We start from the raw sequence: 57,671 nt of genomic DNA, 5'->3' as shown, positions 1-57,671 counted from the left end.
ATCAGATAGAACAGCTGCTCTTCCGATACCTTCGACACCGTCGCTTCGTGCTCAAGCATAATGTTATCGTTCATGATCTCATTGTAAGGGATTGTATCTGAAGTGGATTCGTTATCCATAATCAAAGTATCACACTTAATGTTGGATTTCGCACCTTCCGCATTACGACCAAAGGAAGCCAACCCACGATAGGTTACTTTACCTCCATGCTTACTGATCGATTTCGAAATGATGGTGGACGTTGTATCTGGAGCCAGATGGATCATTTTGGCACCAGCATCCTGATGTTGGCCTTTACCCGCAACAGCGATGGAAAGTACGCTCCCCTTCGCCCCACGTCCTTTAAGAATAACAGCTGGATATTTCATCGTCAGTTTGGAACCAATGTTTCCATCGACCCATTCCATCGTTGCATTCTCTTCAGCTACCGCACGTTTGGTTACGAGATTATAGATATTTGGTGCCCAGTTCTGAATCGTCGTATAACGTACACGTGCGTTCTTCTTGCAGACGATTTCTACAACAGCACTGTGTAGGGAGTTCGTACTGTAGATTGGAGCCGTACATCCTTCTACATAGTGCACAAAGCTGTCTTCATCGGCAATAATGAGCGTACGTTCAAACTGTCCCATGTTCTCCGAATTGATTCGGAAGTAGGCTTGTAATGGAACTTCACATTTTACGCCCTTCGGCACATAAATGAAGCTACCCCCAGACCATACCGCACTATTCAATGCTGCAAACTTATTATCTGCTGGAGGGATTACAGTTGCAAAGTACTCACGCAAAAGCTCTGGGTACTCACGTAACGCCGTATCCGTATCTGTAAAGATAACACCTTGATCTTCCAGTTCTTTTTGCATGCTATGATAAACTACCTCGGATTCATACTGTGCCGACACACCCGCTAGAAACTTCTGTTCCGCTTCTGGAATTCCAAGCTTATCAAATGTTTCTTTGATTTCAGTAGGAACCTCTTCCCACGTCTTCCCTTGTTTCTCCGATGGTCTTACGTAGTATTGGATATCCTCGAAATCAAGTCCTTCGAGCTCTCCGCCCCATGTAGGAAGAGGCATCTTCTCGAATTGTGCTAGTGACTTCAGACGGAAGTCCAGCATCCACTCAGGTTCATTCTTAATCTTGGAGATTTCCATGACAACTTCACGGGTTAATCCTTTGCCCGTTTGGAAAATTGATTTATGTTCATCTCTAAAGCCATATTGGTACTCTTCCATATCAGGCGCTTTCTTAGCCATAGCTGATACCCCCTTATTGTTTGGACTCTTCGTTAATACCCTTCTTCAGCGCGTTCCACGCAAGCGTGGCACACTTGATTCGGGCAGGAAATTTATTAACTCCAGATAAAGCTTCTATATCTTCATAATCATCAAATTCCGCCGGTTCACCTTTCATCAGACAGGAGAATCGGTCAGCCAAATCCATTGCTTCAGCAAAAGTACGACCTTTAACTGCCTCTGTCATCATGGACGCAGAAGACATACTGATGGAACAACCATCACCCGTAAAACGGGCATCTTTCACAATATCGTCCTCAATAACAAGATGAAGGGAAATACGATCCCCACAGGTAGGGTTATTCAACTCCACCGTCAAAGTCTCGTTATCAAATTTACCACGATTTCGTGGAGTTTTATAATGATCCATAATTACGCGGCGGTACAAATCGTCAAGTTGCATTATCCAAAATACTCCTTTGTTTGGATTAAAGCCTTCGCCAGTGCATCGATGTCTTGCTCTGTATTGTATAAATACAAGCTGGCTCTCACCGTAGAGTTAACTTGAAGCCAACGCATCAAAGGTTGGCAGCAATGATGCCCCGCCCGAACGGCAATGCCAGATGCATCCAGTACAGTCGCTACATCATGCGGATGAACGTCCATCAAATTGAATGTGATCAACCCAACCTCGCGATCGCGGGGTCCATACAGTGTAATCCCTTCAATTTCAGACAAGCGATCCATCGCATACATGGCCAGCTTCGTTTCATGCCGATGAATTTCATCCATGCCGATAGCTTCTAAGAAATCAATCGCAGCCCCTAGTCCAACGGCTCCAGCAATGATCGGAGTACCTCCTTCAAACTTATAAGGAAGCTCCTTCCACGTGGATTCATAAAGACCAACGTCATTGATCATTTCTCCGCCGAATTCTACCGGTTCCATGGACTCTAATAAATGCTTCTTACCATATAATACTCCAATACCTGTCGGTGCACACATTTTATGACCAGAAAAAGTATAGAAATCACAATCCAAATCTTGCATATTCACTTTCATATGCGGTGTACTTTGTGCACCGTCTACTACGATGACCGCTCCGTGCCGGTGTGCGATTTCGGCAATTTGTTTCACCGGATTCACTACACCGAGCACATTCGATACATAAGCGATTGCTACAATTTTGGTTCGACTTGTAATTGTCTTCTCAACATCCTCAGGTGCGACATTTCCATCAGACTGAAGAGGGATATATTTCAGTACGGCCTTAGTTCTCAGTGCAAGTTGTTGCCAAGGAATCAGATTACTATGATGTTCCATCTGTGTTATGACGATTTCATCGCCTTCTTGTAGAACCGCAGGACCATATGATGAAGCCACGATGTTCAGAGCTGTCGTCGTTCCTCTTGTGAAAATGATCTCCTCCGTGTGGGATGCCCCGATAAACCGAGCCACCTTCTCACGTGCACCTTCATAATCATCCGTTGCCCGGCTACCGAGCGTATGAACACCACGATGCACATTAGCGTTATCCCACTCGTAATAATGCTTCAGAGCATCTAATACGACTTTGGGCTTTTGAGAACTCGCCGCACTGTCTAGATAGACAAGAGGATGACCGTTAATCTCCTGATGTAGAATAGGAAATTGCTCTTTGATCAGTTCGGCATTCATTGACCCAACTTCCTTTCGATCAATTCCTGCAGTTGATGTTGCAATTGCTCAAGTGGAATATCTGACACAACTGGAGCCAAAAATCCGTAAATAACCAAACGTTCTGCTACTTCACGAGAAATTCCCCGAGACATCAAATAATAGATCTGCTCTGGATTGACTTGACCTACTGATGCAGCGTGACCTGCTGTTACATCATCTTCATCAATCAGAAGAATCGGATTTGCATCCCCACGGGCTTTAGGACTAAGCATTAATACTTTTTCCGTCTGTTCTCCGTTTGCCTTGGTAGCGCCCTTTTCAATCTTTGTGATCCCATTAATAATGGCCGTTGATTTTTCGCGCATAACAGCACGGGTAATCATCTGGCTATCTGAACTCTTGCCGAAATGAACGGCTTTTGTTGTAAGATTTAATTTCTGTGATCCAGAACCTACAGCGATGACTTTAGCATCAGATAGAGATCCATTACCTTTAAGCACAGACAAAGTCTCACTCATGGAATCGCCATTGTTCATTTCTCCGATGATCCATTCAATGCTACCATCGTTCTCTACCACCGAACGGCGATAAATTAAGTCCGTCGTGTTTTCGTTCAATTCATGAATCGTAGCAAATTGTACTTTAGCCCCAGACTTCACGAACACTTCAGCAGCACCATTATGCACGATCTTATCGCTAAACTCTCCAGATATATAGTTATCAACGTATGTCACACGGCTATTGGATTCTGCCACAATGAGTACGTGAGGTGAGAATACAGTTGTTGTATCGTCCAGCAGGAAAATACTTTGCAGAGGTGTTTCAATTACTACATTCTTTGGAACGTAGAGGAACACGCCTCCATTCCAAAGTGCTGCATGTAGCGCTGTAAGTCGGTTTTCATCCGATTTTACTGCTGTGTGCAAGTAAGACTTCACTAGATCCGCATGATCCCGAACCGCAGTTTCCAGATCAGTGAAAATCACACCTTTAGCAGCTAATTCAGGGGATATACGAGAAAATACAACATCACCATTTCGTTGTACAATCAGGTTACTTTGATCTCCAAGTTCAACAAGCGATGCAACACTCTCTGGAAGTTGCTGCGATATTTCTTGTCGATTTTGACGTAAGGCACCGAAATCTTGAATATTCCAGCGTTCAATTTTCATTTTTTCCAGTTTCGGCAGATCCAGTTCAGCAGCAAGCCCAAGTGCATTCACACGGCTCTCAGTCAACCAAGCTGGCTCTCCATTGCTTAGTGAAGCTTTCTTAAGCTGGTCTGATTCCACCGGAAGAAGTATTTGTGTAGTCATCTCTATTCCTCCTTCCAATTAGGCTTCTTGACCGACAGTCTCGTCCTCAATACCAAGTTCCTCTTTGATCCAATCGTAACCGTCTTGTTCTAGACGTTCTGCCAATTCTGGACCACCAGATTTAACGATACGTCCTTGCATCATAACGTGTACGAAATCCGGCTTAACATAGTTAAGCAAGCGTTGATAGTGGGTAATAATTAGGAAGCCACGCTCTTCGCTACGCATAGCATTCACACCATTTGCTACGATCCGTAGGGCATCGATATCAAGACCCGAATCGATCTCGTCCAACACAACGATCTTTGGATCTAGCAACATCATTTGTAGAATTTCATTACGTTTCTTCTCTCCACCAGAGAAGCCCTCATTTAAATAACGGTGTGCAAACTCAGGATTCATTTCGAGTTCCTTCATTTTGCCTTCCATTTGACGAATGAATTTGATTAGTGATACTTCATTACCTTCGCCACGACGCGAGTTGATTGCACTGCGAAGAAAGTCGGAGTTGGTTACTCCTGCAATTTCACTTGGATACTGCATCGCCAAAAATAGACCTGCGCGAGCGCGTTCATCGACTGCCATTTCCAGAACATCTTCCCCGTCCAGGGTTACGTTACCTTCAGTCACTTCATATTTAGGATGGCCCATCAGTGCGGAAGCAAGTGTACTTTTACCTGTTCCGTTTGGACCCATAATCGCGTGAATTTCGCCGCCCTTTATTTCAATATCGATCCCCTTGAGAATTTGTTTCCCCTCAATTGTCGCTTTAAGACCTTCAATCACGAAATGTGTAGCCATATTTATAGCTCCTTCCAATTGTCGTCAATTATTTGATATTACGTGTATTATTACAGGGACACCTCCCTGAAGTTAAACTGATTATACCATAATCATTCTCAGTTGAGAATTATTATTACTGATTATCATTGATTCTCATTCCATTCTATCGCACTTGTATAGCTTAATCAATGCCTCTTAGCTTAACTACGGCTTCTGTACTATATAATTCCTCATAGTAAATTCCTCCACCTTAGAATTTGTCGAAAACAAACGGACTTAGCCTTATTTCTCGGCTAAGTCCGCAATAATTAAACAGATTTTAGATTAGCTTTCATCCCAAAAAGGAACGAAGCATCCACATGTGTTTCTCAAGGTCACCTTGTAAACCTGTAAGTAGATCCCCAGTTACTTGGTCGTTGTCCTTCTCAGCGAGTTCGATACCTACCTGGAAGGATTCACAAAGTGTAGCGAAATCTTCAATCAGAGTTTGAACCATCCTCTGACTCTCTTCCTTACCCGATGCTTCCTGGATCGTAGCTAGCTTCAAATATTCTTTCATTGTTGCCGCCGGACTGCCTTGAAGCGTAATTAGACGCTCAGCAATCGCATCCATCATTAATGTAACCTCGTTGTATAGTTCTTCAAATTTAACATGTAGAGTGTAAAAATTCTCACCCTTAACATACCAATGATAATGATGAAGTTTCACATACAATACATTCAAGTTGGCCACCTGTTCGCCTAATACCTTATCCAGATTTGATGCAACCACTTTATTTGAAGTACTCGAATCTGTTTTTGCCATGATGAAATCCCTCATTTCTGATTATTATGTCAAATTGACTAACGTTCTTATATTTCTATTTACCCAAGACTTGGATTAATAAATCAGGTATAAGGATTTAAAATCACTACCTTTTCCGATATACTAACTCTATATTTTAACACCATTTGGTTTGCAACGACTTTTGTAACATCATATATTCGTGGAGGTGTCTAAATCGTGTCGCAATATTATCCTTTATCCCTTGAGAATGCCATCGTCTATGCACGTTCCATTCCTGATTTCTTTACTGCTGACGCCAATCTTAGTTGTGAAGAAATCGGTGATGGTAACTTAAATCTAGTCTTCAAAATTGAAGACCCAATCTCCGCAAAGAGTCTTATTGTTAAGCAGGCCTTGCCCTACGCCAAAGTTGTAGGTGAATCATGGCCACTAAGCCTAGATCGTGCGCGCATCGAACGTGAGGCACTGGTAATCCAGCACACCTTATGCCCCGACCTCGTACCTATCGTTTACGGTGGCAACCAAGAACTAGCGATAACAGTTATGGAGGATCTCTCCGATCACACCATCATGAGAAAAGGTCTGATTGACGGTAACACTTATCCACGATTTCCCGAACATATCGGTAGATTTATCGCCCACACCCTTTTCTACACCTCTGATCTTGGCATGAATCAGCAGCGTAAGAAGGAGCAAGCGGCCCGTTTCGTAAATCCTGATTTGTGCAAAATCACCGAGGATCTCATTTTCGAAGACCCTTATCGCGATGTGCCTAATAATGTTTTTTCTGAAGATATTATTCTAGAGGTCAAACAACTATGGGAGGATACTGAACTTCACTTGGAGGTTGCACTTCTACGCGAGAAATTTCTTACGCACGGAGAAGCACTTCTTCACGGAGATTTACACACGGGGAGTATCTTTGTTACAGCGCAGTCAACCAAGGTAATTGACCCCGAGTTTGCTTTTTATGGTCCTATGGGTTTCGATCTTGGGGCAATCATAGCCAATTTACTATTGAATTTCACTGCTCAACCAGGTTGGAGTGACAATACTGAGCTTCTAGAGGAACGTAGACAATGGCTCCTTACATCCATTAAAAATGTTTGGGATCAATTCGAGAACCATTTCCGCAGGTTGTGGAACGATTATGGGATCGACCCCATCTCCAAAACACCCGGTTATCAAAATTTATATATTCAAAAAGTACTACGGGATGCTGTTGGGTTCGCTGGATGTAAAATGATTCGCCGGATCGTAGGTCTCTCGCACGTAGCCGACATTGAGACGATCCAAGATGATGAACTCCGTCACCAGGCAAAGGTCACGGCATTACAAATAGGCAAAGCGCTCCTGAAATACGGACGATCCACTTCATCCATCGATGAAATCATCGATTTAACAAAGCAAATTGTCCAAACAGAAGGAGTTAGTCTTTAAAGCTCCGTATAATACCAATTTATTCTTTTTTTTAAAATGAACTTTTGACCTATTTAATTATATTGATGCATAGAACTTTTGAACTAAATTTATAAGTCGGATATATTTTGATGAAAAATGATTGATCACAAAGGACTTTGGGACTATGATTGTACATCCAGCGGTGCTATTATTAGAAGGAGAATTCGTATTGAATAGTAAATCACCTATTCTAATAATTGTAGATTGAACTAAAGTTTATCCTGATTTATTTTTTTCTTTAGTTCCTACTTTCTACATCAGCAAATTGATTTTTTTGGGGGAAATATGGATAATCATAATCAAAACAACCATGAGGAATTGGGGTATTTGTTCAATATTGAAATTTTGGTAAAGGACAAATCCAATGCACTGGCACTGCAAGCGCTGCTACAGTTGCTAAACAACGCTGAGAATATAATTGATTACCGTATTAACTCAGGAATCGAATTAGGTTCAATCATAGAATCCCTTTTGGTCGCGAAGAAGCAAACCTTCATCTCAAACTCTTACAAACGACTAACAGCTACTGCTCAAGACAAGAAGAAAGTATCACAAGCTCCCCCTTCTCCACCAGCAAAAGAAAAAAACAAACCCACTAAACCCCTAAGCGACAACTTCGCTAGTATGGCTAACAACGGGGATTTTGGAGCTTGGATTCAAAAACATATTTCTGAGAATCGACTCATCCGTCTATCAGTTATACGTAATGGCGTGCGTACAAGTATCCCTTGCCGAATTTTGAACTTTATACCAGAAACGTATGCTATGAATGTGTACCATGTAGACGAGAAGCAAGTGTATACGTTTAACCTAAGCGAAATTATTGATTTTATTGAGACTTAACTATATTTTGTGACAGTGTAAAAAAGAGGCTGCACCCAAGTAGATATATCAATACTTGTGGGGCAACCTCTTTGTTTGAAATTTCATGTTCATCCATAAACTTTTACTTCGATTGGTTAGTCCATGCGGCCGATGCTAAGAGTAACCAGCCGACAATAAAGGATATGCCCCCGAGTGGAGTAATTGGACCTAGCCATTTCCATCCAGTAATAGCCATCAAATATAAACTTCCAGAGAACAGAACAATACCTATGACGAATAATCGATTCGCCCAAAGCCATTTACGAGACTCCCCCAGCTTCCCGGCTAACAGTGCAGTAATGAGAATCCCTAAAGCATGAATCATATGATAGTGAACTCCGGTCTCATAAGTTCCAGTCGCTTTCTCACCGATTATGGGCTCCAAAATGTGAGCACCAAAAGCGCCGAGAGCCACCGCAAGAGACATCAAAACGGCACCAATCCTTACATATTTACGCTGCATTATTTCGCCTCCTCGCCATCACTTTGCCAGAATGAGGCATAAAATGCAAACGAAAACTTGAATTTCAGCTTAGATTATGGAAAATTAAGTAGTAGTGAAACGAATGACTATGTTCCCAAAGGAGATTAAAGAATGGATCATATTAACCTAACTGAATCAAACGCTCCATATAACACAATCCAGCCAAACAATACGGTGGCAGTCCGCAAACATTCTGGTCCAGGCATCGCGTCTTTTATCATCAGTTTGCTAGCTATTATAGGTTATATCGCAGCGATTGGAATTATTGCCACGGGCGTAAATGACATTGTACTCCTATCAGGTGAAATGTCCGGAGAGGAACTAGTTCAGCAATCCGGCGTCATTGTTGGCTTCCTAATATTTGTCGTGGCTGGGGTATTGAATATGGTTTCGTTAATTTTGGGAATTGTCGGGCTCGTAATCAAAAACCGAAAAAAAGTATTTGTAATCCTCGGATTAGTACTCTCTTGCATTTCAATATTACTTATGATTATCTTATTCGTTATAGGTAGCATGATTAGCTAGTAGATCCATTCTCGGAAGTTCTACAAGAAGTATTTCCTACACAGGTATTTCGATAGTAATGTATTGATGATGTTAAACCCTCTCTCTTTTAGCTATAATAGATTTATATGAAATGAACTTAAGGAGATACTTATGTCAAAAGTCAAAGTTTTTGCGGATAGCACTTCAGATCTACCTGCAGCTTGGATTAGCCAATATCACATTGGGATCATTCCACTTTATGTTGTGTTTGATGAAGAGAGCTACAAGGATGGGACAGAAATTACACCAGCTGATCTTTATCAGCAGGTAGAGAAATCAGACAAGTTACCTAAGACAACAGCACCCTCGCCTAAAGACTTTATGGACGCTTTCGGCCCCCATATTGAACGCGGGGAGGATATCTTATATATCAGCCTATCTTCAGAGCTTTCATCCACTTATCAGAATGCTCGCATTGCCGCCGCTGAATTTCCGGAGGATCGTATACGTATTGTCGACTCCCTCAACTTATGTAGTGGAATCGGCCTTTTAGTTATGAAGGCAGTTCGAGCAGCGGAAAGTGGCAGCAGTCTGAATGAAATCGTGTCTCTAGTAGAGACCTATCGGCCACTGGTTGAAACGGAGTTTGTTATCGATACGCTGGAGTATTTATATAAGGGGGGCCGCTGCTCAGGCATGCAAAATTTCATCGGCAGTTTGCTGCAAATTCGGCCCGTACTGAAGGTTGTAGATGGAGGAATCATTCCAGCTTATAGAGTTCGTGGTAGAAAAGAAAAAGCTGTCCAACAAATGTTGGACAACACGTTAGCGAACCGAGACTTGATGGACAATGATTTGATTATCGTTGCCCATTCATTCGCGGAAGAGGAAGCCCTTCGATTGGCTGCGATCCTAAGAGAACAAACCGGAGCACGTGAAGTAGCAGTAACTGAAGCCGGTTGTGTTATCTCGAGTCATTGCGGCAAACATACGATTGGGATCATGTATACAAAAAAACCATCTGTCTCAGAAATTCTTTAATCATGTTCCTCCGCAATTAAGCGGCGATATCTTTCACCAAATTCTTGATCCATTTTTTAGAGTGAATCCGGGCTAATCCAAATCCGAAGCGAACTACTTCTTCTAACGAGAGAACCAAATAGACGAGATAGATCGGTTGCTTCCAGACAAAAGATAGCAATAGCCCGGAGGGAACTCCTATCAACCACGTAGCCGTGGATTCCATGGCAAATACGAATTTGCTGTCTCCCCCACTGTTTAGTATCCCCCCAGCCATGATCATGTTCGCTACCTTCACCCATAGGAACGCAGCAAATACCCAAACGAGGTATATCCCCAATTGATGAGCATCTTCAGAGACATTAAATGCTGACACATATAAAGGAGCTGCTAATGCAATGATTACACCTACACCCAAAGAGATCATTATTCCTAAATTAATAAATCGCTTGGCGTACTGTAGTGCCAAACTTTCCTCTCCAGCGCCCAATTTATTCCCTACCATGACTCCTCCAGCACTGGCCAAGCCTGATAACAACCCGACGCTTAACCCTTGAAGCGGAAAGGTAATCGTCATGGCAGTCATCTCAGCGGTTCCCATCCTACTATAAATAACTGCATAAACAGTTTCTCCAAGTACCCATATGAGCTCGGTCAAAATGATTGGATACGTTGTTTGAAAAAATTTGGACACCAATGGCTTGCGCGCTCCAAACAAATTTGAGAAGTCTACGGAACCCGGAAGCCGAAATTTGTATACTGCACCGATGATTACGATACATTCCACGAGCCGAGAAATTAGTGTTGCTACCGCCGAACCCTTCAATCCCCATTCTGGAAAACCAAACTTTCCATAGATCAACAGATAGTTCAATATAATATTCAGACATACCGTGAACAGACTTACAAACATCGGTAGCTTTACATGAGTCGTACTGCGAAGAATTGCTGAATACATCATCGTGAGCATGGTTGGAACATAGCTAAGTGCCATTATCTCCAGAAAAATGTATCCATCTCCGATGACACGTTCGTCAGTTGTGAACATACTTAAGCACATCTCAGGTTTGAAATACACCAGCAAAGTGAATAAGAACGACAAGATAAATCCGCAGAACAGGCCAATACCGAGGATCTGAGAAATACTCTTTCGATCTTGTTTGCCCCAGAACTGTGCCGCATAGACGGAGACACCCATCGCCAAACCCGCTAGAACAACGGAAATGATTCCGTATATTTTGGTGGACATCCCTACTGAAGCGATCGCCACATCTCCAAGTTGACCCACCATTAACTGATCCGTTAAGGCAAGTAACGCCATGATGAGGCTCTGAAGCGTTACGGGAACCGCAATTTTATATACATTTGCATAGAAATCTCTCTTGATATGATCTTGCATATCATTTCCTCCTAGTTATATAGCCTTTAGATATCGTAGTAAAGTGTAGTTATCCTGCGGTAAAACTTCTGCTACTTTGAATCTTTTAGCAAACTCTAACTCGTTGTATCCCGCACCATCTACGAGTGTAATATTAGATGCTCCTCCAATGATAATCGGCAGTTGCATCAGAATAATCTCATCTACCAAATCCTGTTTGAATACATGCCAGTTCAAGAAGCCCCCACCTTCAACCATCAAACTTGTGATGCCAAATTCAGTTTCCAACCGATAGTTTAAGAGTGAGAAATCGACTTCATCTTTACCACAGATCAAGCACTCTACATTTCGTTCACGCAACATGTTAATTTTGTATTCGTCCTGACCATTTTCCGTCGTAACGATAATGGTTCTTCCCTCATCATTTAATACATGACTATCCATTGGGATGTCCATTCTCCGGGTAGGAATAATGCGAATCGGGTTCTTATTCTCTTCGAACCGGTTAGTAAGGTAAGGATCATCAGTACTAATTGTATTCTTCCCGACCATAATTCCATCGACCTTACCACGAAATTTATGAATATATTCAATATCTTGATTATTAAATAGACTAAACAAGGGTTTGCTTGATTGTCCTGCACCTAAGGTTAATTTCCCATCGATTGAGATTTGACTGAATATACTCGTTTTCATTGTTCAACCTTCTCTCTTAAGGAATTATCTTGCTTTAATTCGTTCCAGTATGTTTGCTCCATAGTATGGAAGGCAATGCTAACTCCTTGCTGAAGTAATAGCTGAAGTCCGGCTTGAATACTCTTCCAAACGGCATTCATGTAAGGACTGATTGGAATGTAGCGGCTACCCTTCTGTAGCGATATCAGTTCCCTTCTTGTGTATGAGACCGTGTCCATAAGCTGCTCCAGAACTACAGGGTGAATAGGAATTCGCTGTACTTGAGTTCCCCATGCCCACTGACTTGCCTCACTTAACATAAATGATGTGAATGATAGAATGTCTTCCCTGAGTTCTGATTCTAGTGAATCATTGGGATACACTAATCCGATCGCAGAAGACATGGAGATCGACGTTCTGCCTTGAACAGAAGGTAGACTACCGACACCTAACTTTTGACCCAATTGACCATCCAAATAATTAAATATCCATTCCCCACACACTATGGCCCCAACTTCTCCAGCGATGAACCGCTCCAATAATTCAATTGAACCATTCATACTTTCTAAAAGCCCAGCTTCTGCTTGATCATACACAAACTGCAATGCCAGCTTCATTTCGTCATTCAAAAAATTAGGTCTTCCCTCTTTCAAAGGCCAGCCTCCAAATGCTGTAAGAAACGGAATAAACCAATAGGGCTGTTCAAAGTCACCTGCAATTGGAGTAATCCCTTTACTTATCAACTCAGTACCACTTTCCCTGATTTCCTCCCATGACGCAGGGGCTTCTGGGTAAATTTCATTATTATAATAAAGTACTAGATGGTTACCCTTGAGGACTGGAACTCCATATTGCTGTCCTTCTAACTGCATCGATACTAATGACTCTGAACCAAAAGACTCTACGAGATTGCAAATTTCGGTTGGAACAATAGAGTACCGTGATCGCATACCAAATCCAGTCATATCTGCTGGAACAAAAGCCATATGTGGGCCGTCTCCAGTACTAGCTACATCATAAAGTCTGGACTCCAATTCGCTTATGTTCATCACTTTTGGTGTAACTTGAATACCATGACTCTGAGAATATTCCCGACATAGCTGCTCCAGAACTTCAATCGATGTATCTCCTGGACCATCAAACTCGTGCCAAATAACCAATTCTCTACTCACATCAGTCTGCTCTCTCATCTCCTATGCACTCCCTACTTTCAATTGGTTAATCCTATCATGATATAGAATCATTGCTTGATTGGGTTGCATCACAAATTGTTTAAGATTCTTCTTCAAATCATCAGATCGATCTTCACTGTCAATGAGTACATCGAATCCCCCCACAACCGGAAATATACTGTCGGTATTTACTGACTGCGGCTTTTCATCATTTAAATTAAAGCACCCAATCAACAATTCATTTCCTTTAAGGTAGGCATAAATCAGCACATCATTTTGATGATCAGGTAGGAAAAAGTGGCTTGGCTGGACCAGATTAAGATGCTCTTTCTTACAGAGGTTCAACTGCTGCAGAAGTGGAATCATCGGCTTAGGGTTACTCCAATTCAATTTCAGCTTGTTAAAGAAAGCTCTTGGAATTTCTGCACCGCCTGTATTATCACCCAAGCCGCAGTTCAAAGGTTGTATTTCGTTCACTTCGATCCCTGTAGTTAGATAAGGAATGGCATTAGGTAAGAAATGATTAAAGACGCTCATCATGCGCGCTAGACTAGTTCCACCACGACTCATAATTCTTGGTGTGTCCGCTGTCTCTGAGCAAGCAAATACATGGATTTGAAGTTCTGGCAATTCCTTTACGTACATCATCAAAGTATTAATAGATATATCTGTCATTACATTCCAACCGCTGCCCAGCATAACGTTGTAACCCGTCTTTACTGCCTTATGATGATTACGATTGAATAAATCTTCACTTATGAGAATGGCTTGGGGGCGGATTTCTTTGATTTTCTTGAACATCTCTTCTAATAGCGGAACCGGTAAAACATGTCCGATATCAATTCGAAATCCATCGATTCTATACGTATCCAAATTAAAGATAATAGCTTCGATCAACTTATCCCATAATTCTTGATTCGGCTCATCCCCAGGATATAAATTACATTTGATCGTATCAAACAGTACATATGGGGGTTGTCCCTCCTGTAAATATGACCTTACTTGGGGTGAGAAATCTTTATACAATCTATAAAAAGTAATATCTGTCCAAATCGGCTGCACATCATTAATCCAATCAGAATGCGCTGGGGCTGTTGTAATCCCCATCTCTGCTTCAACTAATTGTAGAAGCTCTTCTCCTGTTTGCTCCGAACGAAGCTTAAGCCGCTGCCACAATACTGGATTTAACTCATTGGGTGGCTGAGCAAATTTCTTCAGGAAGGAAGATGTTTCCACACTTCGATACACCGTCTCTAGCTTATCAGGTCGGCATTCCTCGAAGAATCCTAGCTCAGGAATATTCGGCGGAGCAAATCCCTCCAGCGCATCATTCCAAATCCAATACACCCAATCAGGATATTCTTTAATAAATTCACTATTGCGCGCTGTTACTCTGGGAATGAAATCGACAACCACTTTGATATCAAGGAGATGACATGCCTCTACAAGAGCGGTCAATTCATCATGAATTGTAAAACCTACCATATCGTTTAATAAAGGATCATGCAGTTGATCATCTAATTCAAAGAGGCTCTGTACCGCATATGGGGACCCGATATCCCCTTTTAAATGCAGATTGCTGTACCGAGTAACTGGAAGTAGATACAGAATATTTACACCCATTTTCTTGAGTAAGGGTAGCAAAATCATAAATCGAAGAAATGTCCCCGATTGAATCTCCCCATCATGTAGATAATCCCAAGCGGCAGAGTAGCGGACAAGCGCTGAATAAATGACACTGTCGTCCAAGTTTTTATTTTCGGTGTAATAATAATGACTAGATAGATCAAATACGTACTGAAGATGATGAAGCATAAATGGTTGGAACTGTACTTTAATTTCTCCATCCTTCGTATCAAGCACTTCCGAATAGCCACATTCATTCCATATCGATGGTATCCATACAGGTTCGTCCTCGATATGCTTGTTGTGTGCTAAGAAGTGATAGACTTGTTTCAACCGACTCTGGCTAGACATGAACAATCATCTCCCTTTAGTAATAAGCAAAATATGAGAGCATAACTGACAATTTCTATTTCTCAAATACAAACACCGTTTTCAAAGTATTCGTCTCATAGGTCTCTCCAGTTCGAAGATCATAACCCACCAATTCCTGAATGGCTGTCTCATAATCATGCAAAGAATATTTCTTCGTAACTAAAGCAGCTAATATTGAATGATCCTCGGCAAATTGTAGTGCTTCCCCAAATGTGTTTAGATACTCTCCTGCTCCTACAATTTTGATAGCCTGCTGAGTATAGTGAGTAGGTGTAATCGTATATTGATATTTTCCATTAATGCCAAACGGGATAATCCGTCCTCCACGCTCAACCCATCTCTCCGCAGTCTCCATCTGATTTCCTACAGTATCAATCACAACATCAAATTTACGATCATGAAGTAAAGGTTTCACTCTATCTTCCTGTAATTGCTCAGGTTTGCAGGCATCATCTGAAAATTGAGCTGCATACGATAAGCGATATAGATTCTTCTCTGTTGCAATAGTCACACAGCCAATATACTTACTTACCAACTGACAAAGTATCCCCATTGGCCCTGAGCCAAGAATTAATACCGTATCGTCTCTAGTCACCCCTGCTTCTCGAAAGTTATGGAGAACACAAGCTAATGGTTCCACCAAAACAGCCGCTTCCCAGCTTATAGAAGGAGAAAGTGGGTGAATAAACTGAACATCGGTTACAAAGAACGGGGCAAATGTTCCAGCATCATTTAATCCAGAAATCCTCATTCCTTGCCCGTCCAAGCCTATGCAGAGGTGCTGCTTGTCCTGCTTGCAAAAACGACATTGGTTACAACTTCGATTAGGATCAATCACGACACGGTCACCTACCTGAACCTTATCTACAGTTGTTCCAACTTCTACAACAGTTCCCACTGCTTCATGACCACGTATAACATTCTGAATTCCAGGCTCTTTGCCAGTAATCACTGCCAGATCCGTACCACAGATCCCTGTCATATGGATCTTTACCTTCACATCGGTAGGTCGTAATAGCTGAGGTTCATCTCTAAGGCATAACTCCAATTGCCCTTGCTCACTCCATACCAACGCCTCCATACTTCGTGTCTTCAGCGATAAATCATGTTCTAGCTTCATTTACTTCTCTCCTTCCCCAATCTGTTCAAACGTTTGCGCAATATATAAAAACCATATTAACACTTGAGGAATGTAGAAGTAAGGGGAATAATGTCGAATGTAAAATATTTCTGAAAATTACTGAATATGTACTGAAAATGAATTATTGAGTTGGAACTACCTCTTAAAATCAACGTTCATAACAGATTCTTCACATATCGTCCCCTTCCATGAATATACTTTATTTACATCCACTCTCACCGTTCTCTGTAATGCATATAGGGAGGTGCCCACCATGCCGTCTTCACCTGAACCATATAATTTCGTTGTCTCGAAGGAAGATTGGTCGCTGCACCGCAAAGGATATCAGGATCAGCAGCGCCATCAAGAGAAAGTGCGGGAAGTTATCAGACAGAATCTCCCGGATCTCGTCACCGAGGAAAATATCATCATGTCTGACGGGAAGAAGATCATAAAGATACCACTTCGCAATTTGGAGGAGTACCGCTTTATTCATAATTATCAGAAGCATAAGCATGTCGGACAGGGTAATGGAGACAGCCAGGTTGGCGACGTACTCGCCCAAGATAATCCCAAGGACTCAGGGAAGGGTGGTAAAGCCGGAGATCAACCCGGTCACGACTTTATGGAGGCCGAAGTCAACATTGAAGACTTGGAAGAAATGCTGTTTAACGATTTAGAGTTGCCCTTCATTCAAGAGAAGGAAAAGGATGAGCTTGAGACTGTATCTTATCGCTTTAATGACATTCGAAAAAAAGGCCTCATGTCCAACATCGACAAGAAGCGGACGATACTAGAGAATCTTCGACGTAATGCCCGCGAAGGCACTCCCGGGATCCACGGGATCTCCCCAGACGACCTACGCTACAAAACCTGGGAGGATATCATCATACCGAAATCTAACGCGGTTATCCTTGCCATGATGGATACTTCAGGATCGATGGGTGCATTCGAGAAATATTGCGCACGTAGTTTCTTCTTCTGGATGACTAGATTTTTGCGCCAGCAATATGAGAAGGTCGAGATTGTGTTTCTGGCCCATCATACGGAGGCTCGTGAAGTCAGTGAAGAAGATTTCTTCAACCGCGGGGAGAGTGGCGGAACGATCTGCTCCTCTGTATACCAGAAAGCGTTGGAAATTATCGATACACGTTACCCCCCTATCGCTTACAACATCTACCCTTTCCATTTCTCCGACGGGGATAACCTAACTTCCGACAACGAGCGCTGTATCAAATTAATCGATGAGCTATTAAAACGTTGTAATATGTTTGGTTACGGGGAAGTCAATCAATACAACCGAGGTAGTACACTCATGTCCGCTTATCGAAATATTAAGCAAGAACGATTTATATATTATGTTATCAAAGAAAAAGGTGAAGTTTATAAAGCGCTGAGGCAGTTTTTCCATAAGCGGGAAGGAGACACGGCACTGTGAAAGGTGAACTGGAGCAACTGGAATATGCCATAGCGGAAATTATGGAAATCGCCAATGGGTTTGGTCTAGATTATTACCCCATGCGATACGAGATTTGTCCGGCAGACATCATCTATACCTTTGGAGCTTATGGTATGCCAACGCGATTTAGCCATTGGAGCTTTGGAAAAACCTTTAATAAAATGAAGATGCAATACGATTTTGGGCTGAGCAAAATTTATGAACTCGTTATTAATTCCAATCCATGTTATGCCTTTCTACTGGAAGGAAACTCCTTAATCCAGAACAAGTTGATCGTCGCTCACGTATTGGCACACTGTGATTTCTTTAAGAATAATCTGCGATTCTCTGCCACCAATCGGGATATGGTCGAAAGTATGTCCGCTACGGCTGAACGGATCAGCCAATATGAGCTGCTCTATGGAGCAAACACAGTTGAAACCTTCATAGATGCCGTGCTGGCCATCCAAGAGCATGTTGATCCAAGGCTAATCAAGCCTGGGCGGCATGATAAACGGAGACAAACGGAAGAAAAACTTAATCAGGCTAAAGAAGGGGGACCACGTAAACCCCCGAATAGTGAGTATGATGACTTATGGTCCCTCGACGAGTCTAAGAACCCTTCTATCAATAAAGAGACTCAGGCAAAGCCCCCTACCTTTCCACCGGAGCCCGAGAAAGATATCGTCTGGTTCATCCAGGAATACTCGGAGATTCTGGAAGACTGGCAGCGGGATATCATGAGCATGCTTCGCGAAGAAATGCTATACTTCTGGCCACAGATGGAGACGAAGATCATGAACGAAGGCTGGGCTTCGTATCTCCAAGGTGCTTACGCAAAAAGGCTCTCCATGAATGATATACATCGTTCATGGAGAGCTTTATATTCATTTATCCGAACATATTTGGGTTTTTGCATTAGCGAGCCTATTAACAGAATCAAGCACTGAAGCATTCAAAGGATATCTGACAAATGAATACACATAGGGAAGTTTCGTTTAAACAAATATGAATCAGAAATAATAACTACTAATATGTGGATATTGGTGAAAGTATCAATCTAACGTCCATTTAGCTGTTAAATGCTCAGCTCCTTAAATCCAGATGGAGGTAATGAAATAATCAAAACCACAGCTTTATATGCTTCTTTCAATTGCCTCTCCGCCTTTTCTTTGATCTTCTCCCTGTATACGAGGCGGCTAATTTCCGCCTCGTCATCGTTCATTTAGTATAGATAATATCCACAATAATGTAATTAATATCCATCCTATGTATCTACAAATGATTACACGAGGGGGGAGATCATTGCCTTTTACTTTACTAGTTGTTGACAATATGCAATTAATTCCTCTATTTTGGCAACGATACGTTTTTGTTCTGCTAGTGGGGGGAGTGGTACAAGAATGATCTTTAATTTAGCAGCTTTGATACCTTTTGCTGTTGTTCCAGTAGCATTATTTAATAATTCTTGTTGAAAAAAAGGAGATTGGATAAAATAACAAATCAATTCATTATAAAAATGCTTTTTTCCGTATTGTTGAAAAGTAATCACTCTTTGCCCACAACTAGCAACTTCTATCGTATTTATTGCTACATTACCAAGTGGTGCTTCAGTTGTGAAAAGTATATCTCCTCTTTCTGTAATTCCTCTTAACATTCTTTCATTGTATTCAGCTTCTGAAATAAAATCTTCTTTTGAAAAATCCAAAAAACCTTTACGAATATTTGATGCTGTTATTAGTACAACTCCACTATTAATTTTATTTGGAGTCTTGCCTCTATAATCAATAAAATGTAAGATGTCATTTAACCTCACCCACTTCCAGGTTTCTGGAATTTCAAAAGGTATCTCATCCTCTGTTATTGGTGGCAGTGGTTTTTCCTTCTTAATCTTGCCCTCTTTAATCAGCTTAACTTTTTCTTCTTGAATCTGTTGATATAGTGCTTCGGCAGTACCCTCTTCATCTCGCTGTTCAACCAATTTTCCTTGGATAGCATATTGCAAAATGGATTTCGACATATCCTCTGGAAACTTCTTATTAAACACCTCTAATTTAGAATGGGCTTCACCGTATTTTTCAACATAAGGCATTAATTCTTCAATCTTGGCAACGATTCTCTTTTGTTCTTCGAGTGGGGGAATAGGAATCACTGCCTCAAGCACATTTTTTCTTTCAATTCCAGGAATCATACTTTTAGCTTTAGCCTTTAAAATGTTTACATAACTTTTAATAAATAAATGTATATATTCAATATCCATAATAAATGTTCTTAAAGACATGATTTGTCTGGCAATATGAACTTTATCTTCTTGCAAAATCGTTGTAGTCCCAACAGTTCCCTTACATGTTAATAATAAGTCGCCTTTCAATGCGATAGACTTTGGTTCATTTGTCCATCTATTAATAACTAGACTACCATCAATTATGTTACTAGCCCCTGTCAAATATGGAATACCCACTTTTGTATCGTTATATTTATTCGGTGTCATATCTTGACCTGATGTTAATAATATAACTTCTCCTAACCTTACCCATTCCCAACTTTCAGGAATGTCAAATGGGATCTCATCCTCTGTGATTTCTTGTATTGGCTTTCCCTTTTTTGTCAACTGCTCTTTTTCTGCCTTAATGTGTTTAAGCAGTTCTTTCGCAGTCCCCTCTTCTTCTCTTTGCTCAACCAGCTTCCCTTGTATCGCTAGTTGGAGTATGCTGTTCCTCAAACCCTGTGTATTCATCTTAATTACCTCCAAGCATAGAAGTAATCTGCTCTAGTACATGATCGATTTCAGCATTGAGTGAGGCTCTTTTTTCTTGATACTGATGTATCAAATCCATTGGTTCTAAAATCACTTCTTCCTCACGGGAAAATCCACATAAGTCAATGTTATAGTTCAAGGCTGCTATCTCATTAACTGTATATTTCTTGGCTTTTGGGAATCCGTCGACTTGGATTTCTTCTCGATTATCCCACCAATTTAATGCTGGTTCAAAATGCTCCAGTTTCATTGGTTTCGTCTTCGAGAAGTTCTTATAACCTTCTGGCATATCCAGGCGATAAAACCAAGTCTCCTCTGTTGGATGCGTGTTATCGAAGAACAGAATATTAGTTGTAATCGACGTGTAGGGAGCAAATACGCTATGAGGCAACCTCACAACAGTGTGGAGATTAAACTCTCCGAATAATTTCTTTTTGATATTGACTTTGGCATTATCCGTACCAAACAGGAATCCATCTGGAATGATAATGCCACATCTTCCATTTTTCTTGAGTCTGTACATGATGATATTCATAAACAGATCAGCAGTCTCAGAGCTTCTAAGGTCTGAGGGGAAATTGACTTTAACGCTATCCTTTTCATTACCACCATATGGCGGATTCATAAGAACCACATCGAACTGCTCCATCTTCCTGTATTCCTTGTAATCCGTTTCTAGCGTATTACCATGAATGATGTTTGGATTGTCAATATCATGAAGCAGCATGTTGGTAACACATAGGATGTGCGGAAGTGCCTTCTTCTCCACTCCATAAACAGAATTATTGTAGATCTCTCTGTTCTCAAGGGAGTTGCCAACCTGCTTTTCTAGAGCATTTAGAGCAGAAACTAAGAATCCACCCGTACCACAAGCGAAGTCTCCTATTTTATCATCTAGAGTCGGTTTAATCACCTCTACCATAAAATCGGTTACCGCTCTTGGTGTATAGAACTCCCCTGCGTTACCTGCACTCTGTAGGTCTTTCAGGAAAGATTCGTAAATCGTACCAAAGGCGTGGCGTTCTTCGTATTCTGTAAAATCAATCTCACCAATGATATTTATAACTTGCCGCAGTAACACGCCATCTTTTTGATAGTTGTTGGCATCTTCAAATGCATATTTCACAATGACCTGATTCATTGGGGTTTCATCATCAATTTCAAGATTCTTAAGGGTGGGAAAGAGTATATTATTCACAAAGTTTAACAAGGCATCGCCAGTAAGTGCTTGTCCGTCTTTCTCATCTACAGCCCAATCTCTCCATTTTAAACCTTCTGGAATAATTGATTTATAATTATCATCATACAGTTCCCATGCTTCTTCTTTTGCATCATAAATTTTTAAAAATAGTATCCAGACGATTTGTTCGATCCGTTGAGCATCGCCATTAATCCCTGCATCATTTCTCATAACGTCTTGAATTCTTTTAACGAAATTGGTTACTGCCATTCTTGTTTACCTGCCTTATGTGTTAGTTTATGTTATGCGTAATAAATCTCGTTCTCTAATTCCTGAACCGCCTTCTGATAAGCATCTTTTCCACCGAAGGCTTTGACTATTTTCATAGGACTTCCAAATTTGGAAAATTCCTTGAGTTGCAGCACTTTGGTTTCTTCAATTTCTTTAATGCCTTCATCGGCATACTTATGAAGCAATGTTTCTAATACTTGCTGTGCCAATTCAGAATACTTATAAAGATAATGACGTTTTTTTACGTTGTTTGCTCTTTCAGCTTTGGTTAGAGGTGGTTTATCATAGGCTAAATGACAGATTAAATCGAAATCATCCAGTTCTGTTTTGCCCAATTCTTCTCTTACCGCATCCAGCAAAACGCCTTCATCTCTTAATTCTTCAATGATGGCTTGTTTTTTTTGAGCTTCTGTCCATGTTCTAAGAAAATCATCAAGCCTTGCGTACTGTTGCAGGATATTTTTCTTAGTATAATCTATAAGACTCTCAGTAATCAGCTTACCGTCCTTATCCAGATATTGAACCCTCTCTGAAAGGACCTTTACGACAACATCACCAATATAATACTTTTTAGGTTTGTCATTATCATCAAAACCATCCGTATTGTAATCTCCTCTTGTTTCCATAACGCCACCTGCATTAGTGTAACTCTCAGTTTCATCAGAACTATCTACAATTGGCTCGATTATTGGCTCATCTCCATTGATGTCTATTACTACTTCTGGCTTTCCATCAAATGCTGGATCAGCAAATAATCTACTGGCATTACGAAAATCCATGATTGTGAAATATGTCTTTCCGTATTCTTCTAGAAGCCTTGTTCCTCTTCCGATAATTTGTTTAAACTCGGTCATTCCATTATCACCAAAATTGTTGTCGAGCACAATCAATTTGCACATTTTAGCATCCACACCAGTGGTCATTAATTTGCTGGTAACTGCAATAACAGGGTATGTACTTTCTTCATCAATAAAATATTCCAGTTGCGCTTTTCCCTCGTCATTATCCCCTGTTATACGCATGATATATTTATCATTTGCAGCATACAAATCTTTGTTTGCGTTAATCAAGGCTTGTTGCATTCGCATTGCATGCTCAATATCTACACAGAAAACAATCGTCTTGCTGTATCTGTCGGTCTTCCTTAAAAACTCTGTAATCTTGGCCGCAATTACCCTCGTTCTGTCATCAATAACCAAGGTTCTGTCGTAATCCTTGACATTATATTCTCTATCCTCGATTTCATAGCCATGTTTATCGACTTTCCCACTCTCTGGTCGATACCCTTCAAGGTCTTTATCAAGGCCGATTCTTATCACCTTATATGGGGCTAAAAAACCATCATCAATCCCCTGCTTTAAAGAATACTCATAAATAGGCTCGCCAAAGTAAGTTTGGCTTGAGGTTTCCTTCGTTTCAATAGGTGTAGCAGTACATCCTACATGAGTGGCTGAAGAAAAGTAATCTAGAATTTTTCTCCATGCAGAATCCTCTTTCGCACTGCCTCTATGACACTCATCTATAACAATCAGATCGAAGAAATTCGGTTGGAATTGCAAATAGCTTTCTTCTCCCTCATCCCCTGAAAGCTGCTGATATAGAGCAAGATAAATCTCATAAGAACTGTCTAGGGTTCTTTTCTCTACCTTTGTCATTTTGCCGCCAAATGGCTTGAAATCACCTGATATCGTTTGGTCTACCAATACATTTCTGTCCGCTAAAAATAATATCTTCTTTTTTAAACCAGCCTTCCAAAGTCTGTATATGATTTGAAATGCCATAAATGTTTTACCCGTTCCAGTGGCACATACCAATAATACTCGATCTTGTCCCTTTGCTACTGCATCCACAGTTCGATTAATAGCTATGCGCTGATAATATCTGGGGGTCTTGTAATCAGGCACATAATAATAAGGTTCCAAAAGGACCTTTTCTTCCGTATCGGTTATATTCTTATCCTTTAAGTATCTTCTATATAAATCTTCTGGCGAGGGAAACTCCTCAAGGCTTAGTTCTTTCACTTCACCCGTAATTAAATTTTGCTCAACAAATCCATCTCCATTGGAAGCATATACATAATAAATGTCGAGTGCCTTTGCATAGACAATGCCTTGCTGCAAACCTGCACCGACTGGATGATTATTAGCCTTTGCTTCAATGACAGCCAGAGGAAAGTTGTTCTTATAGAACAGAACATAATCCGCCCTTTTCCTCTTGCCTCTGGTAGTGATGTTTCCACGTAGTATGATTCTCCCAGCCGTAAATGCATATTCTAGACGAATTTGTTTTTTTAATTCCCATCCTGCATTAGTGATTGCTGGAGTGATATATCTGGCTTTGATATCTTCTTCAGATAAATCTCTCTTTGCCATTTGCTCAGTCCTTTCACTTGTAAAAATTATGAGTTCTTATCAAACGTGAAATTATGATATTCACTATTATATACCATGCAACTGTCAACTTGTTGTTAATGGGTATTTATTCCCATGATAAAAACCCTTCACCACGTGAAGGTCATCAACTACTTGATATTAATAGTCGATTGACTGCTACATGCGAAGCTAACATTTATTTAGAAAGCACAATCATATCTATATTTTCTTAAGATATTATATCTTGAGGAACATCTTCTTTAGTAATTAACATTAATGATTCTTTAGTAATATCCTCCGTCAACCTAGACAGTCTTTTCGATTGATTCAGCGTTATATCATCAAACAAATTCCGAACAAGACGGCCATTTGAAAAGTGATCATCTTTTTTATTTAGTTTCATTTGCAACACATTACGGACTTTTTCAATAACATTCTCTTGGGCAACATAATCATTTTGATTGCAAGTGTAATTGAATATTTGAACAAGCTCATCGAGTGAGTAATCGCTGAATGAAATAAATGTATTGAATCTTGACTTTAATCCTGGATTGGATTCAAAGAACTTCTCCATTAAATTTGTATACCCAGCTACGATCACAACTAGGTCATCGCGATAATCTTCGAGAGCTTTTGTTAACTCAGTAAGGCTTTCTCTCCCATAACTATCACTATGATCATTCTCTGTTATGCTATACGCCTCATCAATAAATAGGACTCCACCTTTTGCACGATTAATTAATCTTTTCACCTTAATTGCTGTTTGTCCTTGATACTCAGCAATTAAATCGGTCCTGCTCGCTTCAATGAATTGACCTTTACTCAGTAATCCGATAGCTTTGTACATTCTCCCAACAATACGAGCCACTGTAGTTTTAGCTGTACCAGGATTTCCAAGAAACGCCATATGTAAAGTTTTGTTAGACTTCTTTAGTCCGTTTTTCTCCCGTAAATGTTGTACTTGATTAAAATCAATCAAATCACGGACTTGCTGCTTCACATTTTCGAGTCCAACCAATTCATCTAATTGGTTAAGTAGCACATCTAGTGAGACATTGGACGACTCTTTTAAGTCCTGGAAAATTCCATCAACTTTTGATGCTCCAAGATACTTATATAACATCTCAACAATTTTTTCTTGCTTTTGTTCCATGTTAGGTAAGGATTGTTTCTTAGTTAAGATACCTAAGTTTTTGATTAACTCTAATACAGCCCTATCATTTTGTTCATCAGTTATTTCTCGAACTAATCGTTCAAAATCAGATGTTTGTCCCAAGAAAACATCTAACTGCTTAGTTTCTTTAATTAGCTGGTATTTGTAATTCTCTGAAATCATCATAAAACCCCACTTATTATCAAAACTAATAGAACACATATTATAGTGATACTAATAAATGAAATAACTTGAGTAATCTTCAATGCTTTTGATAAGTTCCTTGCCACCAGATTAAGCTCTGCAACTTCATTTTTTGCCCCTGACAATTCAGATTTAAGATATGTAGATATACTTTCTGCTTGTTGCTCGATTCCAACATTGAGTTTCTTAATATCATCTTCAAAATTCCTCTTGTTTGTTGTGAACTCGTTAATAGTTGAATCCAATTTGGCATCAAACTCAGAATTCTTTTGAGCAACTTTTTCAGATAAGATCTGGATTTCATCCTGAATTAATCGTTTTATATCATTGAGTTTCTCTTTATGAATATCATTTTTTTTATTTAGAGCTTCGATGTTAGTCTTGTTTTCTGTACTTAATGCTTCGATTTTAGATATATTTTCATTTTGATTTGAAACAAGTTGTTTTACTGCTTGAAATTGTTCAAATTGACTTTCTTTTAGGTAATTAAGATCATTTAGAAAAACTGACTGCGAAGATACCAATGATTTCATTTCATCGGTCAGATCAGCTAATGAAAGATTTTGAGTTTCAACCTTGGTTTCGAGTAATTTAAGGTTACTCTCTATTGCCGAAAGGTCCCAAAAAATTGTATCAACATCAGTCAAGTGTTCGATCTTTTCAATTTTCTCTTTGAATTTTTTCAAAACCAGAATGACCTGTTTCTGCTGATCAATAATTTGTTTGATTTCATTTTGGTGTATTTGAACGCCTTCGATTCCTTTTAATGCTTTTGCGTTAGCTTCTTCAGCTACTTTCAGTGAGATTAAAATCCCATTAATATATTCTTTATCTAATGCGGAAAATGTATCATAAATAGTGTTAAATTCTTTAATTGTTCTAACAAGAACTTGATTCTGTTTAATCATTTTCTCCTGAATATTTTGAGTAAGCGTATTTAGGTCACTACCTGTTACCTTATAATCAAACCACCCAAAAAGCCCTCCCGAACCTGGAACACTAGGTAAAATCTCTTCTTTAGGTAAGTTTTCACTAAATGCCTTTAATTCATTTTTCTTTTTATTGAAATCATTGGTGCTGTTATTCATAGTGCCTACCTGGATAATATTTTGATTTTGCTTTCTTTCGGTTTTAATTGACATTTCTGATCACCTCAAAGTAAGTCTTCTAAATCTTTCTGCATTTGAACTAAATCACTCTGATTATTACTAATACTGTCAGTATTTATAGAAACATTAGTCTGATCTCCATCAAATATCTTATTAAGCGATTGTCGCATTACTTCTTTTGCTAATGCGTGATTCTCTGAAATTTCGCTCATAACATTTTCTTTACTTGCTGCTACAAGACTTTCAGTTGCAAACAGTTGTACTTGCTGAAGATTCATAATCTTATTTTTCTTATTAATAATTTGCTGATCAATTTCTTGTTTTGCCTTTCTGGAGATAAATTTATCGATAAGGTTTAGTACTATTGCGCCTACTAATCCAGACACTAAGCTTGATAAAAATAAACCAATCATATTCGCAAGAGTACCAATCAGTGGGATCTCAATTTGCATTCCAGGAACTGTAGTAAATAAGATTTTTTCAAAAACCTCTCCTAAGAAAATCGCACTACCACCAACTAATCCAACTGTTATTATTTTTCCAACTAGTGCTACCTTTACGGACAAAGGTTTTTCCTTATTTTTCTTATCTCGAAGAAAATTAACGGCTTCAACAACAGACGATATCCCTTGTTTAATTAAACTTGATAGCTTCTTAAAAATACTTACAATAGGTCCAAAAATTTCAGATACAATTGTTCCGATTAATGTTGATGTTCCCGTCTGAAAAACACTGAATATTTTGGAGAAGAATGATCTTATCGATTCCTTCATTTTAGATAAGAACCCATTAAGTGACTTAGACTTTTCCTTGAAAAAACGGATTAAACCATTCATGATTTCTTTCAACAACGTAAAAAGCGCTGAGATAGCCATTGTCTTCAAAGCATCTTTTCCAGCTTTTTTCCCTACTTCTTTAGCTGCATCCAATCGAATATCTTTATTAATTGCTTTTCTTGCTCCGTTATCAGCTTTCATCATAAGATCGTCATCAGCAGCAATTTTATTGTTAAAACGTTTGTTATTTTCTTCTTTTTGCCAACGTTTATCAGCATCGGACATATTTGATTCATCAATCTTTTTATTTGCCTTTTCGTTTTGTTCAATCAGAGATTTTTCCCTAGTCTCACGGGTTTCTGTATACTCTTTGTTACTCTTGGCACCTTTACTTTTATTTAAAGATTCGTTTGTCGGCTTTAGGTTTTCCTCTTTGTTGGCAAGGTTAGCTACATCTAAATTTGCTTGCTTCCTTCTTTGATTATCGAATAGCTCTTTTCTTGATACGACATGATCTAAATTAGCCGTTTCTCCAAGTTTCAAGTCTTTTCCTGTGTACTCATCCTTCAAATTTCCAGTTTTTTGTTGCTCCTTCATTGCCTTATTGGCATCTTTGTATCGTTTATCTTGCATAACGGAATCGGCAATATCCTTATACTCTTCAGGATGCTCTCTATCATATTTTTGAATTAATGTTTCATTAGTCATGTCGAGACCAATTTGATTCCCAAACTGTTTCCAAACCTCATCCAAGACTATTTTTCCTAAAGAATCAGGATCAGATAATTTTTCTCTATCACCTTCCAGTAGCTCTAAATCAGAAAAGCTTTCTTCTAACTGTTTTGATAAAAAACCTTCAATTTCTTCAAAATCAAAGTCAGTTTCTATATTATTAATTTCAATATTTAGGATTTCATTTTTATTAGCCACAGATTCAAACAGTCCTTCCAAATATATTTTTATAATCATACTAATCTACAGAAGGACTCCCCCAAAAAGTGAAATTGCTATTACTCATACCATTCACCTCTGGATGATTTATTTTTAAAATGTAAAATGATGCATAGGAAAATATTCCTAAGTCCATAATAACATGTCTAAATACAAGGAGAGTATAAAAAAATAAGGACTCAAGTTGAGTCCCGATAATTGATCTCATCAATACGTCTAAGCCAGGCATCGAAATAACTTCTGCTGAGGTTCTCCACCCAATGATTACATAATAGATAATCATATCCATAGATCGAATACGGATCAGCGTAGAATCTTGGACGTCCATTTATATTCCGCTGTTCGGTCAAGGAACAGGTTGGGTCGACCTTCTTCAATATGGGGTACGTGATGTTGAAGGTTCTTTTGGCATAGTCTAACCGCTGCAACCGCTCAATCTCTTGCACAGTTAATACATCATTCGCAATCAAGCGTTCAAAACTGGATTTAACAAAAGCACCAATCTTTATTTCCTCAGATCCTTTAAAATCGGCTGGCATTTTCTTAATCTTAAACTTGCTTATCGACTGCCCTATACTCTGCTTATCCTCCGCGAAAAGATTATACATTTGTATACTTCGCATAAACAGCTCCGAAGTATCAGACACAGAATTGGATAAGGCTGTAACCACATTGAAGATTTTGTCCTTGAAGTCTTCATTGCACAGAAGCTCAAAACGAAAATCTAAACCTTTTGCATGGAACAGCTCCTGGAGTTCGGCTATGTAGAGTTGCAGCGGTTCACTTATTGCACCATATATTTTTGGAGCAGCAAATATAATATTTCCAGCATTCAAATTGAAATACCCATGAATCGCCATAGCAGTGCGAATCATTTTCTTCAGTACTCTGGAAATTGTTTCTTCTTTTGAGCCGTAATTCAAGCCATACTCATGAAAAGCTACATCTATTCCGTATATACTCTCAACACCATTTAGCCCTCCAACTTCCATACCCAAAGCATCAATCTCCGCTTGTTGGAGTAGTTGGGAGAATGAACTGTTCTGTTTAAACAAATCAAGGCTGTATTTCTGTTTAAAATACTGGTCTGAATCTTTCATCATACTTTCGACGACAGCTTCGTTATGAATTTCCCAAGACTTCACCGATGGCTTCCAGTTCAACTGAACAAGCTGACAATTCTTTGCATGTCTCAGCCATGAGAGCATCAAGGATTCTCCGATTTCTATTTTCATTGAATCAGTCCTCTCTGTTATTTTGATATTAAATTTCTATGGCTGATTCAATTTTTCCAATATACAATGGAATGTTGCTTGGAATATTAGTACCACCAATTACTTTGATAGGGCCAATGAGTTGTCCTTCAATTAATGGTGTACCCGTAAGAAGCTCAACAAACGTCTGAAAATCTTCATTGTTTTGTTTCGATTTTTTCGAGTGTATTCCCGATGGTACGAACTCATGAACAACAAATACGGCCTGATCGCAGTTGTTTATGCGGGCCTCTATTAATGTTCCAGCAACGGCGTGAAGTAACTGATAACGGATATGTCCAAATTCCCTATAACCAAAAACAGAAAGACCTAATTGCTTTATTCGTTCAGGTACTTTTGTTCTTGGATTGGTTGAATATCTTTTGATCAGATTAGAGATAACTTCTCCGAATGGTTCATCAGCTTTCGCTTCGATAGAAATTAATATTTTATTGACAGATGTTTTTCCATATACAATCAAATCATGTTTACGCCCACTGCCGTTGAAGGCATCCAATTTAGTTTCGCACTCAGGTATGGCTATCTCGGCAATAACACCTTTAGTATCTTGATGTGAGTCTAACAACCGTTCCAACTCCCCAGGAACCTTAGGTTCACCAGAATTAATCCATGACTTTGCAAGTTCCTTCGCACTTCTACCATCTATCCAATGTGCTTCACCTTTTGCTGGAGGAGCATGTTGAAACCAGTCCGTCAAATTAGAAATATTTAATCCAGATCGATTTTTTATTTCCATTTTGCATCTCCTCAAAGAATTTAGTTTTCATTTGGACTCGCAGATGTTAATTAATGTAATCTTAACACAATTAGATTGCTATTGGTTTATGTTATAATGAGCAAAAGGCGGTGAATGAAATGTCCATTTCCAAGGAACAATTGGAGCAAAGCTTTCAGGGCAAAGCTTATGTTGAACTTAAAGATCTGGTGCAATTGATCGAGGATAATTTCGGATTTAATGTTACGCTTCAGAGGAAAGATGAACCTGTATTTTCTGACGAACAGAAGAAAAGAATGATATCCGTCATTTTCAAAGATGAAGATGTTCTATACCAGCTTCGTCAGGCCAAGCATGACCGAGAGAATGGGATTTCAACATACAGTGAGAGCGAAGATGAGTTTGCACAATTACTGAAAGAGGTCCAGAATGAAGTCTGACCGTTATAAGGTTCTCTGGACCACTTACGCTCGGGTAGCTCTTGCCAGAATGAAGGAATATAAAGTAGACCCCATGAACGTCTTCAGACGCTCTAAATCTGTCTTGGCCGATGAGCCGAAATACAAAGCTGATGGAGTCTCTGACTTTCCTGGGTTTGAGTTCAACGGATACTACTGGACTTTGATCGGCAACGTAGTCGTCATTTACAGGATTGACGAGGAGCTTCACACGGTGTATGTCGATGCTTGTTATTTTGCCAATACAGGACTGTCCCATTATATCTTCTGGGCATCGATCCTGACGACGAATAGCCCAGCCAGAAAATCAACTATGGTTGGGCTATTTGCATTCCAAGTAGTCCCCTCAATGCTGCTTCAAGCGGTAAAAACCTCTGCGAAATTCTGAATTTTTCGGTTTAATAGCTATTAAAAACGAATTAATAATATCAGAGGCAGAAATCAAGGTATTTATCCAACTTACAAATAATAAGATGCTCTTTATATCTTCGGATGATACAAATGACAAAATGAACGGCAACATCGACAATGTAACAAAAGGCAGGCTCATAAATACCCAAAATCTTGCTTTGGATAAAATTGCATCTGTATGTATCCAGAAAAATATGCCTTTAAACGTTAAGCTAATATCCCCTTTTTTGATAATTACCATGATGTGAAGGATTTCATGAAGAACGAAAACCATTACCCCTGCTAACATAAGAATGAATGTATTGATATGAGGGAGCCACCCTCCCATGAAATTGGGAATTAGAAGGATGATAACTTGTAGTAGATAAACAAACTTCATATAGTGATTCCGAAACCAATGATTCTGTATAAAAGGGTGCCATTTTGACATGTCTATACTTAATTGTGGTAAGTGTCGAAACCACAGGATCATAACCGCCCGCTCCTTTAATCAACTATCTCTTGATTACTTTATTTCTTCAATATCAACGAGCCATTTACGTATCTTTGGATCATTTACTCTCCCTAACGCATAAAGAACCCACTTTTTAATCTCAAGCCAAGTCAAACCATAATCGCCCAGCTCGGCCTTATGTCGTTTCAAGAACCAATAAAGCGATTCTGCTTCATACGGAGCAATCGTCAGAATTTTCAAGTTTGCTATAGATGCTACTACATCAAAGTCTGGAGAGTAGGCTGTAGTTGCAGCAGCCTCTTTAATCGTCTGCCGAGTCAATTCTGAATAATTGTACCCTTTCTCCATTTGATCATTATCCGCACCAGTATGCTGGTCCCTAAGTGAGGCTTCCCTTTGAATAGCATCAATTTGGAGAAGTACCTGATTTGCAAACTCTGTTCGGTCTCTATCCTCTTGTTCCTTATCGCTGAGCAGAATTTCATCCCTAATGACTAGGGCCTGCGAAATATTCATTCGATATCCTTTGGTTAACGCGAAGGCCCGAAACGGCGATCGCATTAGATCCAGGATTAATCGGTATACAGAGAAAGTGATTTCATCACCAACAGAATGGACGTAATAAAGGCTTCTGACGTCGCTCTTTATTGTACCGTGAGCATTATAGCCAAATAAAGTATAGAGATTGTATTCTGGAAACTCCTCGTATAGCTCTTGAAGCAGCTTGTCCCATTTGTGGTCCTCTTCTGTTTTTATTGCAAGTCCATACTCAGCTTCCCATAGATGTAGCACCCTATGCTCATAATCGTCCGCCAGTTCCCTGTCCTCCACAAACCAGATCGTCTCAAGCCCTTTACCTACAAAATATTTATTTCGAGAATTTATCGCTTTAACTACTTTTTGATCACCGATTTGGTGCACATTTGTAATGATTGAGACTGCAAATTCACGGCCATTCTTGTTAACGTAAATGTCAGGATATTGACTCCATTTTTCTGTGGCCTTTTCTTTATAACCGTACTCTACCTTTAAGTCGGGACGGATCAATTCCTGCCCCTTCAGTTCGTTATAAATGATTTCTTTAATTACGGTATGCTTCTGGCTTTCACGAGCCGTCTGCCTGTTGTATGTATCGTAAGCCTTTGATTCCTGACAGGTCTTACCGCTAAGATGTGCAAAATGAATATCACGGATTTCTCCTGCTCGAAGCAGCAACTGCTCATGGCAGTATGGGCAGGTCATGGCCTTCTTCTCGGCCGCCTTTTTGAATTTGTCAATTACCCTCTCCTTTTCACTTTCTGCATATCTGCTTAGCTCTGATGTGATATTTAGAAGCTTCCCCTCATACATGGCAATATCCATTGTCAGCACTCCTGTCTAATCAGAATGAGAGCATATTCTACAGTATTCGAGGCGATTCCTCCATTATTTAGTTTAATTCACTAAATGTACACTTGTATGTTAAACCCAGAAACCTAAGACGCTATTTACGAAAGCTGTCCATAATGGTAAATAGAGAACGAGATCATACTCCATGGGGTTTCAAACTCATAGAAGCTAATTTAGCTAGATTTTATACATGCCTCGGAATCACCACACACAACAAAAAGAAGCTCTTGAACTCAATATTCAAGAACCTCTGTTTCAAATCCAACATACTGTTCGATTAGATTCAGTAGTTGTTCACCATTTACGGTTAGAATCGATTTGTTTTCTGCACATTCTAATGCCTGCTTAGTGAATTCACCTGTTGTTATATAGAATCCTTCAACTGCATTGAAATCAATCATCGCGCTGTGGAACTTTTGAATATCTGGTCTACCTACCTTAGGAGATGTGTATCTTTTACACTCCACTAATCGTACTTCCCCATTACTTCGAAGAATAATGTCTTTACCACCATCTCCAGTACGCTTAGTTACTTCGCTGACAAACCCAGCACAACGAAATACACTTGCCATATATTCTTCAAATTCAAAAGGACACATGTTTTTTAGATAATCCAAATTTCTCTTACGTAATATATTCCTTCTCTCTTCATGTTTACGTTCCATTTGAAGGCGAATGAGTTCTGCTTTTCTTTTATTTTTCACTTCAAAAACAATCCAAACAGTTAACAAACACAAACTAATCATTGCAATAACAAATACCGTTTGTATCAGCGCATTTTGCTTTAAGAAATATACTTCTATATTTTGAATGGCCAATACAATAGCCTTTATTATGCTGAAAGCTACAAATATCAGAAATGCTATCAATACCAAAATCACTTCTGATCTTCCTCTTTTGTTTCTGTAAGATCTGCCGCGTCGTCTTCTTCTTGCCATTGTAATACCTCCCTAACGGGATAGTATTATTCCCCACATATAGCCGATTTGATGCAATGGACAACATAACTGAGCGGACTTCGCCATAGATATTAACAAACCAATCATTGAACAGAGGGGGATTAGAAATGGAAAGCAATGAGCATATTTCGCCAAAACAATTTCTGAGTAAAATCGAAGAAAGTCAGGCCAAACTGTATTACGACTTTGGAAAACGAGTACATAGTTATTTCGAGGAAACCTATAAGGAAATGCAGCAATACCTACAACAATTCCCCACACAAGATGAAGGCGCAATTACTGAAAATTTCGACTCAAACGAACAATCACCGCATAACTACGAATTATTGCAGCAGGAGAATGAGAAACTCAGACGCACCAACGAGAATCAAAAATCTCAGATTCAAAAACTTAAAGAAGAGAAAGCTGAACTCTTACGTAAGGCATCGAAATCAAGTTCAAGAAAAATGAAAGATAAAAATGAGAATGTGATGGATACTTTGAGTAGCCCCGATGAAACAAAGCCCAAAACGAGAAAAACAAGAACCCTTAAGAGTATGAAGACAACTAAAACCTTTACAGTAGAAGAAGGTGCACATGAAAATGAGTCTGATCCTCAGGACCATAAATCTATGGATCGCAACGAAGAGGAGGTCGCTAAAGAAAATAAAATAAATGAAGAAAATATAGAGTCCAGTAATTCCCAATAAATCAGTTTCCATGTAGAGATAGATGCTTTACCCCTTCCTTTTTGTTAAAAACGCTGTAGTGAAAATGATAAATTTGTACTTTAAGGCAAATGTATATGATCAATGAATACCCTAGAAGCCAACCGTATGTGGTTGGCTTCTTTTATATTATCAGCAATACTTAACGCTGTGACTTCTACATTCACCTCTTTCCCCCGAACTATTCATTTGTTTCTCTCGCTTAAACCTTCTACTTTTATTAAGGTTCTATAGACGTACTTCATTAATCTCATGTTCATTTATTTTGTTGTCCTTCTATGTTGATCATTCTCAAAATCACTATTCACAACAACGCTGGCATCGTTGTTTTCAGGTTTCTCATTTTAGTAATAACTCCTCTCAGTTCCTTAGAATTTAAAGGCCATGTTCACGTATATATATTGTTATTCACATATGTGAATAAAGATTGTAATAAAAGACCATATTATCCCTTATGAAATTCTGTAATCACTTTCCACACTTAAAAGGAGATAGTTTATGAAGAGACCGATTAATGACAAAAAACTAAAAATCCGTTCGATAAGTTATGTTCATGATCCTGAAGCAGCTCAGAAATGGTTCGAACTGTACGTAGAAATTCTGACAGATGGGCTTATTCAAAAATCAGCAAATATGTGTTCAGAAGATCATATAAATAATTATGAAGACAATCTCTTATATAAGGATGAATCCATATGACTCAAACTGTTGCTTATTATCGCAGTTCAACTGATTTGCAAGAAGACTCTGTTTCTACACAAGAGTTCTATGCAATGCAATATTGTTCTGAAAAAATGCTGTTAATTGACAAAGAAATCAGTGACGAATTTGTCTCAGCTAAACTTACGCCTCTTACAAAACGTAAATTCAACCAGATTCTCGAAGGCATAAAAAAAGGTGAATTTAATACTTTAATTATCTATAAACGCGATCGACTTGCTCGTGATGTTATAGAGTATATGGAAATTTATTCGGTATTAAAAAAGTATAACGTCCAGGTTCACTTCACAACCTCTAATGAAGCTCCCATGCGGTACGATGAAACGGGAGAATTTTATGAATTGATTATGGCGGGTCTTTGTCAGCATGAAGGGGAGCAAATAAAACTTCGAATAAGTGAAGGTAGATCTGCTTCCTTTGAGCAAGGGAAACATAAAGGCGTCCTACCTTATGGATATCTAGTGGATAAAGATTCGGGCAAAATCTATGTACCACCTGAAGCCAAGAAGGATATTTTGTTTATTTATTCTGAATTGTTAAGTGAAAAGCACGCTACTCTAAACGATTTAAAACTTTACTTAAAAAAACATAATATTCAGCGACTACGCTTAAAAGAAAGCAAAAAATTCAACCCAGTGTGGGAAGTGAAGGCAATAGAAGATATGATATCAAATACCATGTATATGGGCATCCGTCAAATGAATTTCAAAGGAAAGCTTCACACTTATGCTAGTAAAGATTATGCACTGCTACCCGTAGAAGAGTGGTACAGAGCACAAGAAATTTTAAAAAATATAAAATCTAAAAAATCACGTAATAAGAGACCGATGGGTTCATTTTTACTTGAAAACTTTATTATTTGCGATGAATGCAAACAACCACTCACACCTATTATGCGTATGCGAAAAAAGGCTTGGGTTGGAGTTTACGAATGTAAAGCACATAAAATCAAATTACTAAGTGATGATGTTGAATCGGAAATTCTCGATAAATGTTGCTGTCATTTTTTCTCTCTTTTATCCGAATACGGTGAGGATTTTTATAATAAATTTTCCAATGAAAACGTAAATAAAATAAAAATATTATCTAATAGACTCGACCAGATCATTGTTCTATTCAATACTCAGATTATTCATAATGTAACAAGATTAATGGGAACAAATAATGTTCATGAAAAATCACGATTAGAAAATAAACTAGTGACCATAGAACTTAAACTTAAACATGTTAAGGGTAAAAAGGAACAGTTATATCTTACAATAGAACAACTTAAGAAGTTGCCTGAACAAATCAACTTGTTCAAAGATAAATCTAAATTCACCGATGCATTAAAGAATTTATCACATAATGAACGTCTGAAATTACTTAACAATATCATTATGTCTACCTTTGTTACCCATGAAGGATTAAAACTATATTTGAAACATCCCATTAAAGGATCGGAGGAAATCTTTATTGAATATTCATAATGTCCTACTACCAGGAAAAAAAGGAGCATTTTATGGTCGCCATTCAACCGAAGAACAAACGATTGATACTCAACTTCACTGGGCCAATGAATTAGCGAAAGAATTCGGCTGTGAAATTATTAAAGAATTTGTGGATATAGGTGTTTCCGCTGTTAAAAAAAATATGGCAAAACGCAAAGGCCTTACAGCGCTGTTGACCTACCTTGAAACTGCTGAAATTGACTTTGTTATAATTTACGATCACACTCGGCTAGCAAGAAACGCAATGGAACATCAAAAAATCAGAGGATTTTTTAACAGCAAGAAAATCCCAGTAGTGATGTGTTCCACTAGAGATTTGTATAACTCAGGTGATCTTCTTGGAGAATTATTGAAAGACGGTTACAGTAAATATGAAGCCGACGCCATTAGGCAGCGTACCGAAGATAACCACTATAAAAAGATTAAAGAAGGTATTTATCGTGGTGGTAAGCTTCCTTTCGGATATGAATTTTCACCTGATGAGTATACCTTTAAGGTCTTACCAGATGAAAAGGAAATTGTAGAGGATATATTTAAGAAGTATCAAGAAGGAGAAGGCTTTCATTCAATAGCTTTGTCTTTAAAAAAACAAAGTTTTCATGGTCGTGATTGGACTAAAGATGATGTGAAACTCATTATTACAAACCCATTTTATGCTGGGTACCTAACAGCAAAGCGTTTTCATCCTAACAGCCACAGACAACTTACAGACAAAGAAGAGTGGATTATGGGATACTGTGAAAGAATAACACCCTTTATTCGATATGAAGTGTGGGAACATTGTTATGAAACATATCGCTCAAAAAGAAAAGGTAATGTATCTCCGAAAAATTTCAAAACCCCCTTCTTCCTGCGTGACATTCTGTTTTGCAAAAATTGCAAAATGCCTTTAAAAAGTAAAAATCAGAAGAACAAGTATCACGGTAATCCAAATGGAAACTCAATTTACTATTGCGAGAATAAAGCATGCAGCCTTAGACTCGAAAAGAATAAGGTTCATAAAAGATTTATTGAGGAAGAAATGTCCGCAGTATTAATAAAATATCTCTCTACTCAACATAAGGACATACATGAGGAGATACTTGTCAACCTAAAGCAAAAAGTTGATAAATTAAGTCAACAAATAATAGAACTTGAAATAATGATAGAAGAATTTACGTTGCAGATCCGCCGAACGGAAGTAGAATTACATTCTTTAGCTCCCAACAAACCACAAGAATTAAAAAACAGCTTTTTAAGATATCGAATCTTACTAAAGGAGAAAATTAATAATTCACAAAAATCAATCAATGAGAAGAAATTTAAGATTTCTTATATTGAGAACGTTGAATCTGATTTTCTACTCATGAAAAATTTACTGGTAACTACTATTATGGAGGAGTACGATGGAGAAATTGACCCTCGCCTTCGAAGACTTGTATTGTATTTGTTTGAACGAATTGAAATTGGCTCTGACCTTGTCTATGATGTAACAGCACGTATTAATTTAGAAAACGATAATCCTGTACTAATAGGCGGCTTTATAAACTAAGGCCGCTTTTTTGCGCGTGGTTATTGGGTTCTCGGTTATTGGGACAAGTTTAATATCACTCTAGGTTTCAAGGTACGGAAAGGGATCCCTTTCCGTACCTCGAAGCCTAGAAAAAGCCTTGAATAGGCTTGTCTACTGGGAAACTGAGGGTTGTCCACCTAAGTAAAAACATCATGAAAAGTCTTCTCGGTAATTAGGGTGTTACTTCCTAAAATAAATAAATTTTCTCGGTAATTAGGGACATTCGTAATTCTTACATGTTCACCAGTTAATGAGCTCCTAATTAGGAGGTAGCTTGTACTCTTCAATCATATTCTTAATTCACATATTTCAACTTCTAATCAAAACTTAAAATCAAATATAAATTCTGAACTTAATGGTATTCTGACTTAGTTCAAACTCGCTACAAAAACTCCCGTTATTTAAATCAAAGGCTACATTAAATTTTATTGTTGATAATTGATTACTCCGAACAAAAATGGTGTGATCGTCAGAAGAAGATTTTCTCTGACGTTCTTGGACGTGGATGTATTCGGACTACAAAATTGTTGGCTTGAAGGAATACAAGAACACAACGTCGAAGAAAACTATGCTGGTTGTTTCTTGCCTGTTCGCTGTAAATAAGACAAATAATAATCTTCGACGAACGACTTCTTCTTGCTGAAAACTTGTAAGGTGGTGTAGAGAAATAATGAATGCTGTTGAAATTTTGAAAAATAACTATGAAGGTAAGGAAGGTAGTTTTATTTACCACTTACATGAGAAGGATATGTTCAATCAAGATGCTTTTTGGGATTATTTTAACTGCATAGTGGATATTACCCAAGAGACTGCAAATCGAAATGACTTGGATAGAAATTTAGCCCTCATGTTGAGTAAAACATATGCTTTTATAATGAGTAGTTTTCTTTGGCATTTTCACCCTAAAGATTCGTATAAGGCAAAAGGCATCCCTGATAGCAACTTGCATCTCTATATCGAAAGAATAGAATTTGTATACTTGGGATACTTCAGTGGTAAGGTTTTTAAAGAAGAATTGTATGACGAATATTTAATAAACCCTAAACACAAAAATAATTGAACTCTAACGAGACACGATAGTTTGTTCAATTAACCGCCTTTTCAAAAGGCGGTTTTCTTTTGGTCTAAAAACAACATTAAGATTTAACATAGCCAAATCAAAAAAAAGAGCTCGCTAACAGCAGCGAGCTCAATAATCTCCGCATTTCATCACTTTAGCGTGCCAATATTTTAAAAACAAGCCCTCTCATCGATAAACAAGTTATAATAATAACCTTTACGTTATAACTCCTATCTACACTGATTCATTTCATCTTCAATAATCCGCTGAACTACCTCTAGAAACAAATCGTGATATTGTTTAGCCGCTGCGGGATCATTTACGTATTTTACAGACTGAATCTGGGCATCCTTAATCTCTTGGTACCTTTTTTTCATGAACTCAATTCCTTTCTAGTAATTGATTTTAGGAGGCTATGTGATGCAGGAAATCGGTAAACAAATTCGTCAAATCCGCACTCAAAGAGGGATTAGTCTTAATGCCTATGCTAATGAGCTCGGCGTATCTTCAGGGTATCTTTCAAACCTAGAAACGGGGAAAACCCAGAACATAACACTTAGTATTTTGGAACATCTACAGAAAGACCTTACTCTTGTCTCATATCCTACCGACAACAATGATGAACTACGACTGCGGCTTGAAAGGGTATATGAACTTCTCTTTGCATTGCAAGAGTATAAACCTGACGCTGCTGAATACCTGCTTCGATGTGTGGAAGAAGGAGCAGAAGTTTTCCTTACACATTACTCCACTAACCCTCTGTAGTTGGTAATATGTGCATGTTCATAAAAATCTATTCATCAAAATGAACAAATATTTATAATGGTGAAGAGGAACAGTTTCATACTCATAAATATGCGTTTACTACCGTGAATAATGTCCGAACTAAAGGGGAGTCTAACCTGCAATAGGTTGACTCCCCTTCGTTGCGTTACCTGACCCATTGCTTTGCAGAAAAAGGAGAGTCTATCCCACGTCGGGTAGACTCTCTTCTTTTTGAACAAAGCTAATTCGATAGCCACTTGCTTGTTCCGAGCCAACGGTTTCTATAAGTAGATGTTCGGCAGCTCGCTCTTTTAGCGTCTTCTCCCAAGTAGCGAAGTGTTCCGCTAACTTCTCTAATGTTTCGGAATGATCGATTTCCTTTAAATCACCAAAGGAGATCTGCTGGTTAGGAGTATTGATAATAAAACGGATCTTCAGGTCCATCGCATCTCCCCCCTAATACAACCTATGTAGAAGAAAGGCGCGGACAACCCTATAATCGTAAATCTAATTTTTGATGCATAGAATAAAGGACCAGTTCATCAGGGGGAACAGCTAATGAATGTCGATAGCAACGCAAGCCGCTTTGTAGCGATTTATTGCCGTGTATCCACCGATGAACAAGCTCGTGAGGGCGTGTCCCTTGATGAGCAGCAGGAGCGTCTTAAAGCCTATTGCAAAGCAATGGGATGGTCAGACGAAGTCCTCTTATTCATTGATGATGGTTACTCGGCAAAAAGCACAGACCGCCCTCAGCTCAAGCGGTTGATGACATACATAGAGAACGGCGAAATATCAAAAGTCATGGTCACTAAGTTAGATCGGATGAGCCGCCGACTACTGGACTTACTTACACTCATTGATATGTTCCAACAACATGGAGTCGCTTTTATTTCAATAAGTGAATCATTTGATACCAATACCCCTTCTGGTCGTCTGACCCTTCAAGTACTCGGTGCAGTTGCAGAATTCGAACGCGAACGTATTCGGGAACGTGTCCTAGATAATATGTTCCATGCTGCCAACCAGGGAAAGTGGCTTACTCAAAGTCCATACGGTTATCGGTTGGAAGAAAAAGCTTTAGTCATTTATGAACCAGAAGCAAAAATAGTTCGCCAAATATATGATCTATACCTTAACCAAGGATATGGATTCTTCGCTATTGCCAGGCAATTGAATGAACAAGGTATCCCTTCCAGGCACAATAAAGAGTGGTCCATTCGTTCTGTTAAGCTGCTTCTTAGCAATCCTGTTTATAAAGGTACTTTTATATGGAATCGGGTTGATTCAAGCAAGAAGAAAAGAACCGTAAAGGATGATAAGGATTGGATCGTAATTGACGATTGTCTACCCACCATTATCGATAAGAACACCTGGGAGAGAGTGCAAACCAAAATGAACAGACCGAGTATAGCCCCTCGCGCCCAGACCAGCCCTCATCTTCTCGGTGGCATTTTGAAATGTGGGAACTGTGGTTCTGGAATGAGCATCGGCTGGTCAGGCTCGCGAGACAGACGTTACCGTGTATACCGCTGCTCTGCGAATAAGAACAAAGGAACATGTACAAGTAAGCAGTATAAAGCTGACGAAGTGGAGTCTTGGTTTCTGGAAGGGTTAGCAAAGTTGTCTAAGTCTCTAAGTTTAGAACTGGTCCCTCATCTCATCGAAAAAGCTCGCAACAGCCAAAGTAACCGAGGGGATCAACAAATCACAGCAGCTAAAAATCGATATAAACGAAAGGTCGAAGCCTATACTGCTGGATTGATTGAGTTGCAGGATCTTAACGAGGAGAAGCAACGGATGGAACGGATTATTCAAGAGAATAAGAGTTTGAGTGTACAGGGAGAGAAGATGCATCTAGAAGAGTTGAAGGAGATGATTGAAAGCAAGATTAAGACGGTTCTTGATGCGATATATACGCTTCCCGTTGAGGAGGCTAAGGTGCTGCTTCGGACGTTGGTTTCGAAGGTGACGGTATTGGGGGAGGGGGAGCTGGATATAGAGTTGGAGATAATTTAATTATGAATTTATAGAAAATTAGCATCTTAATAAAGAAACGTTAGCGTTATTTGTTTTGAATGAATATGTCTGAGTATGTATTTAGGATAGGTAATTTGAATAGCTAGTATTACATATATATCTAAATGTGGTATTAACATCGTTTAGCTAGTAAAGTTTTAGTAAAAACTTGTACTAAACTTTTGGCGAAAGTAGGTGGCACAGTGGATATTAATTGGTCGCAACTATCCCACTTCGAAAAGGACTTGCTTATCGGTAGATATGTAATGAATTTCGAGGAATTAGTTTCCGATGAAGGTATTATTTGGTTCAAACACCATTATAGTATTGGTTTTTGGAATTTCTCTAAAAGTGAAAACCGCGCTTTAGAAATAGTTAAAAAACTATTAAATGATAGGGTATCTGCTGAGATAAATTTTATATCCACTAATAATTATTCATGTAGTTTCATGAGCGCTGAACATCCCGCTGTAAAATCAACAACTTGTGCGGAAACTTTGCAGGATGCAATTTGCATGTCTGCATTAAAACACTCAGGAATATCTGTAATAAAATGAGTCGCTATATAGCGACTCACTTTATTACAAAATCACCATAACTCTCAAAATGGAGATGACAGAGGTTTACATCAAATGTATTCATCTTATGACCAAACAGATCCTCAAGGTCTTCATTACACGTTGTGATAAAAAGTTGATCAAAAAAGCTATCCTTTGCGTTATACTCAACCCTCAATAAATCTACGAAAGATAAAATATTAAGATCATCCATGGACTGGATTGGGTCATCCATAAAATAACATTTGAATGGAAGGCTTCTTTGTCCCATTGCAATAGTCAAAAATATAGATAAAGATACCACAGATAATTGACCTGCACTTAAAATGTTAGAAATATTAAATTGCTTTTTCTTATCTAACACAGCAAGTAAACTTGCCTTTTGAGAAGTTCGTCCGTCGTTCGAAAGAGAAATACTTTGAATATTACTATGTCTGCTCAATCTTCTGTATATCTTTTGCATTGGCTCATTTAATTGCCTAACAACTTCTGTATCCCAATGACTTCTAAGTTCTTTAAGTCTCTTAAGAATGTTTTTCAGTTCACCTAATTTATTGTTCTTATCTTCAAATTTCAGAGTAAGATCAGCAAGTTTATCTCTTAACTGAATGAACTTTTTTTCTGCTTCCTTTAGGCTTTGGTCACTTTCTAATGCTTTCTCCAACTCTTTTAGTGCACCTATTTTTTCAACTACATATTTCGTGTTAATTTTCTCTAAGGTGACCATATCATTCAGTTTAAAGCGCTTATTTAAATTGTCTTCTTCTCTCTCAGCAAAAAGAACAAATTGCTCAGTAAGTTGAATTTTTTTTTCAATACTAAGTGAAGAATAAGCACGCCAATTTGCCATCATTTCCTTATCATGATTAACAATTGTAAGAATTTTCTGCCTAATATCTTCGCTAAACCTACTTGGATCAAAAGTGTAATCACTTTGATTTTGAAGTTCCCTATTTTTTTGCATTAGTTGGCCCAAAGTGATACTACTGAATTCTAAGTTAAAATACGTGCACGCTGTTTGAATTTTATCAGTTTGCTTTAGAAGACTTAATTGTTGTTTACTTTTATAAAGTTCATCATTTAAAAGTAAGGTAACCTTATTAAATAAGTTAGAAAAAGATGTATAAATTTCTGTACTCAATTCTTTATCTTGTTGTACAAGTGAAGATCTAACTGAATCAATATCACCAAGTAATTTCCTTGCCTCTAATCCAAGCGTACTAGTCTTAAAAAACACACTACCACATAATAGACAACTATCGTTACCATTCTGTCTAATATGATTGTAATCTTCAAGATGATCAATAATTGCGTGAAGAGCTTTCATAGTAGAATTATCCGTATCAAAACGGCTCAAATCATTTTTTAAGTTACCTCTTTTTTTGAACAGCTCTTCTATTGCATTTATTTCTTCTACAGTAACGCTTCGAAGAGTAAATCTTTCTCTCAGATCTCTAACAACTTGCAAGTCTTTTATTTGATTATTGGTATTTTTCAGATCTAAAAGTCCTTGCTCAATGAAATTAATATTACTTTGAAGTATTGAACTATTTAACCCTTGAAGGTCTTTAATTATATTTTCTTTTTCTATAAATGATTCAAATAACTCATCATTAAAATATTGAAGATCAAACCGTTTTTTCAATTGGTTATTCAGATTAGAAACATAATTTGCGTAGGATTTAATATCAATATATCTCAATAAAGAACTATACTCACTTACGTTATTTCGAATGAGTCCTATGTTATTATTTAGGCCACCGTTCATTATTAAATTTTCTACATTAGCATCATTTTGTAACATTCTTTCCCGTGGTAATCTCGACAAGTTTACGTTTATTGATTGATTTGATAACTGGTTTAATGAATTTTTGTACTGTTCCTCTGCTTGAGCAACTTCTTTTTCCTTTTTTGTGATTTCGTGTTTCTCGGTAATTATATCTTGGGACAATTCATTTATTAATCCAGGATGAATTATTTTTTTTCTATTTATTTTTTCTTCATAACCCTCAAGATTATTAATGATCTGTTCTATTTCGTCTGTACCACCAAAAAAGGCTGAAAACATTTCGTAGAAATCTGCTCTCCCTTTCTTATATAAGTCCAAATTCTTATCAAAAGAACAAACAAAACGCTGATAGAGTGTTTTCGCTAAATCAATATTTAGATCATTGTTAAAAAAGCCAAAAAAATCGTTTATAGACTCTCCATCTATTGTAAGACCCTCTACTTGAATCGAAAAATTGGAATGCCCTTGCCCTAATCCCAAACTGTCGTCATTCTCATTAAATGATCTGGTTAACAACACCTTTTTATCTTTATATGAAGCAACAATACTTACTCTAACTGCTTCATTATTTGAACAAAATGTGTTGCGCAAAATTCCTATCTTTTGTTTTTTTGATGTTTCTTTTCGTAAACGCAACTCATTTTCCAATCTTTTAACAGATCCCGTTAGACACCATTCAATTGCATCCAAAAACGATGTCTTTCCATATCCGTTAGCCCCACCAAGTAAAACAATTCCCTGTTTACTATCTTTATTTGGAAATAAATCAAACTCCTTTTGACTATATCCTCGAAAATTTGTGATACATACTTTCTCAATTAAAAATCCTTGTTTCATTTTTTTCGCTCCTTTAGGATAGCAAACTCATCACTTTTCGCAGTTTAGGAGGATTTTCACTTATCAATTCTTGATACAAATCATCATTTAATATATCGATAAGTTGATCATTTAGACCCTGATACCCTTTAAAGCCATCCTTGTATTGAAGATTAATTGGTGTTATCGGCAATATATCTAATTCTTCTTGGAAAGATTTATTTAAGCTATTAATAATGAATTTTTTGCAATAGTATTTATCCCTTTCAAAACTTATTATTTTATTGTATATTTCTTGATCTATGCTTGTTACTTTTATTGGGCAGATTAATATTAAGTTGATGTTATAAGTTAACGCTTCATTGGGATAATAAATTGCCAGTCCCGCTATTTCGCCAACTATTTTATTAATTTCCGTTTCTGTAAATATTGAACTAGTTTCTTCGAGTAGAAACATTTCATTCTCTTCTGAGCTAATGAATACCGAACTTACAGACAATTTACTTAAGACTTTGAAATACTTTGAATCCGAACTCAATAAATTAAAACCATTTACTTTTAAATATGATTCAACTTTTTCTCGCATTGTTATCCCTCCATAAAACAATTAGCTTTAAAAATATTAGATACGTTACTAATTTCAGCATAGTCTGTTGTTTTAAGGCACCCAAGACACTGAACAGCAAAATATTGACCTGGTTTGCAGGGCGTTAAGCCGTTAAGCCGTCGATATTTAGTAATATCCCCTTTATACGGTATTAATGTAGACGCTTTGACAGTATGTGATCCCTCCAGCAACCTCCCAAGATACCATACTGCAGGTGTCATCGATTCAGCCGAAAATTTATTTCTTAAATATCCTAATGTAGATAGAAGTGAATCACTTTCAATGGGGTCCCCAAAAATAACACCAAATCCCCTCTCTTCATCAGGATAGGCGAACAACCAATATGAATTAGTGATTTGAAACCATTCCTCAAGTTTGATGCTTTTCTTCACTGTTTTTATGTAAAAAAACATGATTTTTATGATCTTAGCAAAAAAGCTAGCTATTTGAACTCTATTTTTTAAGTATGTTTCATATTCGTCTAAAGTTGTTTCAAGCGGTTCATTAGGGTCGGTTCTTAGGGTATAAAGAAACGATTTTCGGTAATTTCCATCTTCAAATTGGCTAATTAAAAACCACTTTAGATCCTGAGTAATCTGAAGATATACTCCTTTATCTTCCTCTGTAATTGGCTGCAACATTCCAAAAAAACCTGTATGAGTTTCAAAAACCTGATTAATATACGCCTCACTAATACTTTCTATTAACTGCATTATTTTATGCTTATAGTATTCTTGGTTAACATAACTCATGGATTTCTCAAAATATTCATCTAAGCTTGATAATTCAATGATTTTCTTATTTCTTGCATCCTCAATCAGTTTCGTAATTGCAGCAGCATGTAAGAACTCCCTATTATATCGAGAATTCATGGCATTATATCGACTAAATAATATCTCTTGAACCTCATTAATAATGTCAGTAATGTTTGGAGTCTTTATGTATCTTGAAATCCCACAAAATTTATTACGAGGTTCAGTACATACTAACTGATTTTCCAGTTCAATAATTTTAGCATATAGTGACGCGCCACGTTTTTCATCGGGTAACTGTTCTTCTTTTAATTTATGGTCCTCCAAAGCATTGCATAGTGTACTAGCAACTTCTTTGTTATCCTTCTTTGCCTTGTCGCAAAAAAATATTATAAACTTATAGTCTATATCAGGTATTTGCATTATTTCGAGTCTAAGGTATATATAATAAAACCATAATATAGCATCATGATACTTACTTTCACCCGCATAATTCTCATGATGTTTCATTTGCGCAAACCTTATAGACTTACTTTGTGAATCTTCAAAATATTTTATGTAATCCTCTATCTTTTCTACCTCATAATAAGTTGGAGTCGTGATTTTATCGTCAAAAGCATTAACATCGTAGGACTCTTTTAACAAATGCAGCAAAGTAAGTTCAAATTGATAGTAATAACCATTAAAAGAAGACATCGCATCTCTATTTTTAAATTCCTCGTATAGCACGCTTATCGCTTTTTGAATCACATCGGTCATATCAATACTCCCTACGATTGTAAATATTTCCTTACCCACTCGATTATAATTCCAATATTACCTAAATACTATAAAAATCTATCTTAGCACCTTAGCAATACGAGGGCTGGGCTTCCTACTGGCATCAGCGTATCCTGCGCGAGCTAGATCTGACCAGTGAAGAAACGATAGAATTCGCCAAGCTCAATTCTTCTGTCGTTCAACCTTCTCAGCAAAGTCTTAATCCATATTATCTGGGGCTCAAAATATTTGAAGATATCGAGCGACGTTGGGATAATCCTACAGAGGAAGAAAAACGTCGTCTAGGACGTGAACCAGGACTTGGGAGAGAGAAGATATTCGAGGTACGAGAGATGGATTGTGACACCTCATTTCTGCGCAGTTACCTAACGAAGAAATTAGTTGCTGATCTCGATCTCTATGTATTTGAGAAACAGGGTCCCGAATGGAAGATCACCGATAAATCATGGGAGAATATTCGCGACCAGCTTGTTGCATCACGCGTCAACGGAGGTTCTCCTTATATCGTAGTCCAGGATGGAGACCATCTCCGAAGCGGAGAATTGGTCCTCAAACATCAATACGAAGGAATCGAGCTTGATTTAAAATACTTGGAACGCACTCTTCCTCATGTATATCGTCTCTGGGGTAAGACAGTTCATTTAGAGACGATTGTCGAAAAAAAGAAAGCACTGTTCAGTTACGATGGTGAAAAGCATTATCGCAAGATCATGTAAAGGACTTCATATTAAGATCCCGGTTTTCAAGTCTATGACTAGAGTCCGGGATCTTTACTGTTCACTACTTCCAATTCGGGACAATCTCCAGTTATAATAAACTAAGACACATTCATTAGTTTCATAATCTACAACTAACGGAGGCATATCAAATGAAACCGATTCCATTACAGAGTCGTGGCATTCAAGCAAGCCCACTCGTGCTCGGATGTATGAGACTAGGCGGAGACTGGGATAGTCAAACTCCCATTACGGAGCAGCATTACAAGGAAGGCCAAGAAGCGCTCGAAACAGCACTTGAGATTGGGATCAATATGTTTGATCATGCCGATATTTATACAAGAGGCAAAGCAGAACGTGTCTTCGGCCATGTTTTGAAAGAAAAACCTAGCTTGCGTGAGCAAATCATCCTCCAATCCAAATGCGGGATTCGCTTTGCAGACGACAACAACCCACATCAATTTGATTTTTCAGAAGGATATATCTTACGTAGTGTTGATGGTATTCTCGAACGTCTCGGTACGGAATATCTCGACATTCTACTCTTGCATCGTCCTGATCCTCTTGTTGATCCTGAAGAAGTAGCTAGCGCCTTTCAACAGCTCAAGGCATCTGGTAAAGTACGTAACTTCGGTGTATCCAACATGAGTCAGGGTCAAATTAAGCTACTACAAGCTTACTGTGATGAGCCTATCATCGCCAATCAATTAGAGATGAGTCTACTCAAGACGGGCTTCGTAGATACCGCTATATCTGTCAATCAAGAAGCCGCAAGAGACAATGTATTTCCTGAAGGCACAATGGAATATTGCCGAATGGAGAATATTCAACTTCAGTCTTGGGGTCCACTTGCCCAAGGGTTATTCTCTGGTCGCTCCCTAGAAGGACAACCTGAGCATGTCGTCAATACGGCCAAGCTTGTTGAGAAGATTGCTCAAGAGAAAGGCACGACTACCGAAGCCGTTGTACTCTCTTGGCTAATGACCCATCCAGCTGGTATTCAACCTGTTATTGGGACGATTAACCCTTCACGTATTCGTGCTTGTAAAGATGCGACTACACTACGTCTAACTCGTAGCGAATGGTATTCGCTCTATACCAGTTCCTTAGGTAGAAACTTGCCATAAGGAGTATTATTTCATACCCTATTAACAATCCAAACAGGCCCTTCCCCACGGTATCTAATCGTAAGGAAGGACCTGTTTTTAATTCCATTATAGGATTGATGTCAATTAACGGTTCAACAAGCTACCCACATACCGTAATAACTCATTTGCACACACAGGGCAATAACCATGTTCATCCATAAGACGTTTACTGACCTCATTAATGCGTTTTAACTGATTCTCATCCGGTGTTTTGGTTGAGGTTGTGATTTTGACAATATCCTTCAGATCAGCGAATAACTTCTTCTCGATCGCTTCTCGCAACCGATCATGATGATCGTACTGAAACTTACGACCTTTCCGTGAATAAGCGGATATACGAATCAGAATCTCTTCACGGAACGCCTTCTTTGCATTCTCCGATACGCCAATCTGCTCTTCGATGGATCTCATAAGGCGTTCATCTGGATCTAGTTCCTCATCACTAAGCGGATCGCGAATCTTAGTCCAATTGCAGAATGCTTCAATATTATCAAGATAGTTCTCAAATAACGTTCTTGCTGATTCTTCAAAAGAGTAAACAAACGCCTTTTGTACTTCCTTCTTCGCTAGATCATCGTATTCCTTACGGGCAATACTGATAAAGTTTAGATAACGTTCCCGCTCTTCCTTCGTAATCGAAGCGTGTTGATCTAGACCGTCCTTAATCGCCCGAAGAATATCGAGCCCCCCCATGCATTTAAGATCCTGCTTAATTAACGCACTAGATATCCGGTTAATGACATAACGAGGATCAACACCCGACATACCTTCATCCAAATACTCATTCTGTAATTCCTTCAAATCTGCATCCTTGTAACCTTCGACTTCCTCACCATCATATAACCGCATCTTCTTAACCAAATCCATTCCCTGCTTCTTCGTTTCCTTAAGCCGAGTCAAGATCGAGAAGATAGCTGCAGCACGTAACGCATGTGGAGCGATGTGGATATGGTCCATGTCACTTTGGCCGATCAGTTTAGCGTAAATTTTTTCTTCTTCGGATACTTTAAGATTATATGGAATGGGCATAACGATCATCCGGGATTGCAAAGCTTCATTCTTCTTGTTCGCGATAAAGGATTTGTATTCCGATTCATTCGTGTGAGCTATGATCAATTCGTCCGCACTAATTAAGGCAAATCTGCCTGCTTTAAAATTCCCCTCCTGCGTCAAAGATAGCAGGTTCCACAGAAATTTCTCATCGCATTTCAGCATCTCCTGAAACTCCATAAGCCCACGGTTTGCTTTGTTTAGCTCCCCATCAAAACGATAGGCCCTAGGATCGGATTCTGAGCCGAATTCTGTGATCGTAGAGAAATCGATACTTCCTGTCAGATCAGCGATATCTTGCGACTTGGGATCTGAAGGACTAAAAGTCCCGATACCTACACGGCTAACTTCGGATAACAGCACTCTTTCTACCATGACATTCTCGATATTCCCATCATGTTCATTTTTCAATCTCATTTGGCATACAGGACATAAATTACCTTCAATTCGCACACCTAGAGATGCTTCTACTTCAGGACGAAGCTCATGTGGAACTAGATGAAGTGGATCCTCATGCATGGGGCAATTGGCAATCGCATACACGGCACCCTTTTCCGTTCGGGAGAACTTTTCCAGACCTCGCTTAAGTAATGTAACCAAAGTCGACTTACCGCCACTTACAGGTCCCATCAACAACAAAATTCGTTTGCGTACATCTAATCGCCGAGCAGCCGAATGGAAATATTCCTCGACTAACTTTTCAATCGCCCGATCCAGACCAAATATTTCTTGCTCAAAAAATTTATACCTCTTCCGGCCATTCACTTCCTCGACGCCATAAGACTCGATCATTTCGTACACCCGGGCATGGGCAGTCATAGCCGGTGAAGGGTCTTTGGTCAACAAGTTAAGGTAATCCTTGAAAGTGCCGTTCCACACCAATGAATCGCTTTCCGCCCGATAAGCCGCTATACGATCAAAAATGTCCATATTAGGTACCTCCTTTACTCCTGCTTGGATAAGCATATCGCGGCTCCCCGAATGATGAGATCCGTGCTAAACTGATGGAGCTTAAATTGAAGTGAAAAGTGTATTACATAACTATGCGGCTTGACGAGAGAAGTTGACCATTTTTTCAGATCCTTAGGTTGTCTCATTGGATTAATTGGATTTGATTTCGACTCACAACCAAAATCAGCTGTTGCAGACCCTACAGTGGGAAGCATGATATAATTTGAGATAAGAAAGAATAAAAGGAGATTCTCATGGCTGTACAGCATGAAACAGAATTATATGCCCCACTTAAAACTTTTTTTGAGGAACGGGGTTATACGATCAAAGCTGAAATCACACACTGCGATCTGGTCGGAACTCGCCCAGGCAATCCTTACCCCCTCATTGTTGAGATGAAGAAGACATTTAACCTTCCCTTGTTGCTTCAAGGTCTCGAGAGACAGAAGCTAAGCGAAGAGGTGTATCTCGCAGTTGAACGTAATAGGTCGAAAAAGGGAGCTCACAACCAACGCTGGGGTGAAATCACAGGACTATGCCGCCGGCTCGGGTTAGGGCTGATTGCCATTACCCTGTTCAAGACAAAGAAACCCTTTGTCGATGTTTTGTGCTCGCCTGGTGAAATCACCTATGGACAGTCGCAAAAGGTGAGCAAGAAGAAGTCAGATCGTGTAGTACGTGAATTTAACGAACGCAGCGGTGATTACAACGTTGGGGGTAGCTATGGTGCCAAGCTCATGACGGCATACCGTGAGAAAGCGTTGCGTGTAGCTCTGGCCCTTGAGGTTGGTGTAGAGATGAGTCCGCGCGAGATTCGTGATCAGAGCGGGATCGGTACTGCTGCTGCTATTCTGCAGCATAATTACTACGATTGGTTCCGCCGCATCGCCCGCGGGCGCTACGTCTTAACGCCAGCAGGCGTGAAGGCGCTCTCGCAATACGCGGACGTCGTAGTGGGATGGCAGCGGATAGCAACCGCCGCCGAAGTGCAGGGGCCGCCGAAGGCTTGACGGCGGCTCTTAGGGTTAGCACCCGCGGCGCCCGCCTATTCGGCGGCTCGCAGGTGCGATTATAGCGCCGTCCGCGAATAGCGCGGCGCTAGGATCTAGAGCGCGCCTTAATCGGCGGCGCGCGCAGTGAACGCCGTGATGGCTTCGCCGATCACGGCCATGCCTTGGCGCAGGCGCGCCTCGCCGTGCGCTGCAAATGTAAGCCGGATCGCATTGCTATCCGGCTCTCCTGCGTAGCAGCGGCCTCCCGGCACAAATGCTACGCCTTCCAGCAGCGTTGCGCGTAGCAACGCCTCAGGGCACAATCCCTCTGGCAGGTGCACCCAGAGGAAGAGCCCGCCCCCCGGATCGCTTACCTCGGTTCCCTCCCAAGGTGGCTCACTCATCAATTCCAGCGTCAGTCGACGCCTGACCGCATATTCCTTCTGCACCTTCACCGCATGCTCACGCCAAGAGAAAGACGGTAATTCCAACAGCGTATGAAGTAGACGCTGCCTATCGAAGAACTCTTGAGAAGCTGGCAACATGAGACTCTCATCCAATAAACTCCAGATCCATTGCCGCTCTCCGCGAATCCAAGCTAACGGTAAAACAGGAAACGTCGTGCCTTCAAACGACCCGACACCTATCACTTGCCTCCCGATTCCACCTTCATGCGCCTGCTGTAGCTCATATAATGACTGTGTAGTAGTTCCTTTAACCTTCTTATCAGAGACACCCTGAGATGATATAAAAGGAATAACACCTAACGTATTGTCTTCAATAATACACAGCTCGTTCCTTTCGCATATCTCTAGTAATGAAACTTTACGCTCCAAACTCCATACGGAACCGGAAGGATTTGAGTAATACGGTGTTACGTACAAAAGTACTGGCTTGTGTACACTTATTTGCTTGCGTAATTCCTTTAACAACATACCAGCCCCATCACATGCTACATGGACTACTGTAGCTCCATAGTAGCTTAGTAGTGCCAAAGCTTCTGGCGAAGCAGGTGTTTCTACCAACACCACGTCACCTGGATTCATCAGAGTGCGAAATAATAAACTTAGTGCTTCCCCTGCGTCTTCTACCAGCAGCAAATGGTCTGGATCATTTCGTCCCTCCCCCTGTCCTCCCTCCGCTTCAGCATATGTCTTAGATAACCATTCCCTTAAAGGAAGATATCCCCGTGAGAATCTCTCAAGCTCTATTGCCTCCTGCTCGCTGCTCCCTCTTCCTTTTTGCCCTAACATCGATTCTCTTGCCTCAGTTTCCAGCTCAATCCAAGAGGTCGTTCCTCCATCTCCTCGGCTCGCTGCAAATGAAATGAAGTCTCCGTCATCAAGAAATGTATTAACCTCTAATCTAAACTCTGGTGGTAATTTCCGTACAACCTCCCTTAACCATGCCTCCACGATGTTCACACCCACTTCCGATTACTTCATTTATGGCGATTGTACAGCAGGACAAATATCCACAGCAAACATATCTCTCTACCATATTTTTAGAGGTTGTTCAAAAAGTCATCTTTTGATCACGAAGTAAATCAAGGAGTATATTCGACAGCGAATCTTGAATTCAGCCGGGACCTTCGGTGCTCACGGAGGTTTTGCCTACGCTCCGCTCCTCTGTCCCTAGCTTTATTCAACCTTCTGAAGCGTTTTGAAAAAAAGCAGCATCGTAAGCATAAGCTCTTGGTGCTGAAAACCTGACTTTTTGAACACGTACTTTTAGTAGAATAAGGAATAATTCTGCATTTTTTGATAATAGACTACAAAATCTCTCATTTTTTTGCGTTACAAATATCCTCATGTTAAAATATTAGTTCGAAATAAATACTAGAGGTGATTTCATGTCTTACAATACGGAACCTACGATGGCTTCCGAATCAACCCGCAGCAAAAAAACAAAAAAGGCCCCCGTAAAACTTGTATTACTCATTTGGATTCTATTGATCGGTGCTGGTATAGCCGCTACCCTCCTATATAGCAATCACTTAAAAAAATCGATGATAGAGGAATTAGATGCCAAGTGGCAAGCACAGACACAAATTATGAAGGCAGATTACGCTGCCCAATTGTCAGCCTTGTCTGGAGAGATTGGAGCACTACAAAGTAAGGTTGAAGCCTTTAATGAACTCCTCACATTTACCAAAGATAATACAAGCGATAAAACGGATAATAGCAACAAGTTGTATTCCCAATTAAGCGATGTAAAACAACAGCTTTCCAAGCTGCAAAAACAAATGGATTTACTTAAATGAATACGCCAGTCAAACAAATTAACCGTTTTTTCCTGTTAGCAAGTGCCCCTTTACTGGGACTTCTCATTGCTCTGCTTATTAGTAGTTCCATAATTAATTGGGACCATCAGCAGGAAGTCATTACACCTAAAAGTGACATCTTGACTACAACAGGAACTATCGCAGAAAGTCTAAGTCAAGCTGAGGTTATGGCCCAATCGACTATTTCTTCGATTCAAACAACAGCTGAACTGTACCATAAGACCACGTCAACCATGACTTCAATCGTCAAACTGACGCAGCAGGCCGCAGATCGTCCCGGGAATATTTATAATGACCGAATCTCTTCGAAACTAGGTACTCCTTTTCAAACTATCGATAGTGATAAAATTAGGATTGAGTTATATAAGGTGAATCCAGGTACTTATAAAGGATACGCTATGAAAATAAAGCTTAAATCACCGAAGGCTATGAAAATGACACTTGGCAATGACAAATTAGGTGGATCTGAAACAACGCTGAAAGCGGTGAATCGGTACGGAGCCGTTGCGGGAATCAATGCAGGAGGGTTTGCAGATGCTGGTGGCAAACGTTATCCACTTAGCACTACCGTAATGAACGGCAAGTATTTAACTGGATTTGAGCCGACGTACAAGGATTTATTCTTTGTTGGTATGAATTCATCGGGGAAGTTAATCGGTGGTAAATTTCAGCAGCAGGCGGACCTAGATAAACTTGATCCCTCCTTTGGAGCATCTTTCGTTCCCATTTTACTTAAAGACGGCAAGAAAACCACCATCCCTCTTAAGTGGCAGACTTCTCCGCTTCGTGCACCACGTGTGGCCATCGGGAACTACAAAGATGATCAATTACTAGTTCTCGTCGTAGATGGCTACAATGAGAGTGGGAGTTCTGGAGCCACATTGGAGGAGCTTCAAGGCAGATTATCGAAGCTTGGCGTTAAAGATGCGTATAACCTTGATGGGGGCGGTTCCGCATCGCTAGTAGTGAATGGACGGATAATCAACAACCCTTCCGATGGCGCACTACGTCCGGTTCCCACTCATTTTCTATTTTTCAAGTAACATAGGTAATTTAAATTGTCTACGAAAAATATCATAATGGGATTTGTTTTTTATGAAGAGAAAGGTATACTATAGGGGAACAAATCCTGGAGGTGTTCAGCTTTGTCCTTCTCATTAACGTTTTGGATCATTGCGCTGGTATTTGTCTTGTTTCTGTGTGGCATCTTGACTTCGTCCTATAATGACGATAAAACAAAAGGTCTATGAAAATAAGCTTCCCGCCTAGGGAAGCTTATTTCTTGTACGCCCATCTTATTATGCATAAGAACGTAAAAAAAGCACCCGACAGTAACTTCGGATACTTCTCCCACTCTCCCATCAATTTACCTCTAGACTAACTGTGTCATATCAGCAAGACATTGACTGCAAATGGAGCGTTCTTTAAACTCACTAACGCCTTCCATTGAGCCGCAGAACACGCATTTAGGACGGTATCTTTCCAGGATGATATGATCACCCTGCACCAAAATTTCGACAGGATCCCCTTCGTTCATTTGGTATCTTTTGCGCAATGATTTGGGTAAGACGATTCTTCCCAGTTGATCCACTTTGCGGACCACACCAGCTGGCTTCATAATAAACGTACACCTCTTCTGATAAATATAATGATATTACTTAAAATACACGAAACCATATCACTATAACATTTCGCTATTTTTTGTGATATTCCTGCTACAATTCGACAAATTTTATTTTTTCACAAGATTATCTACCATTAAAAATGTAGATTCTCATGCAAATCGTCTTACAATCACTGCATTTCCGGAAAATCTAACTGTCTTAAAGCTTCATATACGATAATCGCCGCAGAATTCGACAAATTTAGCGAACGAACCTTATCCGTCATCGGTAATCGTATAAGGGTCTCCGGGTGAGCGTCTAAAATTTCCATTGGCAGACCTTTCGTCTCTTTACCGAAGACAAAGAAGTCTCCGTCCTTGAACTCAAAATCAGAATATTGCTTCTCCGCTTTAGTTGATGCAAAGAAAAATCGGCTATCCTTATATTTCTCTTCAACTTCGGCAAAAGAATCATGGTATTCAATTTGCACCGCATACCAATAATCAAGTCCAGCTCTTTTTAAAGTTGCATCGTCCGTACGAAAACCAAGTGGACGAACAAGATGTAAGTGTACTCCAGTTGCAGCACACGTTCTTGCAATATTTCCAGTATTCGCCGGGATCTCCGGTTCTACTAGCACAATGTGTAATGTCATGATGATGGGCACCTCACCTTAATAAATAGATTATGCTTCCTACGAAGCAAAAGCCCCCCGCTGTCAAGCAGCGAAAGGCTCCTGAATTCCACAGAAGAGGAAATAGTCCTCTTATCCGTGCGACTTTTGGAACTGACTCATGAAATCAACTAACGCTTTGATACTTTCGTATGGAACCGCGTTGTAGATGGAAGCACGAAGCCCACCAACACTGCGATGACCTTTCAATCCGACAAATCCTTCTTTTTCCGATTCCTTAATGAATTGTTTCTCTAACTCCTCGGAACCAAGACGGAATGTAACATTCATTGTCGAGCGACTTGTAGC

Annotated in this window: 54 protein-coding genes and 2 pseudogenes (2 of these 56 running past the window's edge); 21 read left to right on the top strand and 35 right to left on the bottom strand. The window is 39.2% G+C overall.

The features are described from left to right. The 6 genes from sufB to NST85_RS08880 form a co-directional block, all read right to left on the bottom strand. Positions 1-1,256: the 5' portion of a Fe-S cluster assembly protein SufB gene (gene sufB, locus NST85_RS08905; protein WP_127192353.1), read on the bottom strand. It extends 142 nt beyond the left edge of the window; only the first 1,256 of its 1,398 coding nucleotides appear in the window; the start codon lies at positions 1,254-1,256; its stop codon lies beyond the left edge, outside the window. Positions 1,257-1,269: 13 nt separating this feature from the next. Beyond that, positions 1,270-1,698 (bottom strand): Fe-S cluster assembly sulfur transfer protein SufU, encoded by a 429-nt coding sequence (sufU, locus tag NST85_RS08900; RefSeq protein ID WP_127192354.1) that lies wholly within the window; start codon positions 1,696-1,698, stop codon positions 1,270-1,272. Next, positions 1,698-2,912 carry a cysteine desulfurase gene (locus tag NST85_RS08895; RefSeq protein ID WP_341189103.1) on the bottom strand — a complete coding sequence of 405 codons (1,215 nt, stop codon included), beginning with the start codon at positions 2,910-2,912 and terminating at the stop codon, positions 1,698-1,700. Before NST85_RS08895 ends, sufU begins: the two co-directional genes overlap by 1 nt. Next, positions 2,909-4,210, bottom strand: coding sequence for a Fe-S cluster assembly protein SufD (gene sufD, locus NST85_RS08890; protein ID WP_127192356.1), 1,302 nt, complete (start codon positions 4,208-4,210; stop codon positions 2,909-2,911). Before sufD ends, NST85_RS08895 begins: the two co-directional genes overlap by 4 nt. An 18-nt stretch (positions 4,211-4,228) precedes the next feature. After that, positions 4,229-5,011 carry a Fe-S cluster assembly ATPase SufC gene (gene sufC / locus NST85_RS08885; RefSeq protein ID WP_127192357.1) on the bottom strand — a complete coding sequence of 261 codons (783 nt, stop codon included), beginning with the start codon at positions 5,009-5,011 and terminating at the stop codon, positions 4,229-4,231. Positions 5,012-5,324: 313 nt separating this feature from the next. After that, complete coding sequence (locus NST85_RS08880; RefSeq protein WP_127192358.1) at positions 5,325-5,798, bottom strand: Dps family protein; 474 nt, start codon at positions 5,796-5,798, stop codon at positions 5,325-5,327. A 198-nt stretch (positions 5,799-5,996) separates the two neighbouring features. Here NST85_RS08880 and mtnK point away from each other — a divergent pair, with 198 nt between their 5' ends. Together mtnK and NST85_RS08870 are read left to right on the top strand one after the other, a co-directional pair. Beyond that, positions 5,997-7,220: an S-methyl-5-thioribose kinase gene (mtnK, locus tag NST85_RS08875; RefSeq protein ID WP_341189102.1), complete on the top strand. Its 1,224-nt coding sequence runs from the start codon at positions 5,997-5,999 to the stop codon at positions 7,218-7,220. 306 nt (positions 7,221-7,526) lie between these two features. After that, positions 7,527-8,084 carry a hypothetical protein gene (locus NST85_RS08870; protein WP_127192360.1) on the top strand — a complete coding sequence of 186 codons (558 nt, stop codon included), beginning with the start codon at positions 7,527-7,529 and terminating at the stop codon, positions 8,082-8,084. A gap of 103 nt (positions 8,085-8,187) precedes the next feature. Here NST85_RS08870 and NST85_RS08865 read toward each other — a convergent pair whose 3' ends face one another. Next, entirely contained in the window at positions 8,188-8,568 is a 381-nt protein-coding gene (locus NST85_RS08865; RefSeq protein WP_127192361.1) for a DUF423 domain-containing protein, read from the bottom strand. Positions 8,569-8,700: 132 nt separating this feature from the next. Between NST85_RS08865 and NST85_RS08860 the strand changes: the two genes are divergently transcribed. Further along, positions 8,701-9,114, top strand: a complete 414-nt coding sequence (locus NST85_RS08860; RefSeq protein WP_127192362.1) for a hypothetical protein — start codon at positions 8,701-8,703, stop codon at positions 9,112-9,114. 132 nt (positions 9,115-9,246) lie between these two features. Further along, a complete protein-coding gene (locus tag NST85_RS08855) occupies positions 9,247-10,116 on the top strand; it encodes a DegV family protein (protein ID WP_127192363.1) in 870 nt (289 codons plus the stop codon). Between the two features lie 16 nt (positions 10,117-10,132). Here NST85_RS08855 and NST85_RS08850 read toward each other — a convergent pair whose 3' ends face one another. The 5 genes from NST85_RS08850 to NST85_RS08830 are packed head-to-tail and all read right to left on the bottom strand — an operon-like array spanning position 10,133 to position 16,438. After that, entirely contained in the window at positions 10,133-11,494 is a 1,362-nt protein-coding gene (locus NST85_RS08850; protein WP_127192364.1) for an MATE family efflux transporter, read from the bottom strand. A 15-nt stretch (positions 11,495-11,509) separates the two neighbouring features. After that, positions 11,510-12,169, bottom strand: coding sequence for a dihydrofolate reductase family protein (locus tag NST85_RS08845; RefSeq protein ID WP_127192365.1), 660 nt, complete (start codon positions 12,167-12,169; stop codon positions 11,510-11,512). After that, the gene (locus tag NST85_RS08840; protein WP_127192366.1) at positions 12,166-13,338 is read right to left on the bottom strand and encodes a sugar ABC transporter substrate-binding protein; all 1,173 of its coding nucleotides are present in this window, start codon (positions 13,336-13,338) and stop codon (positions 12,166-12,168) included. Before NST85_RS08840 ends, NST85_RS08845 begins: the two co-directional genes overlap by 4 nt. Before the next feature lie 3 nt (positions 13,339-13,341). Further along, on the bottom strand, positions 13,342-15,297 hold the full coding sequence (locus NST85_RS08835) for an alpha-amylase (RefSeq protein ID WP_127192367.1): 1,956 nt from the start codon (positions 15,295-15,297) through the stop codon (positions 13,342-13,344). A gap of 55 nt (positions 15,298-15,352) precedes the next feature. Next, positions 15,353-16,438, bottom strand: coding sequence for a zinc-dependent alcohol dehydrogenase (locus tag NST85_RS08830; protein WP_246054076.1), 1,086 nt, complete (start codon positions 16,436-16,438; stop codon positions 15,353-15,355). Between the two features lie 274 nt (positions 16,439-16,712). On the opposite strand from NST85_RS08830, the gene yhbH reads away from it, so the two are divergent. Together yhbH and NST85_RS08820 are read left to right on the top strand one after the other, a co-directional pair. Continuing rightward, positions 16,713-17,876 carry a sporulation protein YhbH gene (gene yhbH, locus NST85_RS08825; RefSeq protein ID WP_127192368.1) on the top strand — a complete coding sequence of 388 codons (1,164 nt, stop codon included), beginning with the start codon at positions 16,713-16,715 and terminating at the stop codon, positions 17,874-17,876. Positions 17,877-17,917: 41 nt separating this feature from the next. Then, positions 17,918-18,730, top strand: a pseudogene (locus tag NST85_RS08820) (SpoVR family protein); the annotation flags it as partial. Positions 18,731-18,954: 224 nt separating this feature from the next. Here NST85_RS08820 and NST85_RS08815 read toward each other — a convergent pair. The 9 genes from NST85_RS08815 to NST85_RS08775 form a co-directional block, all read right to left on the bottom strand. Next, complete coding sequence (locus tag NST85_RS08815) at positions 18,955-19,101, bottom strand: hypothetical protein (RefSeq protein ID WP_341189100.1); 147 nt, start codon at positions 19,099-19,101, stop codon at positions 18,955-18,957. 87 nt (positions 19,102-19,188) lie between these two features. Further along, on the bottom strand, positions 19,189-20,613 hold the full coding sequence (locus tag NST85_RS08810) for a restriction endonuclease subunit S (RefSeq protein ID WP_341189099.1): 1,425 nt from the start codon (positions 20,611-20,613) through the stop codon (positions 19,189-19,191). 1 nt (position 20,614) lies between these two features. Further along, positions 20,615-22,084 (bottom strand): class I SAM-dependent DNA methyltransferase, encoded by a 1,470-nt coding sequence (locus tag NST85_RS08805; RefSeq protein ID WP_341189098.1) that lies wholly within the window; start codon positions 22,082-22,084, stop codon positions 20,615-20,617. 32 nt (positions 22,085-22,116) lie between these two features. Further along, the gene (hsdR, locus tag NST85_RS08800) at positions 22,117-24,477 is read right to left on the bottom strand and encodes an EcoAI/FtnUII family type I restriction enzme subunit R (RefSeq protein WP_341189097.1); all 2,361 of its coding nucleotides are present in this window, start codon (positions 24,475-24,477) and stop codon (positions 22,117-22,119) included. A gap of 229 nt (positions 24,478-24,706) precedes the next feature. Continuing rightward, positions 24,707-25,816 (bottom strand): AAA family ATPase, encoded by a 1,110-nt coding sequence (locus NST85_RS08795; protein ID WP_341189096.1) that lies wholly within the window; start codon positions 25,814-25,816, stop codon positions 24,707-24,709. Next, positions 25,813-26,976, bottom strand: coding sequence for a hypothetical protein (locus NST85_RS08790; protein ID WP_341189095.1), 1,164 nt, complete (start codon positions 26,974-26,976; stop codon positions 25,813-25,815). Before NST85_RS08790 ends, NST85_RS08795 begins: the two co-directional genes overlap by 4 nt. A gap of 11 nt (positions 26,977-26,987) precedes the next feature. Beyond that, a complete protein-coding gene (locus tag NST85_RS08785; protein WP_341189094.1) occupies positions 26,988-28,688 on the bottom strand; it encodes a hypothetical protein in 1,701 nt (566 codons plus the stop codon). 161 nt (positions 28,689-28,849) lie between these two features. After that, positions 28,850-29,905, bottom strand: coding sequence for a hypothetical protein (locus NST85_RS08780; protein WP_341189093.1), 1,056 nt, complete (start codon positions 29,903-29,905; stop codon positions 28,850-28,852). 28 nt (positions 29,906-29,933) lie between these two features. Then, complete coding sequence (locus tag NST85_RS08775; RefSeq protein WP_341189092.1) at positions 29,934-30,680, bottom strand: DUF6946 family protein; 747 nt, start codon at positions 30,678-30,680, stop codon at positions 29,934-29,936. A 119-nt stretch (positions 30,681-30,799) separates the two neighbouring features. On the opposite strand from NST85_RS08775, the gene NST85_RS08770 reads away from it, so the two are divergent. Both NST85_RS08770 and NST85_RS08765 read left to right on the top strand, forming a co-directional pair. Beyond that, positions 30,800-31,099 carry a hypothetical protein gene (locus NST85_RS08770; RefSeq protein ID WP_341189091.1) on the top strand — a complete coding sequence of 100 codons (300 nt, stop codon included), beginning with the start codon at positions 30,800-30,802 and terminating at the stop codon, positions 31,097-31,099. Beyond that, positions 31,089-31,505 (top strand): hypothetical protein, encoded by a 417-nt coding sequence (locus NST85_RS08765; protein WP_341189090.1) that lies wholly within the window; start codon positions 31,089-31,091, stop codon positions 31,503-31,505. Before NST85_RS08770 ends, NST85_RS08765 begins: the two co-directional genes overlap by 11 nt. On the opposite strand, the gene NST85_RS08760 is transcribed toward NST85_RS08765, so the two are convergent. From NST85_RS08760 to NST85_RS08750, 3 genes are all read right to left on the bottom strand, one after another. Further along, on the bottom strand, positions 31,464-32,000 hold the full coding sequence (locus tag NST85_RS08760) for a DUF3267 domain-containing protein (RefSeq protein WP_341189089.1): 537 nt from the start codon (positions 31,998-32,000) through the stop codon (positions 31,464-31,466). The genes NST85_RS08765 and NST85_RS08760 overlap by 42 nt on opposite strands. Positions 32,001-32,033: 33 nt before the next feature. Beyond that, the gene (locus NST85_RS08755; RefSeq protein WP_341189088.1) at positions 32,034-33,344 is read right to left on the bottom strand and encodes a competence protein CoiA family protein; all 1,311 of its coding nucleotides are present in this window, start codon (positions 33,342-33,344) and stop codon (positions 32,034-32,036) included. Positions 33,345-33,604: 260 nt separating this feature from the next. Beyond that, positions 33,605-34,309 (bottom strand): restriction endonuclease, encoded by a 705-nt coding sequence (locus NST85_RS08750; protein ID WP_341189087.1) that lies wholly within the window; start codon positions 34,307-34,309, stop codon positions 33,605-33,607. Positions 34,310-34,437: 128 nt separating this feature from the next. On the opposite strand from NST85_RS08750, the gene NST85_RS08745 reads away from it, so the two are divergent. The 5 genes from NST85_RS08745 to NST85_RS08725 all read left to right on the top strand — a co-directional run bounded on the left by NST85_RS08745 (position 34,438) and on the right by NST85_RS08725 (position 39,859). Next, the gene (locus tag NST85_RS08745; RefSeq protein WP_341189086.1) at positions 34,438-35,019 is read left to right on the top strand and encodes a hypothetical protein; all 582 of its coding nucleotides are present in this window, start codon (positions 34,438-34,440) and stop codon (positions 35,017-35,019) included. A gap of 516 nt (positions 35,020-35,535) precedes the next feature. Continuing rightward, positions 35,536-35,736 carry a hypothetical protein gene (locus tag NST85_RS08740; RefSeq protein WP_341189085.1) on the top strand — a complete coding sequence of 67 codons (201 nt, stop codon included), beginning with the start codon at positions 35,536-35,538 and terminating at the stop codon, positions 35,734-35,736. Beyond that, on the top strand, positions 35,733-37,226 hold the full coding sequence (locus tag NST85_RS08735; protein ID WP_341189084.1) for a recombinase family protein: 1,494 nt from the start codon (positions 35,733-35,735) through the stop codon (positions 37,224-37,226). Before NST85_RS08740 ends, NST85_RS08735 begins: the two co-directional genes overlap by 4 nt. Next, complete coding sequence (locus tag NST85_RS08730) at positions 37,213-38,778, top strand: recombinase family protein (RefSeq protein WP_341189083.1); 1,566 nt, start codon at positions 37,213-37,215, stop codon at positions 38,776-38,778. The genes NST85_RS08735 and NST85_RS08730 overlap by 14 nt, the downstream gene beginning before the upstream one ends. A 691-nt stretch (positions 38,779-39,469) precedes the next feature. Continuing rightward, positions 39,470-39,859: an Imm41 family immunity protein gene (locus tag NST85_RS08725; RefSeq protein WP_341189082.1), complete on the top strand. Its 390-nt coding sequence runs from the start codon at positions 39,470-39,472 to the stop codon at positions 39,857-39,859. 230 nt (positions 39,860-40,089) lie between these two features. Here the strand turns inward: NST85_RS08725 and NST85_RS08720 are convergent, their stop codons facing one another. Next, positions 40,090-40,236 (bottom strand): hypothetical protein, encoded by a 147-nt coding sequence (locus tag NST85_RS08720; RefSeq protein WP_341189081.1) that lies wholly within the window; start codon positions 40,234-40,236, stop codon positions 40,090-40,092. A 43-nt stretch (positions 40,237-40,279) separates the two neighbouring features. Here NST85_RS08720 and NST85_RS08715 point away from each other — a divergent pair, with 43 nt between their 5' ends. Then, positions 40,280-40,624 (top strand): helix-turn-helix domain-containing protein, encoded by a 345-nt coding sequence (locus NST85_RS08715; RefSeq protein ID WP_341189080.1) that lies wholly within the window; start codon positions 40,280-40,282, stop codon positions 40,622-40,624. Positions 40,625-40,825: 201 nt separating this feature from the next. Here NST85_RS08715 and NST85_RS08710 read toward each other — a convergent pair whose 3' ends face one another. After that, entirely contained in the window at positions 40,826-41,068 is a 243-nt protein-coding gene (locus NST85_RS08710) for a hypothetical protein (RefSeq protein ID WP_341189079.1), read from the bottom strand. Positions 41,069-41,182: 114 nt separating this feature from the next. Here NST85_RS08710 and NST85_RS08705 point away from each other — a divergent pair, with 114 nt between their 5' ends. Both NST85_RS08705 and NST85_RS08700 read left to right on the top strand, forming a co-directional pair. Beyond that, positions 41,183-42,643 (top strand): recombinase family protein, encoded by a 1,461-nt coding sequence (locus NST85_RS08705; protein WP_341189078.1) that lies wholly within the window; start codon positions 41,183-41,185, stop codon positions 42,641-42,643. A gap of 182 nt (positions 42,644-42,825) precedes the next feature. Then, a complete protein-coding gene (locus NST85_RS08700) occupies positions 42,826-43,200 on the top strand; it encodes a BC1872 family protein (protein WP_341189077.1) in 375 nt (124 codons plus the stop codon). 16 nt (positions 43,201-43,216) lie between these two features. Here NST85_RS08700 and NST85_RS08695 read toward each other — a convergent pair whose 3' ends face one another. From NST85_RS08695 to NST85_RS08685, 3 genes are read right to left on the bottom strand one after another with little or no spacing between them, the layout of a single operon-like run. Then, positions 43,217-45,826 carry an AAA family ATPase gene (locus NST85_RS08695; protein WP_341189076.1) on the bottom strand — a complete coding sequence of 870 codons (2,610 nt, stop codon included), beginning with the start codon at positions 45,824-45,826 and terminating at the stop codon, positions 43,217-43,219. A 13-nt stretch (positions 45,827-45,839) separates the two neighbouring features. Further along, entirely contained in the window at positions 45,840-46,391 is a 552-nt protein-coding gene (locus tag NST85_RS08690) for an ABC-three component system middle component 1 (protein WP_341189075.1), read from the bottom strand. Positions 46,392-46,393: 2 nt separating this feature from the next. After that, positions 46,394-47,923: a hypothetical protein gene (locus NST85_RS08685; protein WP_341189074.1), complete on the bottom strand. Its 1,530-nt coding sequence runs from the start codon at positions 47,921-47,923 to the stop codon at positions 46,394-46,396. Positions 47,924-48,024: 101 nt separating this feature from the next. Between NST85_RS08685 and NST85_RS08680 the strand changes: the two are divergent. Continuing rightward, positions 48,025-48,660, top strand: a pseudogene (locus NST85_RS08680) (SpoVR family protein); the annotation flags it as partial. A gap of 152 nt (positions 48,661-48,812) precedes the next feature. Beyond that, complete coding sequence (locus NST85_RS08675; protein ID WP_127192370.1) at positions 48,813-49,787, top strand: aldo/keto reductase; 975 nt, start codon at positions 48,813-48,815, stop codon at positions 49,785-49,787. Positions 49,788-49,892: 105 nt separating this feature from the next. Here the strand turns inward: NST85_RS08675 and NST85_RS08670 are convergent, their stop codons facing one another. Both NST85_RS08670 and NST85_RS08665 read right to left on the bottom strand, forming a co-directional pair. Continuing rightward, positions 49,893-51,788: a PrkA family serine protein kinase gene (locus tag NST85_RS08670; RefSeq protein ID WP_127192371.1), complete on the bottom strand. Its 1,896-nt coding sequence runs from the start codon at positions 51,786-51,788 to the stop codon at positions 49,893-49,895. Positions 51,789-51,802: 14 nt separating this feature from the next. Further along, a complete protein-coding gene (locus NST85_RS08665; RefSeq protein ID WP_341189073.1) occupies positions 51,803-52,024 on the bottom strand; it encodes a hypothetical protein in 222 nt (73 codons plus the stop codon). A 39-nt stretch (positions 52,025-52,063) separates the two neighbouring features. On the opposite strand from NST85_RS08665, the gene NST85_RS08660 reads away from it, so the two are divergent. Further along, positions 52,064-52,819 (top strand): DUF2161 family putative PD-(D/E)XK-type phosphodiesterase, encoded by a 756-nt coding sequence (locus tag NST85_RS08660; protein WP_127192372.1) that lies wholly within the window; start codon positions 52,064-52,066, stop codon positions 52,817-52,819. Between the two features lie 107 nt (positions 52,820-52,926). Here NST85_RS08660 and NST85_RS08655 read toward each other — a convergent pair whose 3' ends face one another. Further along, positions 52,927-54,216: an aminotransferase-like domain-containing protein gene (locus tag NST85_RS08655; protein ID WP_127192373.1), complete on the bottom strand. Its 1,290-nt coding sequence runs from the start codon at positions 54,214-54,216 to the stop codon at positions 52,927-52,929. A gap of 437 nt (positions 54,217-54,653) precedes the next feature. Between NST85_RS08655 and NST85_RS08650 the strand changes: the two genes are divergently transcribed. Then, positions 54,654-55,064, top strand: a complete 411-nt coding sequence (locus NST85_RS08650) for a hypothetical protein (protein ID WP_127192374.1) — start codon at positions 54,654-54,656, stop codon at positions 55,062-55,064. Then, positions 55,061-56,128 (top strand): phosphodiester glycosidase family protein, encoded by a 1,068-nt coding sequence (locus NST85_RS08645; RefSeq protein WP_127192375.1) that lies wholly within the window; start codon positions 55,061-55,063, stop codon positions 56,126-56,128. The genes NST85_RS08650 and NST85_RS08645 overlap by 4 nt, the downstream gene beginning before the upstream one ends. Positions 56,129-56,457: 329 nt before the next feature. On the opposite strand, the gene NST85_RS08640 is transcribed toward NST85_RS08645, so the two are convergent. The 3 genes from NST85_RS08640 to serC all read right to left on the bottom strand — a co-directional run. Then, positions 56,458-56,703 (bottom strand): AbrB/MazE/SpoVT family DNA-binding domain-containing protein, encoded by a 246-nt coding sequence (locus tag NST85_RS08640; protein WP_127192376.1) that lies wholly within the window; start codon positions 56,701-56,703, stop codon positions 56,458-56,460. A 176-nt stretch (positions 56,704-56,879) separates the two neighbouring features. After that, on the bottom strand, positions 56,880-57,344 hold the full coding sequence (trmL, locus tag NST85_RS08635) for a tRNA (uridine(34)/cytosine(34)/5-carboxymethylaminomethyluridine(34)-2'-O)-methyltransferase TrmL (RefSeq protein WP_127192377.1): 465 nt from the start codon (positions 57,342-57,344) through the stop codon (positions 56,880-56,882). Positions 57,345-57,455: 111 nt separating this feature from the next. After that, positions 57,456-57,671: the final stretch of a 3-phosphoserine/phosphohydroxythreonine transaminase gene (gene serC, locus NST85_RS08630; protein ID WP_127192378.1), read on the bottom strand. 873 nt of this gene lie beyond the right edge of the window; only the last 216 of its 1,089 coding nucleotides appear in the window; the start codon falls outside the window, past its right edge; its stop codon occupies positions 57,456-57,458.

Origin of the sequence: Paenibacillus sp. FSL K6-2524 (assembly GCF_038005525.1) — a bacterium.
Taxonomy (GTDB): Bacteria; Bacillota; Bacilli; order Paenibacillales; family Paenibacillaceae; genus Fontibacillus; species Fontibacillus anaericanus.
Note: the sequence above shows the minus strand (reverse complement) of the source record. Positions and strands in the feature narration are given on the sequence as shown.

Coding starts and splice junctions, on each gene's coding strand:
- sufU (WP_127192354.1), bottom strand. CDS start 1,698: ATGCAACTTGACGATTTGTACCGCCGCGTAATTATGGATCATTATAAA.
- NST85_RS08895 (WP_341189103.1), bottom strand. CDS start 2,912: ATGAATGCCGAACTGATCAAAGAGCAATTTCCTATTCTACATCAGGAG.
- sufD (WP_127192356.1), bottom strand. CDS start 4,210: ATGACTACACAAATACTTCTTCCGGTGGAATCAGACCAGCTTAAGAAA.
- sufC (WP_127192357.1), bottom strand. CDS start 5,011: ATGGCTACACATTTCGTGATTGAAGGTCTTAAAGCGACAATTGAGGGG.
- NST85_RS08880 (WP_127192358.1), bottom strand. CDS start 5,798: ATGGCAAAAACAGATTCGAGTACTTCAAATAAAGTGGTTGCATCAAAT.
- NST85_RS08870 (WP_127192360.1), top strand. CDS start 7,527: ATGGATAATCATAATCAAAACAACCATGAGGAATTGGGGTATTTGTTC.
- NST85_RS08865 (WP_127192361.1), bottom strand. CDS start 8,568: ATGCAGCGTAAATATGTAAGGATTGGTGCCGTTTTGATGTCTCTTGCG.
- NST85_RS08860 (WP_127192362.1), top strand. CDS start 8,701: ATGGATCATATTAACCTAACTGAATCAAACGCTCCATATAACACAATC.
- NST85_RS08855 (WP_127192363.1), top strand. CDS start 9,247: ATGTCAAAAGTCAAAGTTTTTGCGGATAGCACTTCAGATCTACCTGCA.
- NST85_RS08850 (WP_127192364.1), bottom strand. CDS start 11,494: ATGCAAGATCATATCAAGAGAGATTTCTATGCAAATGTATATAAAATT.
- NST85_RS08845 (WP_127192365.1), bottom strand. CDS start 12,169: ATGAAAACGAGTATATTCAGTCAAATCTCAATCGATGGGAAATTAACC.
- NST85_RS08840 (WP_127192366.1), bottom strand. CDS start 13,338: ATGAGAGAGCAGACTGATGTGAGTAGAGAATTGGTTATTTGGCACGAG.
- NST85_RS08835 (WP_127192367.1), bottom strand. CDS start 15,297: ATGTCTAGCCAGAGTCGGTTGAAACAAGTCTATCACTTCTTAGCACAC.
- NST85_RS08830 (WP_246054076.1), bottom strand. CDS start 16,438: ATGAAGCTAGAACATGATTTATCGCTGAAGACACGAAGTATGGAGGCG.
- yhbH (WP_127192368.1), top strand. CDS start 16,713: ATGCCGTCTTCACCTGAACCATATAATTTCGTTGTCTCGAAGGAAGAT.
- NST85_RS08815 (WP_341189100.1), bottom strand. CDS start 19,101: ATGAACGATGACGAGGCGGAAATTAGCCGCCTCGTATACAGGGAGAAG.
- NST85_RS08810 (WP_341189099.1), bottom strand. CDS start 20,613: ATGAATACACAGGGTTTGAGGAACAGCATACTCCAACTAGCGATACAA.
- NST85_RS08805 (WP_341189098.1), bottom strand. CDS start 22,084: ATGGCAGTAACCAATTTCGTTAAAAGAATTCAAGACGTTATGAGAAAT.
- hsdR (WP_341189097.1), bottom strand. CDS start 24,477: ATGGCAAAGAGAGATTTATCTGAAGAAGATATCAAAGCCAGATATATC.
- NST85_RS08795 (WP_341189096.1), bottom strand. CDS start 25,816: ATGATGATTTCAGAGAATTACAAATACCAGCTAATTAAAGAAACTAAG.
- NST85_RS08790 (WP_341189095.1), bottom strand. CDS start 26,976: ATGTCAATTAAAACCGAAAGAAAGCAAAATCAAAATATTATCCAGGTA.
- NST85_RS08785 (WP_341189094.1), bottom strand. CDS start 28,688: ATGATTATAAAAATATATTTGGAAGGACTGTTTGAATCTGTGGCTAAT.
- NST85_RS08780 (WP_341189093.1), bottom strand. CDS start 29,905: ATGAAAATAGAAATCGGAGAATCCTTGATGCTCTCATGGCTGAGACAT.
- NST85_RS08775 (WP_341189092.1), bottom strand. CDS start 30,680: ATGGAAATAAAAAATCGATCTGGATTAAATATTTCTAATTTGACGGAC.
- NST85_RS08770 (WP_341189091.1), top strand. CDS start 30,800: ATGTCCATTTCCAAGGAACAATTGGAGCAAAGCTTTCAGGGCAAAGCT.
- NST85_RS08765 (WP_341189090.1), top strand. CDS start 31,089: ATGAAGTCTGACCGTTATAAGGTTCTCTGGACCACTTACGCTCGGGTA.
- NST85_RS08760 (WP_341189089.1), bottom strand. CDS start 32,000: ATGATCCTGTGGTTTCGACACTTACCACAATTAAGTATAGACATGTCA.
- NST85_RS08755 (WP_341189088.1), bottom strand. CDS start 33,344: ATGGATATTGCCATGTATGAGGGGAAGCTTCTAAATATCACATCAGAG.
- NST85_RS08750 (WP_341189087.1), bottom strand. CDS start 34,309: ATGGCAAGAAGAAGACGACGCGGCAGATCTTACAGAAACAAAAGAGGA.
- NST85_RS08745 (WP_341189086.1), top strand. CDS start 34,438: ATGGAAAGCAATGAGCATATTTCGCCAAAACAATTTCTGAGTAAAATC.
- NST85_RS08740 (WP_341189085.1), top strand. CDS start 35,536: ATGAAGAGACCGATTAATGACAAAAAACTAAAAATCCGTTCGATAAGT.
- NST85_RS08735 (WP_341189084.1), top strand. CDS start 35,733: ATGACTCAAACTGTTGCTTATTATCGCAGTTCAACTGATTTGCAAGAA.
- NST85_RS08725 (WP_341189082.1), top strand. CDS start 39,470: ATGAATGCTGTTGAAATTTTGAAAAATAACTATGAAGGTAAGGAAGGT.
- NST85_RS08720 (WP_341189081.1), bottom strand. CDS start 40,236: ATGAAAAAAAGGTACCAAGAGATTAAGGATGCCCAGATTCAGTCTGTA.
- NST85_RS08715 (WP_341189080.1), top strand. CDS start 40,280: ATGCAGGAAATCGGTAAACAAATTCGTCAAATCCGCACTCAAAGAGGG.
- NST85_RS08710 (WP_341189079.1), bottom strand. CDS start 41,068: ATGGACCTGAAGATCCGTTTTATTATCAATACTCCTAACCAGCAGATC.
- NST85_RS08705 (WP_341189078.1), top strand. CDS start 41,183: ATGAATGTCGATAGCAACGCAAGCCGCTTTGTAGCGATTTATTGCCGT.
- NST85_RS08695 (WP_341189076.1), bottom strand. CDS start 45,826: ATGAAACAAGGATTTTTAATTGAGAAAGTATGTATCACAAATTTTCGA.
- NST85_RS08690 (WP_341189075.1), bottom strand. CDS start 46,391: ATGCGAGAAAAAGTTGAATCATATTTAAAAGTAAATGGTTTTAATTTA.
- NST85_RS08685 (WP_341189074.1), bottom strand. CDS start 47,923: ATGACCGATGTGATTCAAAAAGCGATAAGCGTGCTATACGAGGAATTT.
- NST85_RS08675 (WP_127192370.1), top strand. CDS start 48,813: ATGAAACCGATTCCATTACAGAGTCGTGGCATTCAAGCAAGCCCACTC.
- NST85_RS08670 (WP_127192371.1), bottom strand. CDS start 51,788: ATGGACATTTTTGATCGTATAGCGGCTTATCGGGCGGAAAGCGATTCA.
- NST85_RS08665 (WP_341189073.1), bottom strand. CDS start 52,024: ATGCTTCCCACTGTAGGGTCTGCAACAGCTGATTTTGGTTGTGAGTCG.
- NST85_RS08660 (WP_127192372.1), top strand. CDS start 52,064: ATGGCTGTACAGCATGAAACAGAATTATATGCCCCACTTAAAACTTTT.
- NST85_RS08650 (WP_127192374.1), top strand. CDS start 54,654: ATGTCTTACAATACGGAACCTACGATGGCTTCCGAATCAACCCGCAGC.
- NST85_RS08645 (WP_127192375.1), top strand. CDS start 55,061: ATGAATACGCCAGTCAAACAAATTAACCGTTTTTTCCTGTTAGCAAGT.
- NST85_RS08640 (WP_127192376.1), bottom strand. CDS start 56,703: ATGAAGCCAGCTGGTGTGGTCCGCAAAGTGGATCAACTGGGAAGAATC.
- trmL (WP_127192377.1), bottom strand. CDS start 57,344: ATGACATTACACATTGTGCTAGTAGAACCGGAGATCCCGGCGAATACT.